This is a genomic window from Actinoplanes awajinensis subsp. mycoplanecinus (assembly GCF_001509495.1).
GTDB classification, from domain to species: Bacteria; Actinomycetota; Actinomycetes; order Mycobacteriales; family Micromonosporaceae; genus Actinoplanes; species Actinoplanes palleronii.
This window is the reverse complement of record NZ_LLZH01000292.1, coordinates 1-54,360: the sequence shown is the minus strand read 5'-3', so window position 1 is coordinate 54,360 and position 54,360 is coordinate 1. Positions and strand designations below refer to the sequence as shown.

Sequence of the window (54,360 nt, the reverse complement as noted above, 5' to 3'; positions counted from 1 at the left end):
CGCCGGGAGTGACGCAGTCCCCGGGTTGGCAGTCAGCGGCGACGGCCGGCGCCGGGCAGACCCCGAACCCCGCGCCGGCAATGACTCCTACGGCCGCAGCCACCACCCGTGTCAGCATGTCCATGTACCGGAGTCCATCACCCCGTCGCGGGCACCGTTCCGGTGTTCGCGGACAGCGGACCGCTATCGAACTTCCGTCGACACCGGGTGGAGATGGAAAAGGCACTGCGCCGCGTTGAACTCGACCACCTCGGCGACGAAGCGGAACTTGTCGCCCTCGCCCACGGTGGCGGGAATGCTCGTGCCGGTCAGGTTCAAGTCGAGGATGTTGACGTCCTCGTACTTGAAGGCCGGTCCGGCCGTCGTCTGCGGTCCCTTGTCGCCGGGGCCCAGCAGGAAGTCGTAACGGGTGTTGTAGTCGCCGTGGCGCGCCATGTTCACGATCGAGCCGTTGAAGGCGATGGTCTGGCCCTCGTGGCTGGTGGCGAACTTCGCGTTGGCGTCGTCGCAGTAGTCCAGCTTCAGCAGTGCCGCGAATTCGGGGTTGTTCTGCGGTGTGATCACCTTGGCGGCGGCCGACTCGGTCGCGGACGGAGTCGTAGTCGGCCCAGCGGACGACTTTTCGCTTGCAGCGGCCGCCGTTTTGTTCGGCTCGTCCTTCTTTTCGTTTTCGTCACTGAAGGCCGCGGCAAGTCCGATGACAAGGGCCAGGACCACGGCACCGCCGACCGCCGCGCCGACCAGGAGCTTCGGCACCGCCTTTTTCGGGCGTCGGAAGTTGAGGGTGGAGCGCAGCGTGCCCTGGGACTGTTCCACCAGCTCCCAGCCATCCTTCTGCATTTTCGAGATCACCAGGCCGTCGGTGCCGCGAACCGTCCGCACGGTGTTGTACTCATACTTGATCTCGTCGGCCATGCCGTTCCGCGCTCCCTGAATGAACTGTTCCCATGAACTGCCACGCGATCATAGGGACTGCGCGAGGAATTCGGCATCGCCAAGATCACCCTTGTGCGGCCGGGCATTTGGTGAATGGCAAATCGCCGGAGTTGCGGGGTTTTAAGGGTAACGAGAAAGCCCACCCGTCATCTCGTTCGTAGACGTCGAACTCCAGGACGTCGCTGATGACGGTGTCCGGGCCGATGTTGTCCATCTCCATCTCCAGCGTCACCACCTGTCCGGACATCAGGTCGGCTCCCAGTACGGACACGCCCCAGCTGCCGGCCGCCGTGGTGGCCGGCGGGTCGTTCCACCGCGGCGACCTCCCCGGTTTCGGGGTGGGGACGAGAAACGCCACCTGGCGGGCCAGGATCGGCGACATCGGGTCGACCGTGACGCGGCCCTCGGTGAGCACGAGCCGGTCACCGTGCGGCGAGCACCAGGTGCCGAAGAAGTCTGCCTCCGGTGGCGCCGCGGCCGGCGAGGTGACGGGCTCCAGCGCGAAGGCGACAACCTTGAGGCCCGCGACGGCGACCAGTCCCGCGACGACCAGGAGCACACCGACGAGCGCCAGCACCCCACGCCACGGCCGGGCACGTGTCGCGCTGATCTGCTCGTCGTGACGGATCCGATCCCACCGCTTCGACATCCCGGCCCTCCCCATCTCGAAATGATCTTGTGGGAGGTGAGGCGGCTGGGGAAGAGGGTGGTTCGACTCTCCCCGGAACCTTCACATCCGGCGTGCGGCGAGCGGGATCGGCCGACGCTGTGGTGGGATGCGGCGCATGGTCGCATCGCTGGTGCCGGTGGTGGAGATGTTGTGGGAGCCGGGTGATGCTCGCGCGGCGCTCAGCGGGCGGTTCGGCTTCCGAAGCGGGGAAGCGGCTGGGCGGTGGGTTGCTGAGCTGCTGGATCAGCACTGGGGTGTCCGCGTTGACTCCTGTGAGCGGATCGTGATGAGTGGCGGCAATGCGCTCGCCTGGGTGGGGACGCCGGGCGGGCGGATGCTCGCGAAATGGTCGGTGGCGCCCGCCCGGTTCGCGCGTCTGGCGGAGGTTGCGCGCGTCACGAGCTGGCTTCGCGGTCAGGATGTGCCGGTGTCGGCGCCGGTTCCCGCGCGGGACGGGCGCCTGCAGGTCGAGGTGGACGGGGTCTCGGTGGGCCTGCAGCACGAGATGGCGGGCGACCTGCTCGACATCGCCAACCCCGTTCTGGTACGGGCGGCGGGCGCGATGGTGGCCAGGTTGCAGGCCGTGCTCGCGGTTTGTCCGTACGCTGAAAAGCTTGGAAAAATCACCGCGGTGCGCAAAGGGCTGGGGGAGCGGGTCGTCGGCTGGCTCGACGGCGACGCCGGGCACCTGCCGGTGCAGGCCCGTGACATGCTCCGCGCGCGGGCCGCCGCCGCGCCGCCCGACCGGCTTGCGGGGCAGCTGGTCCACTTCGACTTCCGCTCCGCCAACGTCCTGTGTGCGGGTGACGAGGTGGCCGCGGTCCTCGACTTCGAGGAGGCCCGGCACGACCACCCGCTCGTCGAGCTGGCCCGCGCCGCGGTGCTGCTCGGCACCCGATACCACGATTGGGGTCCGGTCTCGGCCGAGGTCCGCGCGGAGTTCTTCGCCGGCTACGAGTCGGTGTGCCCGTTGACGGCTGACGACGCGGCCTGGCTGGACATCCTCGTACGATGGCAGGCTTTGATGATGGTGCCCCGCGGTGACGATCCGACCGGGTGGGGCGCGTCCGCGCTGGGCTGAGGACAGAGGCCTACCGCTGGTCGGCGATCGTGAGCGCCGCGCCGGTGACCACCTTGAGGTACGGGACGACCAGGCAGAGGCACACCGCGGCGAAGACGCCGAACGCGACGCGGTAGCCGACCGTCTGGGCCAGGACACCGGCGATCAAGGCGGCCACCGGGGTCAGGCCCCACCCGACCAGGCGGCTCGCGGCGTTGAACCGGCCGAGCAGCCGGTTGACCGGGCCCACGAGCAGGGTGCCGACGACACCGCCGGCGCCCATCGCGGTCATCAGCAGCCCGAACTGGCTCTCGCTGAGCGCGAGCGGGCCCGACACCGCGTACACCGGAATGATGGCAAGCCACGCGCTCCAGCAACCGGCCATGACCGCGATGAGCAACGCCATGGTGCGCAGCAGCGGGGTGCGCCAGAGGAACCGCAGGCCGTCCGTGATCTCGACACCGACGGACCGGCGCTCCTGCCCGGCACCGGGCGCGAACTGGCCGGCCAGCAGCAGGAGCAGCACCGCGCCGAGCACGTAGACCAGGCCGGTGGCGCCGAGCGCGAGCGCGAAGCCCGCGGCGACCAGGAACCCGCCGAGCGGGGCGCCGAGGAAGCCGTTGCAGAGGTACTCCATCGCGGTGACCCGCGCGGTGACGGTCTGCCAGCGGGCCCGCGGCACGGCGGACGGCACGATCGAGGCGGCCGAGGTGAGCGCGATGACCTCGGCGACGCCCAGCCCGAAGGCGACCACGTAGATCAGCGGCAGGCTGGCGGTGCCGGTGAGCACCGTGACCAGCAGGACTGCCATCGCGGCGATCCGGGTGACTTCCGCGCCGATCATCAGGTTGCGCCGGTTCCAGCGGTCGACGAGCACGCCGATGTGCAGCGCGGTGGTCAGCCACGGCAGCGTCATCAGCACGGCCACGGCGGCGACCAGGGCCGGTGAGTCGGTCAGGCGGACGGCCAGCAGCGGCAACGCGATCTTCATGACCGCGTCGGCGAGGTTCGTGAGGATCGTGAACGCGATCAGGATCCACTCGTTGCGGCGCGGTGGCGCCACAACGACGGCCGTCGCGGGTGGTGACGACATCGGCCCTCCAGTACTAACCGGTGACACGCGCTAACCAGTTAGCACGCTTCAGCAGTAATGTGGCGGTGTCAAGCGGCAGGAGGTCGTCGATGAGCGGACCGCATCCGCTTCCGGCCGAGCTCGGCCCGGTGCTCGCGTTCGTCAACTCGATGGACGTCGAGCTCGGGACCGATCAGTGGGCCGAGGGCCCGGCGGCGCTCGCGGCGTGGATGACCGGGGCCGGGCTGCTGGCGGCCGGGGTCACCGTGACGGCGGACGAGTTCGCCCTGGCGGGTCGGCTGCGCGCCGGCCTGCGGGAGATGACCCTGGCCAACAACGGTGTGCCGGCCGATGGTGACGATCTCGCCGTGGTGCTGCGGGCGTTCCCCCTCGTCGTGTCGCCGGGTGCCGGGACGCTCGCCGGCACCCACGACGGGCCGGTGATGGCGGGGCTGGGCACGGTCGTCGCGGGCTACGCCACCGGGCTGCTCACCGGGGCCTGGACCCGGATGCGGCAGTGCCCGGCCGGCGACTGCGCCTGGGTCTTCTGGGACTCGTCGGCCAAGGGCACGCGCCGCTGGTGCACGATGCGGGTCTGCGGCAACCGGGCCAAGGCCCGCGCCTTCGTGGAGCGCCGGCGCGCCGCGGACGCGTGATCACAACCCGGGAGACCGCCGGGAGACCGCCAGGAACAGGACCGCAGAACGTGCGCGGCGGGCTCGTCCCCGAGGGCGGCGGTGAGGCCAACCCGGGCCTGCGGACTAACCTTGCGCGGTCGGGCGGATGGTGATGTCGCCGATCTCGACATCGTCGGGTTGCTCGATCGCGAAAGCGATGGCGCGAGCGACCGCCTCGGGGCTGATGGCGAACTCCGCCATGTTCTTGCGCGTCTGTTCGCGCAGCTGCGGGTCGTCGACGTGATCGGCCAGCTCGGTGCGCACGTAGCCCGGCGAGACCGAGGTCGTCCGCAGCCAGCCGGAGGTCGACTCCTGACGTAGTCCTTCCAGGAGGGTGCGCACGGCGTTCTTCGTCCCGGCGTACACCGCTTGGGTCGGCACGATCTTCAAGCCGGACGTGGAGACCGTGGTGACGAAGTGGCCGCGCTGCTGCCGCTGGAAGACCGGCATGGCGGCAGCGAGCCCGTTGAGCACACCACGGACGTTGATGTCGATCATCGCGTTCCAGGCATCGACGTCCAGGTCGGCGATCGGGCTGAGCCGGGCGATGCCCGCATTGCTCACCAGCACGTCGAGCCGGCCGAACTCGTCGACCGCCTGGGCGACCAGTGCGGTCATGTCGTCCCGCGAGGTGACGTCGACGGGTATCGCGGTGGCCCGGCCGCCGTGATCGCGGATCTCGGCGGCCAGCTTCTCCAGCCGGTCGAGGCGTCGGGCGCCGAGCACCACGGCGGCACCGCGGCCGGCGATGTCGCGGGCGGTCGCCTCTCCGATGCCGCTGCTGGCGCCGGTGATGACCACCACGCGGGCGGGCCATACGTCCAGGATCGAAGTCATCGCGTATTCTCCTCGAGAAGGAAGCGGACAGATGTCCGCTTGCGTCTCCACTCTAGCGGACACGTGTCCGCTTATGCCAGTGAAGGAGGGCCCGATGACGCCGCTGCGCGCCGACGCGGCAGAGAACCGGGCCCGGATCCTGCAGGTCGCGAAGGAAGTGGTCAGCCGCGCCGCCACCGTGGAGGAGATCCGGCTGAACGAGATCGCGAAAGCGGCCGGCGTCGGCCAGGGAACGCTGTACCGGCACTTCCCGACGCGTGACGCCCTGCTGCTGGAGGTCTACCGGCGCGACGTCGACGAGATGTGCGACGCCGCCGAGGTGCTCGTACGCGACCTGCCGGCCGCCGAGGCGCTGGAGAGATGGCTGGAACGGGTTGAGGAGTACGCGTGGGTGAAACGCGGAGTGTTCGCCTCGGTCGAGGCCGCGATGCGCACCGATGTGAGCGAGCACAGCCACCGCCGGATCAACGAGGCGGTCGGCCTGCTCCTGGCCGCGGGCCGGGCGGCCAGGACAGTGCGTGACGACGTCGACGCGCGCGACATCGTCCTGCTCATCGGCTACCTGTCCCGGGTGACCCCGGAGGAACAGCACACCCGGGCACCCCGGCTACGCGCCATCGTGCTGGACGGGTTGCGCCCCCACCTCCCGGGCTGAGTGCCGTTCGGCGAGTCCGCAGCATCAGGTTGTCAGGTGCTGCTGCGCCTGCGGCCAGTGCCGATCGGCATCCCGGCCGCGTTCGGCACGGCACTCGCGGGCGCCCTGCTGACCCAGCTGGCCTGGCGGTTGACGGCCGGTCGCCGCAGCCGCAGCACGGCCGGTCGCGCGCATCGTGGTGCCCCCGCCGACTCGCACCCGGCCGGCACGTAGGCGTACCAGAAATGTGGTTGCCGGTGTCGCGGCGGCGCGCGAGGCTGCGACGGTGCCCGATCTCCTTCCCGTGCTCTGGTTGTGCGGCCCCGCCGGCGTGGGGAAGTCCACCGCCGCCTGGGAGTTGTTCGCCGGGATGCCCGGTGCCGGGCACGTCGACATCGACCAGATCGGCATGTGCTACCCGGAGATCCCGGCCGACCCCGGCCGCACCGTGCTGGAGGCGCGCATCCTGGGCCGCGTCGTGGCCAACTTCCGCGCCGCCGGCGCCAGCTGCCTGATCGTTTCCGGATACATCGACTCCCGCCGCGGCATCCACACCGAACACCTGCCGCATGCGGCGCTCACCGTGCTGCGGCTGCGCTGCGACCAGCCGGAGCTGCGCCGCCGCCTGGAGTTGCGGGCCAACCCGGCCGAGGATCGGGAAGCGGCGCTGCGTGAGGCCATCGTGCTCGACCGCACCGGCCTGCCGTACCCGTGCCTGGACACCACCGCGCGCACCCCCGCCGACGTCCTCGACATCGTCCGCGACCGATGGGGAGGCATGCCGGGCGGCCGGCGGGTCCCTGGCCGGGAACGGTCTCCGCGCCCGGCGAGATCCTCTGGATCTGCGGCCCGGCGGCCGTCGGCAAGTCGACGGTCGGCTGGGAGATCGCCCAGCTGTCCCGGCAGGCCGGCCACACGACCGGTTTCGTGGATCTGCAGCAGATCGGCTTCCTGCACGCCGGGCCGGACCGTCACCGGCTCCAGGCCGCGAATCTCGCCGCGGTGTGGATCAACTTCCATGGGTACGGGGCACAGCGCCTGGTCGTGGTCGGCACCGTGGACCAGCCGAGCCAGGTCCGGCGCTACACCGAGGCGCTCGCCCCGGCCGAGGTCACGCTCTGCCGGCTGCACGCGAGCCCGGAACGGCTGGGCGACCGCATCCGGCGACGGGGGAGGGGCGAGGGCCCGCCGATCGCCGGTGACGTGTTGCGGGGCCAGCCCGAACTCGTCCTCACAAAGGCCCACGCAGCGGCGGTGACCGAGGCGGAGGCGCTGGAGGGAGCCGGCCTCGGCGACATGCGAGTCGACACGGACGACCACTCCGCCGCCGAACTCGCCCGCCTGATCGGCTGGCCACCGGTATCACTTTCGTCGTAGTGGACGGCCGCCGGGATCCGACGAAGCACTGACGACCCGGCTGCCGTTTCCGGCGAAGCTTCTGGTCATCCCCACCACGTCGGAGGAATGGCCATGCGGAAAGTCGTCATCGTTCTCGCCATCGTGATCGCTGTCCTGTGCGGCGGCATCGGATTGACCGGCTATCGGGCCTGGACGACGGGCAAGGACCTGCTCGATGCCGGGATCACGAAACGGCAGTTCGACGCGCAGAAAGCCGGCGCCCCGGAACCGGCGGTACGGGCAGCGCTGCCCGACCCGATCGACCCGATGCCCGACGAGGACGTCTACGGCGAGGACCCGGGCCGGGCCGGGATGCCGGACGGGGCCTCGTGTGTCTATTACACGCTCAAGCCCATCGAGGCGAGTGGGCCGGACCTGTGGCGGTTCTGTTTCGCGGGCGGTCTCCTCGTACAGAAAAAGGCGTTGACCCTCCCCGAATGACACGGCAAGCCAACGAAAGGAAACCTGCGGTGAGCGTCAACATCGACGGGGTCGAGCGGAACCTTTCCCGGGCCGAGCGCTTCCTGCGCGCCGCCGGGCTGATCGCCACGGGACTGCTCATCGACATCCTGCTGACCGAGCGGCGCTATTGGCTCGCGTTCTTCCTGGGCCTGACGGCGATCTATGCCGGGTACGCGCTCGTCAAGGACGTGCGCACCCAGCTCCGCCGGCGGCACGGACGACCGTCATGGCTATCCTCGTCGGGCCGACGATCGAGGTGAGGGTGACACGGATGACCGTGCGATGGCCGGCCCGCTGGCGCGAAGTGATCGGCCGGGCCGGGGCGTGGCGGCTGACCTACGAGATCTGCCTGACGGTGCTGGTGACCGTCGTGGTCACGGTCACGGCGGTCGCTGCCGACCGGTTCCCGCCGGCGCCGTGGCTCGTCGGGCTGTCCACACCGGTCATCATGGTGCTGCGGCTGACGTACCCGCTGGTCGCCTACGTCGCCGCGGCCCTCGTCGGCCTGGCCACCGGTGGGCAGCACGACGTGTTGCTGGTGGTGCTGAGCGCGTCGCTGGCCTATCGCGTCGCCCGGTGGTGGCAGGTGGCGGCGGCCCTGCTCGCGGCGTGGCTCTGCTACCTGGGCGCCGTGCTCGGCGAGCAGTCGCTCGACCTGGCGTGGGGTGTGGTGTTCACCGGCTGGTTCGCCGTGCTGGCGGTGCTCCCGGCCGGTGTGGCCCGGCTGGTGCGCCGGCGGCGGGTCCTGCTGGGAGCCATGCACCGGCGCAACCTGCAGCTGCACCGGGAGCAGGCCGAGGTCGCCCGGCAGGCGCAGGCCCGGGAGCGGACCCGGATCGCCCGGGACCTGCACGACTCGCTGGGGCACAAACTGACCCTGATCTCGCTGTACGCCGGGATGCTGCGCCCGGCCGGTGACGACGAGCGTTCGGAGACCGCCGAGCTGGTCCGGCAGACGGCGTCCGGGGCGATGACCGAGCTGCGGCAGATCCTCGGCCTGCTCGGGCAGGACGACACGCAGTCCTCGGTACGACCGCTGACCGGCCTCGACGAGGTGGCCGGGCAGGCCCGTGCGACCGGGGCGCAGGTGAGCGTGGAGCGCGACGGCGAGCCCCGGCCACTGGCGGCGCTCACCGAACACGCGGCGTACCGGGTGATCCAGGAGGGTCTGACCAACGCGCTGCGGCACGCACAGGGCGGCCGGATCGTGCTGCTGCTGCGCTACGACGAGGACGCCCTGGTCGCCGGGGTGACGAACACCGCCGGGCACCGGACGACACATCCCACCTCCGGGCAGGGGTTGCTGGGGCTGGCCGAACGGGTCCGGGTCGCCGGCGGGATGCTCTACACCGGGGCGACCCCGGACGGCGGGTTCCGGCTGGCGGCCACGCTGCCCTACCTCAGCGAGAACCCGGCACCACCGGTCGCGGACCAGCGCCGGCTGCCGGACGTCGCGGCCGGCGCCGACTTCGCGACGGTGATGGACCGCGACCGCCGCCGATCCCGGTTCGCCCTCGTCGCCACCACGCTGTCCATCGCCGGTTCCCTGGTGCTGTGCGCGGCCGGTGTCTGGGTCACCACGACGTTCGTCGAAGTCGACCGGAAGGTCTACGACGCCGCCCGCGTCGGGCAGCCGGAACGCGAGGTCCGCGCGCTGCTGCCGGACCCGGACGCCGGGGTCACCGACGCGGACGGCGGCCGGTCGGTGCCCGGCGCCACCTGCGTCGACTATCAGGCGTCGCTGCTCGACCAGCTCGCCACCGACACCGGCAACCTGTACTACCGGTTCTGCTTCCGCGACGGCGTTCTCGTCGACAAACAGAGCTTCGACTGACCTGCCCCGATGAACCGACGACAGCGGAAGACGACACCATGAGCGAGACCCTGCGGGTCGTGCTGGCCGACGACGAGGCACTGATCCGGACCGCGATCGAGGCGGTGCTGCGCCCGGCCACCGACATCGCACTGATCGCGCAGGCCGCCGACGGCCGGGCCGCAGTGGACCTGGTCCTGCGGCACCGGCCGGACGTGGCGTTGCTCGACATCCAGATGCCGGTCATGGACGGCCTCGCCGCCCTCCAGGAGATCCGCCGGCTGACACCCGCGGTACGGGTCCTGGTGCTGACGACCTTCGGCGAGGACGCGTACGTCGCCCGGGCCCTCGACGCCGGCGCGGCAGGTTTCCTGCTCAAGGAATCAGCCGGCGACGAACTCGCGTACGCGGTCCGCGCCGCCGCGGCCGGCAACGCCTACCTGTCGCCGAAAGTCACCCGGCAGGTTCTCGACCGGCTCCCCGTGGCGACCGCGCGACCGGAGGAGGATCTGGCCAAGGTCGGACTGCTCAGCGACCGGGAGACCGAGGTCCTGGTGCTGCTGGCGCAGGGCCTGTCCAACGCCGAGATCGGCCGGCAGCTGTTCGTCTCCGAAGGCACCGTCAAGACCCACCTGTACCGGGTGTTCGCCAAACTCCAATGCGACAACCGGGTCCAGGCCGCCATGCTCGCCCAGCGCGCCGGGTTGCTGGACGACCCCCGGCGGGGATGACGCGGGTGGGAAGGCCGGTCAGTCCAGGGCCAGCATCCACTCCAGGCCCTCGCGAGTGGCGGCGATGCCCGGCTCGCGGGACTGCGCGGTGAACACCAGCACCCGGCCCTTCTGGCGCGGCAGCAGGTAGTGCGCCTGCCACCACGGGTCGCCCTCGTGCTGGTAGGTCACCTCGATCACCTGCACGCCGTCACCCATCGTGCGGCGGTCGGTCACTGTCTGGCCGACGCCGATCAGCACGTCCGGGCCGGGCGCCACGTCGACGATCCCGGGCGCGGACTGCGGGTCCGCCGGGTCGACGAGCGCCGTCGCCGGGCCGTCCTCCCGCCAGTTCGTCACCAGCACGGCATGCGGCGCCGCGTCCGACCGCGCGAACGTGTACTGCCCGTACGGCACCAGCACCACGCCATAACCGGCGAGGCGGGCCAAGACGTGTCCCATGGACGCGCACTGTAATCAGCCCCGCGGCAGAAGCTGTGATCGGGCTGTGGCGGGGGCGGGTGGACGCTATGTATAACGCTGTTCACAACGCTGGTAAGAAGCCGGTAAGAAAAGGCAGACAAACCGTTTTTCGTACGATTGATTCGGCAATACTGGGCCGGAATGGCGCGGGCGGGATGCTCGGGTAATGACCAGGAAGGCTCATTGGTTCATGCGGTCGAAAGTGATTTCCAGTGCGGTTCTGGCGACAGTTCTCGTGGTCGTGGGCGGCTGTGACAGCGGCGGTAACGAGGCGTCCAGGCCGGCGACCCGGTCCGGCGTCTCCACCCGCGCGGTGAGCATCAGCACCGGCGTACGGTCGCCGGCCGCGCGCAGGCTGCGGCACACCGCGAGACCGTCGAGGCCGGGCATCATCACGTCGAAGAGCAGCACGTCGAACGACTCCCGCCGGGCACAGGCCAGCGCCTGCGCCCCGTCGGCGACGGTGGTCACGGCATAACGCTCCAGCTCCAGGGCGCGGGCCAGGGACTCCCTGATCGCACGGTCGTCGTCGGCAATGAGAACACGAGGCGGCACCCGGCAATGATCCCTCCGCCGGGCCGGGCGGACCACGCCGTTAAATCAAGCGCTTGACTTAACGGGTCGAGCGGGCGTTGACTGGGTCGGAACGGCACCAATCCGCTCGAAGGCCTCAGCGCGGCTGTATCGAGGAGGTTCCGCCCAGTGACCAGCGATACCGTTCCCGCTTTCCCGATGGCCCGGGCGGCCGGCTGCCCGTTCGATCCGCCCCCGGAGCTGCACCGGCTCCAGGACGAGGCCCCGCTGACCCGGGTCCGGCTGTGGGACGGGTCCACGCCCTGGCTGGTCACTCGCTATGCCGAGCAGCGCAGTCTGCTGGCCGACCCGCGGCTCAGCGCCGACGTCACCCGGCCCGGGTATCCGTTCCCCGCACCGGGCCGGCCCACCGGCACGCAGAAGCTGGGCTTCATCCTGATGGACGACCCGGAGCACGCCCGGCTGCGCCGCATGGTGACCGCTCCGTTCGCGATCAAGCGGGTGGAGGCGCTGCGGCCGGCCGTGCAGAAGATCGTCGACGATCTGATCGACGACCTGGTGGCTGGGCCGAAGCCGGTCGACCTGGTCGAGGCGTTCGCCCTGCCGGTGCCGTCGCTGGTGATCTGCGCGCTGCTCGGCGTCCCGTACGCGGATCATGACCTGTTCCAGGGCCACAGCCGCAACCTGATCAGCCGCAGTGTCCCCGCCGAGCAGCGCGGTGCGTCGTTCCGGGCCCTGCACGACTACCTGGACCGGCTGCTCGCGCAGAAGACCGCCGACCCCGGCGACGACCTGCTGTCACAACTGGTCACCCGGGTGCAGGCCGGTGAGCTGGAGCGCTCCGACGCCGCCGGGATCGGCGTGCTGCTGCTGGTCGCCGGGCACGAGACCACCGCCAACATGATCGCGCTCGGCACCCTGGCCCTGCTCGAACACCCCGATCAGCTGGCCCTGCTGCGCGACGGCGACGACCCGAAACTCGTGGCCGGCGCCGTCGAGGAGTTGCTGCGCTACCTGAACATCACCCACACCGGCCGGCGCCGGGTGGCCCTCGACGACATCGAGATCGCCGGTGTCACCATCCGCGCCGGCGACGGGCTGATCCTGGCCAACGACATCGGCAACCGCGACCCCGGCACGTTCACCGACCCGGGAACGCTGGACCTGACCCGCGACGCCCGCCGGCACGTCGCGTTCGGGTTCGGCGTGCACCAGTGCCTCGGCCAGCCGCTGGCCCGCCTGGAACTGCAGGTCGTCTACAGCACGCTCTACCGCCGCATCCCGACCCTGCGCCGGGCGGCCGCGCTGGCGGACATCCCGTTCAAGCACGACGGGGCGGTCTACGGCGTCTACGAACTCCCGGTGACCTGGTGAGCGGCGTGCGGGTCATCCTGGATCAGGACAAGTGCGTCGGGTCCGGGCAGTGCGTCATGACCGCACCCGAGGTCTTCGACCAACGGGACGAGGACGGGATCGCTGTCCTGCTCACGGCCGCTCCCGATGCCGGTCAGACCGATGTGGTACGCGAAGCAGCCGCCCTCTGCCCGGCCCTGGCGATCACAGTCCAGGAGTAGCGACGACTGGGGTGCGTCGGTCGCCCTCCGACCGTGGCGGGCGTGACGAACCGTGACCCACGCGCGCCCCGCCTGGCCAGCCGGCCTCAGCCGTCCGACCACCGGGTCAGGTGGGGGCCAAAGCGTCGCGGAGGGCGGCTCGGGACGTGATGCCCAGCTTGGGGAAGATGCGGTAGAGGTGGGCGCCTACCGTGCGGGGCGAGAGGAACAGCTGGGCGCCGATCTGTTTGTTGCTCAGGCCGGTCGCGGCCAGCTCGGCGATGTGCCGTTCCTGCGCGGTGAGCGTGGTCAGCCGGTCGGTGCCGGTGCCGCCGTGCGGGGTGCCGGCCCGCAGTTCGTGCCGGGTGCGCTGGGCCCACGGCGCCGCGCCCAGCTGTTCGAACGCGGTCAGGGCGTCGGTCAGCGCCAGCTTGGCCTCGGTGGGGCGGCGCTGGCGGCGGTGCCATGCGCCCTCGGCCAGGCGGATCCGGGCCCGTTCGAACGGGAAGTCCGCGCCGGCCGGGAGGTTCACCGCGGCGGCGTACGCCGCCGATGAGGGCGAGACCATGGCCGCGGCGCCGGCGGTCAGCAGGGCGAGGCGGGGGGAGAGGTCCGCGAGATTCTTCCGTACGGCAGCCTGCGCATGAGCGGCCGCCAACTCGTCGCGGCCGGTGTGCAGCGCCGCCTCGACCAGGTCGAGCAGGGTCCGTGGCGCGAGCTGGGCATACGGCGGGAACGTCCCCGGCGTGGTGATCCCGATCGCGTACGTCCAGGCGGTCTCGTAGTCGCCGGTGCTCAACGCGGCCTGCAACCCGATCTCCTCGGCGAAGCGGAGCAGCGAACCCACCCGCCGGGGCCGGGCCCACGCGTCCACCACGGCCTGCAGCTCGTACGCGGTGCGGGTGTCGCCCCGCTGGGCGGCGAGCAGGCCGAGGAACACCCGGAACTGCTGGCCGAACAGGTCGTACCCATGCTGCCGGGTCATCGCGAGCCCCTGCTCGCCGACACGGACCGCATCGTCCCACCGCCCGGCGGCCAGGTGGTCGAGCATCACCAACTGCATGATCATCATCAGTGAGCTGGCCGCGCCGGTGTCCCGTTCCCGCTCGGCGGCCCGGGCCAGGTACGGCCGGAAGTCGGCCAAGGTGTCCACGTAGAACGCCGCCACCCCGAGCCGCATCAGGTCCCACGGCTCGGCGCTCCCGGCCGCCACCGCCTCGCGCAGGCGCGCGCCCAGCCCGGCGCCGCGCCGCACCACGTCGCTCCACGCGTCCCGGTAGAGCAGGCTCTCGGCCGGCAGCCGCTCCTCGACCAGCGCCACCACCTCGTCGGTGACCGCCCAGACGGCCGGGTCGGCGGCGAACTGGCTCAGCGCCAGCATCAGGTTGACCAGCCGCAGCAGCATCGTCTGGTCGAGGTTGGTGTGCTGGGCGCGGATCACCCGGGCGACCGTGCCGTGCATGCCCACGTCACCGTGCCGGTAGAGCGCCACGTACGCCGCGGTCAGCACCGCGTCCGGCGACGACACCCGGCCGTCCGCGGCGTCGGCCGCCGCGACCAGGATCTCGGCGCGTTCCAGCTGGCCGGACTGTCCGGCCACGTACGCGGCGTCGGCCAGCAACCGGGCCTGCTCGCGTGGCCGCGGGCTCAGCTCGGCGGCCCGGGTCAGCCACTGCACCGCCGTGACCGCCCCGCCCCGGCGCACCGCCGACCGGGCGGCCCGCTCCAGGGCCGCGGCCACCTCCGGATCCGGGTCGACGGTCGCCGCGGCCAGGTGCACGGCACGTCGTTCCAGGTCGGCGGCGTGCAGCCCGGCCAGGGTGGTGTGCGCGGCGCGCCGTTCGTTGGGCGAGGCGGCCTGCACCACCGCCGAGGCGATCAGCGGATGCCGGAACACCGGCCGCCCGGCCTCCAGCAGTCCGGCCCGGCGCGCGGCGACCACCTCGCGCGGGACGTACTGCGCGCCGTGCGCGTGGGTGCGTCCGGCCCCGTCCAACGCCATCAGCAGCAGGTCGGCGCGTTCGGCCACCGGCAGCGCCGCGATCCGCCCCGCGAAGATCCGCTCCAGCCGGCGTGGCAGCGGCAGCGGCCCGGGGTCGCCCGCGTCCCGGCCGGTCAGCCCGGCCGGCAACTCGACCAGGGCCAGCGGGTTGCCGCTCGAGTAGGTCAGGGTCAGGTGCCGGGTCTCCGGGCTCAGGCCGGGGAACCGCTCGTCGAGCAGCGTCGCCGACGCCTCCGGGGAGAGCGGCGGCACGGCGAGTTCGGTCAGCCCGGCGTCGTCGAACCCGGACGGCTCGTCGTCGCGGACTGCCACCACGAACCGGATCGGCAGGTCACCGAGCCGCCGGGCGACGAACGCGCACACCTGCGTGCTGGGCACGTCGAACCACTGCCCGTCGTCCACCACCACCAGCAGCGGCGTGACCGCGCCGGCCACCGCGAACAGGTCCAGGACCGCGACGCCGACGGCCATCACCGAGGTCGCGCGCTCCGGCACCCCGCCGAGAACGGAGGTCAGGACCCTCCGATGTCCCGGGTCCATGCCGTCGGCCGCGGCGAGGAGGGCGTGCAGGAGCTGGTGCAGTCCCGCGTACGAAATCGATGTCTCGGCCTGGACCCCGGCGGCCCGCAGCGGACGGAATCCGGCGACCCGGGCGTCGGTGGTGAGCACGTCGAGCAGGGCGCTCTTGCCGGATCCGGCGGCGCCGCGCAGCAGCAGGGGAGTCGCGGCCGGGGCGGTGAGCACGGCGGCGAGGGCGGCCCGTTCGGTGGCCCGCCCGACCAAAGGGTGATCCATGCCGCTGACTCCCGTTCAGTCGTCCCAGCCGCTCAGCACGAACGGCGTGGTGTCGAGCATCGCCCGCACGCACGCCGCGGAGTAAGGGTAGGTGTCCGGCGGCAACCGGCCGGCGGGGAACCAGGCGATCTTGGCGCACTTGTGCGGTTCGGCGTTGAGCGGCTCGCCGTGCGCGCCGGAGTCGAAGGTCGCGGCGAACGCGAGACCGATGCGGGCGTGCTCGGCGCTGCTGCGATGGTGGATCGTGGCGGCGAGACGCAGCTGGGCGGGCGCGAGGGTGATGCCGATTTCTTCGTACGCCTCGCGAATGACCCCGGTGACCGCGTCCTCGCCGAACTCGAGCTTGCCGGAGGGCAGGTTCCACTGCCCGTCGGCGTACCCGGTGCCGTCGCGCAGCGCGAGCAGGATCTGATCGTCGCGGCGGAGCAGCAGCAGGACGTCGACGGGGTGCCGGGGGGAGACCATGGATACCGACGGTAGCGGCCTTATGACACGAGCGGTGGGGTCAAGACGGTGACCTGGCCGGTTTCCGGGGAGTAGCCGAGCAGCGGGTGCTGGGCCGGATTACCGCCCTCGTGGCTCATCAGCACCGGCTTGCCGAGGTGCCCGCCGACGGCGCGCAGGAAGGCACAGAACTCGTCGAGCCGCTCCTGGCCCTGGATCTCCCGCAGATCCACGTCGAAGTCGATCTCCTCGGCGGACCAGAACCTGAAGATCATCAGCATGCCGGCGGCCGGCCAGACCCGCAGATCCGGGCACTCCTCATCAGGGTCTCGGACGAGAGCCGTCGCGGCGGCGGGCAGCGGCACGACCGTGTCACCCTCGGAATACTCGAAGCGCCATCCGCTCGCGACGACGAGATCGAGGAGCGCCTGCCAGTCCCGCGCGGTGGTTCCCGGAACGCAGAGATCGGGCAGAGACCCCATGGAGTACGGGTCGAAAAGCTCCTGGACGTCGTCCCATCCCAGTTCAGGAGCCATGGCTGCTGCCCGCCGGGCGTCGTGAGCCACCGTAGAGGTGGACACGGTGGTCGATGTTGTGGTCCGGCATGCGGGACGTGAAAGCGTCCGGCGCCACCGGGCCGTTGGCGATGTGGACCAGCCAGTCCTCGTAGTACCAGCTCGGGTTGCACGGGCAGGTGGTGTGGGTGAACCGGAAGTTCGCCCGGTAGCGGCCGATCTGCCCGGGCAGCAGGGTGAAGAGGCGGGCCGGGCCGCTCTGCTGCGGGTAGGCGACGTATCCCGGCAACCGGTCGACGGCCAGCGCCGCGCCCTTCGGGGACAGCAGCAGGTCGAGGTCACGGGCGTCATCGCCGCCGGTCACCTCGTCCCGTGGCACGTATCGAGCCGTTTCGTCCGCGAGCACGTCGTGGATCGCCACAGCGCCGGGCGGCATCGACAAGGGGAGGGGTGCCGGGCGGCACAGGCCGCGGCGGGCGTTCGCCCCGGGCGCTCCGCGGGACTCCGCGGTCCACCGCACCCGCACCCGCTGAACAGTGATCACGGCTCAGCCTGGCCGGGTAGGGCCCCGGCACGCCAGCCATTTACGCTGGCGAGATGATCGACTTTCGTACCGCAGTGGAAGCGCGCGACCCCGACGCCATCGCGGCGACCCTGGCCGACACCGTGGTCTTCCGCAGCCCGGTGGCGTTCAAGCCCTACCCGGGCAAGGCGATCACCGCGGCGATCCTGCGCGGCGTGCTCCGGGTGTTCGAGGATTTCCGGTACGTCCGCGAGCTGACCGGCGACGGCGACCGCGACCACGCCCTGGTGTTCGAGGCGCGGATCGGCGACGTCGCGGTCGAGGGCTGCGACTTCGTGCACCTGGACGAGAACGGCCTGATCGACGAGTTCACCGTGATGGTGCGCCCGATGTCGGCGGCGCAGGCGCTGTCCGCCGCGATGGCCGCCGAGTTCGAGCAGATCCAGCGCGAAGCCACCCTCGGCTGACGATACGGTGGCCGGATGGCGCGACTCGTTCATCTGAACGGCCCGCCGGGGATCGGCAAGTCCACCCTGTCGGCGCGCTACGCCGACCGGCATCCCGGCACCACCTGGTCGGCGGGATGGCAGGACGACACGATCGACACGTGGCCGCCGGTGTGGTCCCTGGTCCGGGCGATGGCGGCGACCCACCTGGACGGCGGGCACGATGTCGTTCTGCCCAGTACCTCGCCGGGGCCGACGAGATCGCCGGGTTCGAGGAACTCGCGCGCCGCACGGGGCGGGCTTTCGAGAAGTCGTCCTGCTCGACGACCGGCAGCGGCGATCGAGCGGTTCAACAGTCGCGCCCGGGACAGCGACGACCCGTGGATCTGCCACCACCGTCGGCTCATCGAGGCGGGCGGCGGGAATGGGGTGCTCGCAGCCATGTACGACAGCCTGATCGAGGTCGTGAGGCGGCGTCCGGGGGGCGGTGCAGGAGACCTATGAACTCCTGACCGACGCCTTACGCGAGCCGGTCTCTCTGCGACCAGGTTGAGCATGACCGCGGCGTAGGCCGCCTCGAGGTCCGCGGGATCGATCACGCGCTGCCGTTCGCGGGCCTGGTACAACCGCAGTCTGATCACCGGGAGTGTGCACGAGGGCGAAGGGCGGATCAGTTGCTGGATGCGGCGGATACCGAACGGGGCCAGGGCTTGGCGCTGGCGTGCCTGCGGTGAGGGAGGACAAGCACTACCGGTACGTGGGTCCGGAGGAGCTTCGTGGGCTCGTGAGTGCGGGCGTCGCCGTGGACACGGCCACCGTGCTGCGGGAATGGCTCGCGGGCCGAGACCGCGCGGAACCCTTCACCTTCGTCGTCGCGCTCGATGGCCGGCTCCGGCTCGCGCCGAGGCGTAGTGAGCACGTCGCCCTCGCCGGTGGGCGTGACGTGCTCGCCGCCGGGGAGATGGGGTTCGGCGCCGGCTGGCGGGTGACCGAGGTGACCAACCAGTCGACCGGGTACTGCCCCGCCCCGGACTGCTGGGATGCGGTGGCCGGGGCGCTCGACCGGCTCGGCATATCTCATCCGGGTGGCTTCGCCGACACGATCGTGTTCCGGCGCTGCCCGGCGTGCGGAGAGCGCAACATCGTGCGCGACGGGGATTTCACCTGTGCGCTCTGCGGCGGCGCGCTGCCGGAGCAGTGGAACTTCGCCACGGGCTGATCAACCCGGTGGCCCGGTGCACGCCACCACTCCGAACCAGGCCCTGCTCACCCGGTGGCGCGCCACCAGTGCTCGTCGTCGGTCAGCTCCGTGGTGCCGTTCTGGATGCCGCACACCCGGCAGAGCGAGTACCCGGCGAAGGCCACGTACTCCGTGCCCGAGCGCAGGTAGGTGACCACCGCGCCACGGTCCTCGGCCGCACGGTGGGGCTGAGGAAATCGCGGACGTCCGTGACGCCGCCCGGCGCGTGAAGACTCTTCACATTATTCGACAGGCATCGATTAATCATCCGTACGGGCAATACCGTTCCGTCCCCGTCGAATGCAACATGTCCGGGTGCCACATCGGTCCCGAACGCCCCGCCTGTGGTTCGCCGTCTCCCTGACCGTCCTGGTGCTGACTGCGGTTACCCTCGCCTGGTTCCTGCAGCGGCAGGGACTCGACCGCGCCGACTGGTGGGCCAGCGTCGTCTTCGGCGGGGTCGGCGCGGCCGCGATCTCCATCGGGGCGCTCTCCTGGCTGTGGCGGCTGGGCGGCGCACGAGCCGAATCTGCCGCCGCCGGCGTCACCGTCGCGCTGTCCTGGCTGGCCGACGCTCAACGGGAGCAGTGGCAGGCGGAGCAGAACGCCCGGCGGGTTCGTGACCCGTGGCCGCTGAACGTACGGTGGTTGTCCAGCGCCCGGGCGCAGGCCGTGATGGCGAGCTGGGCGTCGGTGCACGGCGCGCAAGGCGCCGGCCCGGCCGAGCTGGCCGGGGCGTACGCCGAGATCGGTGACCTGTTCACCACCGCGGACGGCCCGAAACGCTTGGTGGTGCTCGGCGAACCTGGCGCGGGCAAGTCGATGCTGGTGCTGAACCTGGCGGTGCAGATGCTGGCGCGGCGTGCCCCTCAGGAGCCGGTGCCGGTGGTGCTCTCGGCGGCCGGTTGGAATCCCGTACTAGGACTCGACGACTGGGTCGCCGACCAGGTCACGATGATCGATCGCCGGCTGGCCCGGCAGGTGCCCGGCCCCGGCGGCGCGCCGCGGACGCTCGCCCGTGACCTGGTCGCCCGGGGGCTGATCCTGCCGATCCTGGACGGCCTCGACGAGATGGCCGACGGCATGCAGCAGGCGGCGATCCGGGGGATCTCGCTCGTGGCTGGCGCCGGTCAGGGCTTGGTGATCACCTGCCGTACCCGTCCCTACGAGGCTGCGGTAGCGGTCTCCGGCCCGGTACCCGCCGCGGCGGTGGTGGAGATCCAGCCGGTCTCGGCCCGCGACGCCGCGCGGCACCTGGCCGACAGCGCGGCGCTGACCGACCGGCGATGGCAGCCCGTGGTGGAGCACCTGGCCGGGGTGCCGGACCCTCCACTGGCGCAGGCGCTGTCCACCCCGCTGATGATCTGGCTGGCCCGTACCGTCTACCAGAATCCCGGCCACAACCCGGGGGAGTTGCTCAGCGCGGATTGGGCCGCCACCCGCGGCGGTGTCGAGCAGCACCTTCTGGAGCATCTGGTTCCCGCCGCCTACACCACCGCCCTGGGCGGGCGCCCGGTCCGCACCGCCGACGAGGTGGCACGGGCCCGCCGCTGGCTCGGCACGATCGCCGCGCACCTGCGGGAGCAGCGGACGTACGACCTGGCCTGGTGGCACTTCAATGAGTTGAAACCGGTGCCCACCGTCCAGATCGCCTCGATCACTTTCGCCGTGATCGTCGCTCTCATGACCACGTGTACATCGATGATGAACGGGGTGCGAGCCTTCGACATCGCCGGGTCGGCGCCGTTGTGGTTGTCGCCGTGGTACTTCGGAACTCTCCTCGGCCTTGCCGCTGCCTACGCCCGCCTACTGTTCACCGACCGCTCGGCGCCCCGGCAGCTCACCCTCGCCGGTGCGGGCAGGATGTTCCTGACGGTCGGCCTGCCCTTGGCCGCCGTTTGCGCGCTGATCGGACAACCGCGCTTCGGTCTTGGCATGATGTTGTCGGCCGGCGCCGTCAGCGCCCTGATGGCCGGGTCGACGGTAGCGGCCGCGGCCGCCATGCCCGCCCGCTCGCTGCACGTCGACCGGATCACCGCGCTGACGGCGGGTGGCGCAGCAGGCCTGGCCACGGCGTTCCTGTGCACGGTGGGGCTGGAGGGCAGCGGTGCCGACGTGTGGGTGCCGGTCGCTGTGATCGCCGCGACGGCGGCGATCAGCTTCAGCTGCTGGGGACAGTTCTGCCTGGCCCGGGTGGTGTCGGCGCTCGGCAGTGGCATGCCGCTGCGGATGATGAGTGCGCTGGACGAAGCGCACGCCCGAGGCGTGCTGCGCCGCGCCGGCGGCGTCTACCAGTTCCGCCACAACCTGCTGCAGGACCATCTCGCCACGCACCGCCGCTGAAATGTCGGGGGGTCCCGGCATAGTGCCGGGCATGTTCAGCGGACTTGACGACGTCGACTGGGCGTCGATGGACCATGCCTATGGCTCGGCCGACGAGATTCCTGCGCTTCTGGAAGCTCTGCGTTCCCCGGTGCCCGAGGAGCGGGGCAAAGCCCTGGACGATTTCTACAACAAGGTTCACCACCAGGGCAGCGTCTACCCGAGCACCACAGCGAGCCTGCCGTTCCTTCTCGAGCTGGCCCGTGATCCGGCCACACCGGACCGTGACCGGGTCGTGGGGCTGCTGGTCAGCATCGGTGAGGAGTCGGTGGAGCGCGGCGACGAGGAATACTTCGACGCGGACTTCGTGGGTGCAAGGGCGGTCCTGTGCGCGCACGCCGAGACGTTCATCGAGTTCGCCGGGGATGCCGCGTGCGGGGTGCGTCAGGCCGCCATCCCCGCCTTGGGCCTGCTCGTCGACGACGCCGACCGGGCGCTCACCCTGCTCCGTGACCGGGCGGCGCTGACGTTCTGCCTGCCGGAACGCCTTCTGGTGGCCCAGACGACGGCCACCCTGGCGCTCCGGCTGCCGGTGATCGAACCAGCCGTGACGGCATGGCTCGCCGGCCCGGCCGTGGACCCGGCCGGTGAACCGGAGTACCGGCTCGCCGCCCTGATCCACCAGGCCCGGTGTGCCCCCGGTGCGATCGGCGACGAACTCGTCCCGGCGTTGATCGGGCTCCTGCGCGAGATCGCCGCCGCCGCACCGCCGGAGCAGCCATGGCCGGAGCCGCCGCCGGTCGCGCCGCCGGCCGACGGTGTGCCACCGTTCGTCGCCGCGGCCTTCGAGGATCTGGTTCGCGTCAATCGCCGTTACTCCCTGACCGCAGATCTTTTGCGTACGGTGCACCACCTGCTGGGCGCGCGAGTGCCGCAGCGTACTGATCTGTTGGTCGAGCAGTTGAGCAGCCCGGAACCTGGCGTTCGACTGGACGCGATCCGGATGACCAGTGACCTCGTCGAGGGCTGGCGTGGTGATCACAGCACCCTGGTCCGGCTCGTCGCCGCCCAGCTCGGCGCGAGCAACCCGGAAGTCGCGGCCGAGGCGGCCACGTTTCTGGAGAAGAACCATGCGATTGCCGAACCGGCCCGGGAAACCCTGGCCGCTGTGCTCGCCGGCCACGGACCGGACGGGTGGTCGGCCCCGCGGCTGCATCTGCGCCGGGTGCACCAGAAAGCGGCCATGGCGTTGGCCCGGATCGGGGACGCCCGGGCGCTTCCCAGCCTGTACGTGGCGCTGGACAGCAACGTCGACGCCTGGAGCGCCATCCAAGTGGCGGGGTCGCTGCCGCAGCCGGCTGATGGGCTGATGTCCCGCCTGTGCGACCGGTTGCGCCGATCCGGCCTCGCCGAGGGCGGGCCGTCGGGTGAGGTGCGCGTCATCCTGTCCGCTCTGGGGGAACTCGGCGCGGTGTCCGCACTGCCGTTGATCACCCAGATGCTCGCCGGAGCCACCGGGCGGCAGAACTGGGAAGTGGTGCAGTCCGCGTTGGCGGTGTTGCGCTCGTTCGGGCCGGCAGCGGCACCGGCGCTCCCCGAGATCAGGTCGGCGCTCGACGCCGACGACACGTGGACCCGGTCCGCGGCGGTCAGCACCCTCTGGGCGGTCGGTGGTGACCGCGACGAGGTCCTGCCGCACGCCCTCGCGCTGTTGGAGACGTATGCGTCCTGGGAGGCGGCGGACGTGCTCGGCCAGATCGGTCCGCCGGCAGCGGTGGCGTTGCCCCGTCTGCGGAACCTGGTGGCGGACGAGTACGAGTGGACCAGGGTGCACGCCGCCGCTGCGATCCAAGACATCGCCGGGGAACCGGAAGCCGCCATGGTGCTGGATACCCTGCTGGCGGCCTGGCGAGAGAACCCCGCGACAGGCAACGTCGTCGCGTCCTGTCTGAAACGGATGGGTACGTCCGCCGCGCCGGCATTCCCACAGGTCCGCGCCGAGTTGGACAGGCCCGAACGCGGCGGCCGGTTCGGCAGCATCGGCAACGACGCGGAGCTGCTCAGCGATCTCGCCGTGGTGCTGCCGAGCTAGTCACTAGTCGGCGTCCATGGTGCCGTCGGGGAGCTGTGTTGTGATGGCCGCCATCAACTCGCGTTCCTGGGAGCCGTCCGGGTCGACGCCGGGGGTCATCCCGTCGCCGATGTCGGCCCAGTCCGCCAGAGCGAGTACCGCATATCGCCAGTCGGTGGCCGGCAGCTCGGCGCTGGTCAGCCGGTCGTGCGGAAGCTGCCTCGTCTCGGTCTCGTAGGCGCTAGCAGCGGCCGCCTTCCGGACCCGGTTGGCGACCGGCACGATGTTCTCGGGATCGCCGTCCTCCACTGCGGTCGAGATCTCGTTGTCCATCACGCCCATCAGTGACAACCAATCCTCGACAGGCAGTGTCACGGAAAGTCGGCTCGACTCGGCAGCTGGCATGGGTGGACCGTACCGATCATGGGTGCCGTTCCGGCCCGGACCCCCTGCTTCCTGTGCGGCTTCGCCACCAGTGCTCGTCGACTGTGAGTTCGCGGGTTTCGAGCATGGCCCGTTCGATCGCGAAGGGGTCGACGGGGTGGGCGGGGCCCCGGCGGGCGACGGCCAAGACCTCGTCCGGCAATCGGAGGTCGTGAGCTTTCACGTAGTGGGTCAGGCCGGAGGGCCAGACGAAGTGCTCGCCGTCGGTCAGCTCCGTGGTGCCGTTCAGGATGCCGCACACCCGGCAGACCGAGTAGCCGGCGAAGGCCAGGTACACCGTGCCTGAATGCAGGTAGGTGACCACCGCGTCACGATCCTCGGCCGGCATGGCGGGGCTGAGGAAGTCGCGGGCATCCGGCCAGACCTCCGGCTCCGAAGGGCCGGCCCAGTAGCCGATCAGGCGCAGCGTTTTCTGACTCATCGTGGTCGTCCGTTCACGGGGCACAGGCTAATCGCCTCGACTCCCGCCGCCCCGTGGGGCGCCACAGGGCCCCGGCTGGGCCTCAGGGGTGCCTCCGCAGCGCGGAGGCACCCCTGAGAGCCAGCCAAAATCCGGAAGCGCGGCCGGGCCCGGAGTCCCACGGTCTGGCGCGAGACCACCAGTGAGCGTGGCTCGTAGCCTACGGACGGGCGCCCGGTATTCGTACCAAATAGGGTTGAACCGGGCGGTGAAAGCGGATCGGGAGCGGGGGACTGCCGGGCCGACGCTGACCGGAAGCGGACAGCGGTCCGGGGGTGAGGGATGCACTGGCAGTACACCTATCGGAAGGGGCTCCCTGGGGCGGGCCGGATGCGGTTTGCTGATCGCGGGGCCGGGCACTGAACTGGCTTCGGATCGAAAAACCCTCGGGAAGGACCAGGACCATTCTCACCGTCAATGCCATCGCCGCGCCGTCCGCCACCGGAGCCCTCGTTCGCACCAAGATCGAGCGCCGGGACGTCGGGCCGCGCGACGTGCTGATCGAGATTCGTTATGCCGGGATCTGCCACTCGGACATTCACACGGTTCGTGGTGAGTGGGGCGAGGTGCCCTACCCGCTGACCGTCGGGCACGAGATCGTCGGGCAGGTCACCGAGGTCGGCGCCGAGGTCACCAAGCACGCCGTCGGTGACCGGGTCGGTGTCGGCTGCATGGTCAACTCGTGCCGGGAGTGCGACAACTGCAAGGCCGGGCTGGAGAACTACTGCCTGAACGGCAACACCGGCACCTACGCGGCCAAGGACCGGGACGGCACGATCACCCAGGGCGGGTATGCGACGCACGTCGTGGTCGACGAGGACTTCGTGCTGCGGGTGCCGGAGAACATCCCGGTCGAGGCGGCCGCGCCGCTGCTGTGCGCGGGCATCACGCTCTATTCGCCGCTGGCGCGCTGGAACGCCGGGCCGGGCAAGAAGGTCGCGATCGTCGGTATGGGCGGTCTCGGTCACATGGGCGTCAAGATCGCGGCGGCCATGGGCGCCGAGGTCACCGTGCTGTCGCAGACGCTCAGCAAGCAGGAGGACGGGCTCCGGTTCGGCGCGCAGCACTACTACGCGACCAGTGACCCGGCGACGTTCGAGCAGCTCGCCAACAGCTTCGACCTGATCGTCAACACGGTCAGCGCGGAGCTCGACATCAACGCCTACCTGAGCCTGCTGCGGCTGGACGGCACGCTGGTCAACGTGGGCGCCCCGCCGCAGCCGCTGCCGATCCAGGTGTTCACGCTGTTCGGCAACCGGCGCTCGTTCGCCGGCTCCAGCATCGGCGGCATCGCCGAGACCCAGGAGATGCTGGACTTCTGCGCCGAACGCGGGATCGCCCCGGAGATCGAGGTGATCGACGCCGACGCGGTGAACGACGCCTACGAGCGGGTGCTGAAGTCGGACGTGCGCTACCGGTTCGTCATCGACGTCGACTCGCTGCGCTGATCCGCTGCCCGGCCGTCGTCGGTCATCGCCGCCCAGGACGCCAGCAGGGTGAGCGCGTGCGCCGACGGCGAGCCGGGCTCGGCCGCGTAGATCTTCAGGGCGACGTCCGGATCGGCCCGAAGATCCATGCTTTCGTACGACAGGACGAGCTCACCCACCACGTGATGCCGGAACGTCTTGATCCCGGTCCCGTGGATCCGGACGTTGTGCGCGGCCCACCGGTGCCGGAACTCGTCACTGAGCGTGGACAACTCGCCGACCAGGTCGTGCAGGCCCTTGTCGTGCGGGTCCTTGCCGGCTGACGTGCGCAGGTCGGCGACGGTCATGTCGGCGGCCGCGTCCCAGTCGGTGTGGAAGCGCCGGGCGGCGCCGTCCAGGAACGTGAACCGGCCGAAGTTCGGCTGCCGGGCCGGGTCGGCGAACATGTCGGCGTACATGGCCCGGCCGAGCAGGTTCGCGGCGACCACGTCCATCCGGTTGTTGACCACGATCGCCGGGCTGGTGATCGCGTCCAGGGTCCACTGCAGGCTGGGCCGCACCGTCCACGGCCGGTGCCGCCGGTTCGGCCGCAGCAGGGCGCCGCTGCCGTTCGCCTCCTGGGCCAGGCGCAGCAGGTGGGCGCGTTCCGCGTCGTCGAGCCGCAGCGCCCGGGCGATCGCCTCGAGCACCCCGGCCGACACCCCGGCGAGCGAGCCGCGCTCGAGCTTGGCGTAGTACTCGACACTCACCCCGGCCAGCGCGGCGACCTCGCTGCGGCGCAGCCCGGCGACCCGTCGGGTGCCGGTCACCGGCAGGCCGGCCTGCTGCGGGGTGATCTTCGCGCGGCGGGTGATGAGGAAGTCGCGTACCTCGGCTCGGTGCTCCATGCACCCAGTACACCTCAGGCCGGTTGGAGATCCCGGGCCGGGCGGGGCGCGGGCGGCAGGTAGCGGCGCAGCGGAGCGGCTGCCGACGCGGCGACGCTCGTCTCGTGGCGCAGGCTGTCCCGGGCCGCGACGGCGAGCCGCACGTCGTGCCGGGCGGTCCGCTCGGTCGTCGCCACCCGCCGGTACCGCCGCTGCCGATGGTCGGCGACCGCGCGGAGCAGCACGAGTTCCTGCTCGACCGGGTGCAGCCGCGGGTCCCAGCCGCCGCGTGCGGCGAGGGCGTCGGCGAGCGCGGTGGACGGCAGGTCACCGCGCTGCACGGCGGCACGCACCGCGCGGTGCAGGAAGCGTTCGCGGTCCACGTACTCGGTGGGGGTCCGCGCGGCCCACGGCGGACCGAACGCGGCGGCGGCGCGCGCCCGGGTGACCTGCTGCTCGGCGTCCTGCCAGTCCTGCCACGCGCCGTCGGCGTGCTCCGCGGCCTGCCGCCAGAGGTCCTGCCAGCGCTGCGCGGCGTCGTCCGCCTGGACCGCGGCGACCTGCATCTCGTCGGCGAAACGGGTCGCCTCGACGGCCTGGCGCCGGGCCCGGTCGCGCTCCGCCCGGTACCGGCGCAGTGCGCCCAGGCTCGCCATCAGGGCGGCGCCGGGGTCGCGGATCGCCTCCGGGCTCGACAGCAGTGCGAGCGCGGGCAGCGCCGCCAGCATCAGCACCATCCAGATCACCATCGGGGTCGTCGGGTCGGCCATCAGCGCCTGCGACAGGAAATTCACCGTCAACAATCCTTAATCACGATTTTTCAGACAAAAACCATTTTTTGGGTACGACGGGAAGCCGTCGTGGCGTGCTCAGCCGAGGGGTGTCTCCGGCACGCGGGGGAGGCGGGCTCGCGCCGCTGTCAGGCGAGCGGGGCCGGGGGCGCGCGTGAGGCGCCGACGGCCGCGATGAACTGCTCCGTCAGCAGGGGTGTTCGGCCGGCCGGGGCGGGCTCGGCGGCCGGCACGGTGACCACAAGGGAGTCACCGGCGTGCGGCGGCAGCGAGCCGAACAGGTCCAGCAGGAACGACAGGGAGCGGCGCAGCAGATCGCGCGCCGCATCCCTGGTCATAAGCCTAAATTACCCAGCGACGTCCGTCATATCCACCCGACGCGCGCTACCGGTCGAGATGGGACACCAGTTCCGGTTCGGCGGGCACCTCCGCGGTGCGGCCGTCCGGGATCAGCAGCGTCGCCAGCACCCCGAGCGCCAGCAGCCCCGCCGCCAGGTACGACCCGAACGCGATCCCGTCGGCCATCGCGTCCCGGGCGGCCTGGGCCACCACCGCGGTGGCCGGGTCCGCGGCCAGCGGGGCGATCGCCGCGCCGGCGCTGTCGGTGACCGCCGCCGCGTACCGCTCGATCTGGCCGGCGGGCAGCCCGCCGCCGGTCAGCGCGCTCGTCACGTGGCGGCTCAGGGTGGCGAAGAAGACCGTGGTCAGCACCGCGATGCCGAGCGCCGAACCGAGCTGCCGGAACGTGGACTGGATGCCGGAGCCCTGGCCCGCGTCCGCGTCCGGCACGTCGGCGAGCACCACGTTGGTGACCTGCGCGGTGGCGAAGCCGACACCGATGCCGTAGAGGAACAGCGCGATCGCGATCGACCACCAGGGTGCCGCGGTGGTGGCCGCGACCACGCCGAGACCGGCCAGCGCGACCGCCTCCAGGGCCAGGCCGATCCGGACCAGGGCGAGCGGGGAGAGCGTCCCGGCCAGCCCGAAGCTCAGCCCGCTGGCCAGGAAGCTGCCCACGGCCAGCGGCAGCAGCGCGACCCCGGCCTGCAGGGCGGTGTAGTCCAGGGTGAACTGCAGCCAGAGCGGGAGCACCGCGATGATGCCGAACTCGCCCAGCCCGATGATCACCGTGGCGATGTTGCCGTTGCGGAACGACGGGATCCGGAACAGCCGGGTGTTCATCAGCGGGTCACCGGTCCGGCTCAGCCGCAGCTGACGCCACCCGAACAGGGCGAGCAGCAGCACGGCGGCGACCAGCGCCACGAACGCGGGGGAGAGCCCGCCGTCCCAGGTCCGGCCGAACAGACCGAACGGCCGGACGCTTGTCACCCAGCCGTACGTGCGGCCCTCGACCAGTCCGAACGCCAGCGCGGCCAGCCCGAGAACGGACAGCACCGACCCGGGCACGTCGACCCGCCCGGCGGTTTTCGGCGACGGCGTGATGAACACCAGGGTGAGCACCAGGATCACCACGACCAGCGGGACGTTGATGCCGAACGCCCAGCGCCAGGTGGCGTGCTCGGAGAGCCAGCCGCCGAGCACCGGGCCGACCGCGGTGGCCGCGCCGATCGTCGAGCCCCACACCGCGAACGCCTGACCGCGGGCCTTGCCGGTGAACGTCTGGTTGAGCAGCGACAGCGACGTGGGCAGCAGCATGGCACCGGCCGCGCCCTGCAGGAAGCGCGCCAGGATCAGCACCTCGCCGCTCGGGGCCAGGCCGGCCAGCAGGCTGGTGACGCCGAACAGCACGGTGCCGATCACGAAGATCCGGCGGGCACCGGCCAGATCGGCGATCCGGCCGAAGAGCAGCAGCAGCGCGGCGAACAGGATCGCGTAGGACTCCTGGATCCACTGCGCCTGCGAGGAGTTGATGCCCAGGTCGTCGATGACCGGGGGCGTGATCACGTTAACGATGGTGGTGTCGACCACGATCATCGAGACGCCGAGGGCGATCCCGATCAGGCCCCACCATTTCCGAGCAGCCGTCATGGCCGTCCCTTCAAGTAGTAACACCGTGAAACTATCACACGATCAAACTACTTGACGGTGGTAGAGTTCGACCGGGATCTTGACGCTCACCGGAGGAGCAGACGTGGCCGACACCTTCGACGCGCAGCGCGACCGCATCCTGGCGGGCCTGCACTCGCACGGGATGGCGTTCGCCGAGCTGGGCCGGCAGTTCGGCGCCAGCACCGGGTTGCACAGCACCGACGCGCACGCCCTGATCGAGGTGCTCGGCGCGCAGGACCGCGGCACCCCGCTGACCCAGTCCGAGCTGAGCCAGCGGATCGGCCTGACCACCGGCGCGACGTCGTCGCTGCTCAACCGCCTGGAGGCGGCCGGGCACCTGCGCCGGGTCCGGGACAGCGCGGATCGGCGCCTGGTCACCCTGCACGCCACTGACGGTGTCGACGGCATGGTCGACGAGTTCTTCGACCCGCTGGCCGACCGGATGGGCGCGGTCATGCGGGACTACCCGCCGGAGCTGCTGGCCGGTTTCGAGCGGTTCCTCACCGACGTCTGCGCGACCATGACCGGCTACATCGGTGAGACCTCAGCCCGGCGCTCCTGAGCCACCGGAGACGGGCACCCGCGGCAGGATGTGGCGTTCGACGGCGTCGGCGAAGCCGTCCTCCTCGTTCGACCCGGTCACGTAGGTGGCCTGCCGGCGTACCTGTTCGCTGGCGTTGCCCATGGCGATGCTCATCGCGCTGCGCCGGAACATCAGCACGTCATTGGCCTGGTCGCCGAACGTGGCGATCTGGGTCAGCGGGATCGTGAAGTAGTGCGCGAGGCGCTCGACGACCACGCCCTTGTTCGCCGTGGGATGGGTGACGTCCAGGTAGTGCGGCTGCGACCGGGCCGCGGAGACCCGCGCGCCGAACCTCGACTGTGCCGCGGCCTCGGCCCGGGCCACCAGGTCGTGGTCGTCGCTCACGCCCACGATCTTGATGGCGTGCTCCAGCAGCCCGTCGTAGCCGGGCACCACCGTGGGCGGGAACCGGCAGGTGTGCGACTCGCGGTCCACGTGCGGGGCGTGCGGGTCGGTCACGTACCAGTCGGTGGCGGTGTAGACCCACATGTCGAGACCGTGCGCGCGCCCGGCCTCGATCACCCCCGCCGCGGCCTCCGGGTCGATCGCGCGTTCGTCGGCGATGGTCATGTCGGGCAGGACGATCACCCCGCCGTTGAACGCGGCCATCGGCAGGCGCATGCCGAGCGGCTCGACGAGCATCTGCATGCCGCGCGGCGGGCGGCCGCTGGTCAGGGCGAAGACCACGCCCCGTCGCCGCAGCTCCCGTACCGCCGCGATGGTCCGCGGCGTCAGCTCCTTCTGTTTGGTCACCAGGGTCCCGTCCACGTCGGCGAGCACCGCGGCGATGGGCTGTCCCGGGTCGGTGGCGTCGGTCATCTCCGGCCTCGTCTCAGTCGGTCCACACCCAGTCACGGATCTCCGGCTGGTCCTCGAAGTGCTCGTGGGCGTACGCGTTGGCCTCGGCGATCCGTGCCTCGCACTCGGCCAGCAGGCCCGGTGCCCGGTCGCCGACCACGGCCGCGACGATCAGGTCCGGGTTGTCGAAGGCGGCGCGTGCGACAGCTCGTACCCCAGCTCGCCGCCCTCGTGGACCGAGCCCGGGGTCTGCACGCTGACGTGGCTGGGGATGCCGCCGGGCGTGGAGAACCGGCGGCACCGCAGCCGCAGCCCGGCCTCGTCCGGCGTGACCTGCGGGTAGACCTCCGAGTAGGTGCCCTCCGGATCGGCGTGCCCGACCAGCGCCGGGCCACCGTGCCCGGGCCCGGCCCGATAGATGCCGTCGATGGTGCTCACGGCACTGGAGAGCGTGGGGTCGAAGGAGTACATCCGGTCGGCCTTCCTCGTGTCAGGGCGTGGGCGGGGTGTCGTCGGGCTTCGCCGCGGGCACGTGCACGTCCTCGGCGAACGTGCGGTCCGGGTCCCGGGTCAGGTTCTCGCCGGTCGCGGCGTCGAAGACGTGCATCCGCTCCGGGTCGAACCACAGGTGCGCCTGTGCGCCGGAGCGGATCCGGCTGGCGGCGTCCAGGGCGACGACGAGCTGGGTGCGCATCTGTTCGCTGTCGAGCTCGCGTTCCAGTTCCTCGAGACGCTGGGTGATCTCGGCCGGTGCGCTGTACGGGACGTACGCGTACAGCTGGTTGCCCAGCCACTCGGTCACGTCCACCTCGGCGGTGAAGGCCTGCCCCCGCCCGCGCACCGCGCTCGCCACCAGCGCCGCGTCCTCGAAGTGCTCGGGGCGCAGGCCGATGATGACCAGTTCCCGGTCGCCGACCTTGCTCAGCCGCGGCCCGGACGCGGGAACCGCGCCGAACGGGGTCTCGATCCGGCCGTCCTGGAGCCGTCCGGGCATGAAGTTCATCGGCGGCGAGCCGATGAACCCGGCCACGAACAGATTCGCCGGCTCCTCGTAGAGCTGATGTGCCGTGCCGACCTGCTGCAGGACGCCCTTGCGGAGCACCGCGATGCGGTCGCCGAGCGTCATGGCCTCGGTCTGGTCGTGGGTGACGTAGACGGTCGTGGTGCCGAGCCGGCGTTGCATCCGCGCGATCTCGGTGCGCATCTGCCCGCGCAGTTTCGCGTCCAGGTTCGACAGCGGCTCGTCGAACAGGAACGCGTCGGCCTTGCGGACGATGGCCCGGCCCATCGCGACGCGCTGGCGCTGCCCGCCGGAGAGGTTGGCGGGCCGGCGCTCGAGGTGCTCGGTGAGCTGGAGCAGGGACGCGGCGTTGTTCACCTGCTCACGGATCTCCTCCTCGGGAGCCTTGCGCAGCCGCAGCGGGAACGCGATGTTCTCGAAGACGGTCAGGTGCGGGTACAGGGCGTAGTTCTGGAACACCATGGCGAGGTTGCGGTCGCGAGGCGCCTTCTTGTTCACCCGGGTGTCACCGATGATCATGTCGCCGGAGGTGATGTCCTCCAGGCCGACGATCATGCGGAGCAGGGTGGATTTGCCGCAGCCCGACGGGCCGACCAGGATGATGAACTCGCCGTCGGCGATGTCCAGGCTGACGTTGTCGACGGCGTGGAATCCGTCGCCGTACCGTTTGACGATGTTCCGCATGGTGATGGCTGCCATGAGCTCGTCCCTCCCCAGTTCAGCCCTTGACGGCGCCGGCGGTGAGGCCGGCCATGATCCGGCGCTGGAAGATCAGCACCAGGATGACGACGGGAATCGTCACGACCACCGAGGCGGCCATGATGTAGGTGATCGGCGACTCGAACTGCGACGCGCCGGTGAAGAACGACAGGGCGGCCGGCACCGTGCGGGCCCGGTCGGTCGAGGTGAGCGAGATGGCCAGCAGGAACTCGTTCCAGCAGAAGAAGAACGTCAGGATGGCCGTGGTGAACACCCCGGGCGCGGCCAGCGGGACGATCACCTTGCGGAACGCCTGCCAGGCGGTGGCCCCGTCGACCTGCGCCGCCTGCTCCATCTCCCAGGGGATCTGCCGGAAGAACGCCGACATGGTCCAGATCGACAGCGGCAGGGCGAACGTCAGGTACGGGATGATCAGCCCGATCCAGGTGTCGTAGATGCCGAGGTTGCGCCACATGTTGAACAGCGGCCCGACCAGCGCGGCCTGCGGGAACATCGCGATCGCCAAGGCCATCGAGAGCAGGAACTTCTTGCCCGGGTACGTCATCCGGGCGATCGCGTACGCGGCGAACATCGCGGTGACCACCGCGAGCAGGGTGGCGATCAGGGCGATGCCGACCGAGTTGATCAGGGCGCTGGTGAACAGCGAGTCGGCGAAGACCGTCTTGTAGTTGTCCCACACCCAGGTCTCCGGGAAGAACGTGGGTGTGCCGCTCCGGAACGTGTCCGGGTCCTTGAACGACAGCGAGACCATCCACAGCAGCGGGAACAGCGCCCAGACCAGGATCAGCAGGCCCCAGACGGTCCACCAGCCGCTGACCCGGCGATCCGTGGCCATCACTGATCACCTCGAACCTGGGAGAGGTCGGTGCGGAAGCCCTTGACGAAGATGAACGCGATCACCACGACGGTGAGGAAGAGGAGCACCGAGACGGCCGAGCCGGCGCCCATGTTCACCAGGGTGACGTTCTGCCGGTAGGCCAGGAACGAGAGCGTCTCGGTGTCGTTCGCGCCGCGGGTCATGATGAACGGGTTGTCGAAGATCCGCCAGGCGTCCAGGGTGCGGAACAGCAGCGCGACCATGATGGCCGCCTTCATGTTCGGCAGGGTCACCCGCCGCAGCCGCTGCCACGCGGTGGCGCCGTCGACCCGGGCCGCCTCCTGGTACTCCTCCGGCACCTGCACCAGGCCGGCCAGCAGCAGCAGCGAGATGAACGGCGTGGTCTTCCAGATCTCCGACAGGATGATGACGAACAGCGCCGACCAGCGCTGGCCGAAGAAGTTGAAGGTGCCCAGCCCGAGCCACTGGTTCACGAAACCCGAGTCCAGCTGGAACGCGAACTGCCAGATGTACGCGGAGACGACCGTGACGATCCCGTACGGGATCAGGATCCCGGTGCGGACCAGCGACCGGCCCCGGATGATCCGGTACATCACGAACGCGAACGCGAAGCCGAGCACCAGTTCGACCGCGACGCTGACCACCGTGATGATCAGTGTGGTGCCGAAGTCGGTCCACCACACCGGGTCGGTCAGCACCGTGCTGTAGTTGCGCAGCCCGACGAACTCGCGCCCGGCCGGGTCGGTCAGCCGGTAGTTGTAGAGCGACAGCACCACCGCGTAGATCAGCGGGTAGGCCGTCACGAACACCATCACCAGGAACGCCGGCGCGGACAGGGTCAGCCCCAGCCGCCGTTCGCGTCGCGCGCGGTCGGTGAGCTCGGCTTTCGCCGGCTCCGGTGGAGCGACCCGGACCTCGGTCAGAGCCATGCGGATGCTCCTCTCAGCTCACAGCAGCCGTCTGCCCTGCAGGACGTCGGACATGAAGGCCGCGGACTCCTCGGGGGTCGCGGGTGCGGTGACGCCGGTGGCCGGGTGCCAGGTGATCTGCACCGAGGTGGAGACGTCGTTGTAGTAGGGCGTGATCGGCCGCGGCCCGGCGTCGTTGATCGACTGCCGGATCACCGACGCCATCGGGTACGCCTGGCGCACCCCCGGGTCGTCGTACGCGGCCCCGCGCGCCGCCGGGTTGCCGGCGTCGAGCATGTAGGCGATGGTGTTCGGCAGCGAGGTGGCGCACCGGACCAGGTCCAGGGCCTGCTCGGGGTGCTCGGAGAAGGCGCCGACGGTCAGGTTGATGCCGCCCAGCGGCGGTTTGCTCGGCGTGCCGGCGGCCACCCGCGGGTACCGTGCCCAGCCGATGTCGTCGAGGACGTCCTGGCCGATGCCGCCACTGGCGACCGACTCCTTCGCGGCGCTGTACACGTACGGCCAGTTGACCATGAAGCCGCCGGACGGGCCCTGGAAGGCCGAGCGGGCCTCCTCCTCGCCCATCGTCGACATGGCCGGTGGCGCCGCCGGCGACCGGGCCAGGTCGCCGATGATCCGGGCCGCGTCGTCGCCGGCCGGCCCGGCGATCTCCGGCGTGGCGTCCTTGCCGGCCTCGACGTCGCCGAGGATCTCGCCGCCCGCCGACGCCACCAGCGCGTTGATCCAGACCATGTAGCCCTCGTACCGGTTGGCCTGCACCCCGATCACCTTGCGCTGGCTCTCCGCCGCGCGGATCATCGCGTCCCAGGTGAAGCCGGTCGCGGCGGGGTCGACGCCGGCCGCCCGGGCGACCGACTTGCGGTACCACAGCAGCTGCGTGTTGGCCCAGAACGGCGCCGCGACCAGCTGATCCTTCCAGTACGCGGTCTGCAGCGGGCCGCGCAGCACGTCCTCGGTCAGCGCCGCGGTGTCCGAGGCGTCGAACGGGCGCAGGAACCCGGCGTTGGCGAACTCCGCGACGAACGGCGGATCGAGGCTCATCACGTCGATCGAGCTGTCCTTGGCCGCCAGCCGCCGGACCAGCTGCTCGCGTTGCTGGGACGCGTCGTTCGGCAGCACCTGCACGTCGACCCGGTACGTCCCGCCGGCGGCGGCCGCGCACCGCTCGGCGAGCCGGCTCTGCCCGCCGTTGTCGGGGTTGATGTACCAGGTGACGACCGGGACACCACTGTCGTCGCCGCAGCCGGTCAGCAGACCGGCGGACAGGGCGAGGACCACCGCCGCGGCGAGCTGGCGTCTGCCGCGCCCCACCCGGGATCGAACTGCGTATCTGGACACCCGCGCCTCCACGGACGTATGTCGCCGGGCCTGCGTCGGGAGCCGACGACATCCCGGTCCGAATTCCTACGGTGTGCCGCGAAGCGGGCCACTGCCTCATCCCGCAGGCATGAACCGGCGGGTCGTCACGCGGCGTTCTTCTCCAGCGTCGCGGCGTGGTCCTCGATGATCGACTGCAGCTCGCGCGGGGTGCGGTGGTATCCGGTGCTCTCCGGCCGGTCCGGCAGATGGATCTTCGGCTGTTCGACCTCGGTGTACGGGATGCCGGCCAGCAGATGCGCGATCATGTTGATCCGCGCCCGCCGCTTGTCCTCCGCGTCCACCACGCACCACGGCGCCTCCGGGATGTCGGTGTGGACGAACATCTCGTCCTTGGCCCGGGAGTACTCCTCCCAACGGTTGATCGACTCCACGTCCATCGGGGACAGCTTCCAGCGCCGCATCGGGTCCTTCAGCCGGGCCCGGAACCGCCGCTGCTGCTCGCGGCCGCTCACCGAGAACCAGTACTTGCGCAGCAGGATCCCGTCCTCGACGAGCAGGCGTTCGACGATCGGGCACTGGTGCAGGAAACGCGTGTACTCCTGCTTGGTGCAGAAGCCCATCACCCGCTCCACACCCGCGCGGTTGTACCAGCTGCGGTCGAACAGCACGATCTCGCCGGCCGCCGGGAGTTGCTCGACGTACCGCTGGAAGTACCAGTGGGTGCGCTGCCGTTCGGTCGGTGCCGGGAGCGCCACGATCCGCGCGACCCGCGGGTTCAGGAACTCCGTCACCCGTTTGATGGTGCCGCCCTTGCCGGCCGCGTCCCGGCCCTCGAAGAGGACCACCACCCGCGCGCCGGTCGAGCGCACCCATTCCTGCGCCTTCACCAGCTCCGCCTGCAGCCGGGCCAGTTCGGTCTCGTACAGCTGGCGGTCCAGGCGCTGGTGCCCGGTCTTCTTGGCCACGGAACCTCCTAGCGACGTGCGACAGGTCCGGTACCGGAGTACCAGCCGTGCCGAGCCGGGCGCGTCATCCGCGGCGGATGGGCGCAACCGGACGCCGGGTGAGACTCAGATCAACAGCCGCCGGGGCGGTGCGCGCAGTAGCGTGGCGGCGTGCCTTTGACAGCTGAACTCACCAGCGCAGACCTGACCCAGATCCGGCAGTCCGCGCTCGGCGCGGCCGACCCGCTCGGCGTGGCGGCCGACCTGGCCGACGCCGCCGATACCGGACGGCTGGCCGACCCGGCGGACGCCGGGCTCGCCCTCACCCTGGCCGCCGAGATCGCCGAGAGCCGGGCGAAACTCGAGGCTGCTGCGACGTACGTCGAGCGGGCCCTCGAGGCGTACGGGAAGCGGGACGACGGCCAGGTGGCCGCGGCCCGGGCCCTGCGCGCGCGGATCCTGTTCCGCACCGGCCGCGAGGACGAGGCGCTGGCCGAGCTCGAGCCGTTGCGCCCGGCGCTCACCCAGTACCCGGACGCCGCGGCGTACATCAGTGCCGCCCTGGCCGTCGGCGGCCGCAACCGGATCGCCGAGCAGTGGCTGAGCGAAGCGGTCCAGTCGGTCCTGGCCGACCGGGGATCCGCCGCCGAACCGACCGACCCGGACGACGCCGGCCTGCTCTTCTTCCTGCTCCAGCAGCGGCACCGGGTCCGGCACGCGATCGGCCTGCCGCACGACACGCACGACAACCTCGCCGAGCGGCTGGAGAGCAAGCTGACCACCGCCGGCCCCGCGGCGGCCACCGAGGCGCCCGACCTGGTGTTCTGGGCGCAGACCGAGTTCGATCAGCTGGGCGAGGTGTCCGCGCAGTACGGCGGGACCTTCGACGGGCACCGGGCCGGCCTGGAGCGCGAGCTGGTCCGGCTGACCGCCGTCGGCGGCACCGACCTGGCCCTGCTGCCGGGTGTGCTCGCCAACCTGAAGAAGGTCGGCGACCCGGCCGAGGCGAAGACCCGTGCCGCCTACGCCCGGCAGCTCAGCGCCAGCTCGGCGCGGATCAGCTGGCCGCCGGAGCGCAACGCGGCCTGCTGGTGCGCCTCCGGCAACAAGTACAAGAAGTGCTGCCTGCCGCGCTCCCGCGGCTGACCGTCACGACACCGCACGCCGTCGCCCTGCCCGGGGCGGCGGCGTGCGGTGTTTCGTGCGCTCATCCTCGCTGGATGAGGTGCCGGAGGCCGGTCCCGGCGATTCTCAGCGCGGCAGCTGCCGTGTGACCGAGGAGAATCCGATGACCTCCGAACCTGTGAAACCCACCGTCAACGCCGGGAAGTTGTGGGCCGGTGGCGGCGCCACCGCGGCGATCGCGGCCCTGATCGCGATCGCCGGGATCCTGCTCGGCCGCGGGATCTTCGACGTCGACGTGCTGGCACCGAAGGGCAAGGGCGCCTGGGGCGACGCGAGCACCGGCTGGTACGCCCTCGGCGCCGCCCTCGCCGCCCTGGTCGCCACGGGCGTGGCACACGTCCTGATCCTCACCACACCCCGGCCGATGCGGTTCTTCGGCTGGGTGGTCGGCCTGGCCACGGTGGTCGGGATGCTCGCGCCGTTCGTCACCGACGCGGCCCGCGCCGAGCAGTTCTACACCGCCGGGCTGAACATGATCCTCGGCATCGCGATCGGCTCGCTGGTGGCCGGTACCGCCCGGACCGCGACCCGGCTGGTGCGCACCGGCGGGCAGCCGTCGCCGCGGCCCTACCCGCAGCAGTACCGGTAGGCCCGCGATGGCGACCATGACCGAGGAGACCCCGGTCTTCCACGTGCTCACCGTCCCGGAGGCCCTCGCGGCCGAGAACGTCGACCAGCAGCACGGCCTCAGCAGCGAGGAGGCCGCCGCGCGCCGGGACCGGTACGGCCCGAACCGGTTCGCCGAGGCGAAGAAGGAACCCTGGTGGCGCTCCTTCGTCCGGCAGTACGCCGACCCCATGCAGATCGTGCTGCTCCTCGCCGGCCTGGGCAGCCTCTACCCGCTCAAGCAGTGGGGCACCGGCGTGCTGCTGATCGCGCTCACCCTGCTGAACGCGGCCCTGGGCCTGCACCAGGAGGGCAAGGCGGCGGCCGCGATCGACGCGCTGCAGAAGATGATGATCGTCAAGGCCCGGGTCCGCCGGGACGGCGCCCTGGCCGAGCTGCCCGCCGAGGAGCTCGTGCCCGGCGACGTGGTGCAGATCGAGGCCGGTGACGTGGTCCCGGCCGACGGGCGGCTGCTGCGGGCGGCCACCCTGGAGATCGGCGAGTCGGCGCTGACCGGGGAGAGCCTGCCGGTCGCCAAGAACGTCGAGCCGGTCGCGTCGGCACAGACCGACCTGGGTGACCGGTCGGACATGGCGTACATGAACACCAACGTCACCCGGGGCTCGGGCGAGCTGCTGGTCACCGCGACCGGGATGGCCACCGAGGTGGGCCGGATCTCCGGGATGCTGCAGGCCGAGAAGGACGCGCAGACCCCGCTGACCCGGCAGCTCAGCACGCTCACCAACCAGATCCTGTTCATCGCCGGGTTCGCGCTGCTCGCCTCGGTGGTGATCAACCTGGCCCGGGGCAACGAGTTCACCGTGGTCTTCACGGCCGCGGTGGCGTTCGCCGTCTCCGCCATCCCGACCGGGCTGCCGGCCGTGGTCACCACGATCCTGTCGATGGGCACCCAGCTGCTGGCCCGGTCGAACGCGATCGTCAAGCGGCTGCGCTCCACCGAGACGCTCGGCTCCACCTCGGCGATCAACTCGGACAAGACCGGGACGCTGACCCTGAACCAGATGACCGCCGCCGAGATGGCCATCCCGGGGCGGCGCTACGTGGTCTCCGGTGGCGGTTACGCCATCGAGGGCTCGATCAAGCGGGTGGCCGGGGAACCGGACGTGCCGCTGGAGGAGTACCTGCTGCCGATGATCCTCGCCTCGGACGCGGTGGTCACCGACGGCGCGCTGATCGGCGACCCGACCGAGGGTGCGCTCGTGGTGCTCGCCGAGAAGGGCGGGCTGGACGCGGTGGCCACCCGGGAGAAGTACCCGCGGGTGGCGGAGCTGCCGTTCGACTCGGCGTACAAACTGATGGCGACATTCCACGAAATGTCGGGGAAAATTCGGTGCTTCGTCAAGGGCGCCCCGGACCAGGTTCTCGCCCGCTGCCGGGTCACCCCGGAGCAGCACGAACGGTACCTGGCCGAGAACGAGCGGATGGCCCGGCAGGGTCTGCGGGTGATGGCCACCGCCCGGTGCGATCTGGACACCGTCGACGGCGACCTGCTCGACCTGCTGCACGACCTGGAGCCGCTCGCCCTGGTGGGCATCGTCGACCCGGCGCGGCCGCAGGCCAAGGACGCGATCGCGCAGGCGCACGCGGCCGGCATCGAGGTCCGCATGATCACCGGAGATCACGCGATCACCGCGGCGGCGATCGCCGGCAAGCTCGGCATCCGCGGCCGGGCGATCACCGGCGCCGAGTTCGCCGCGATGAGCGACGAGGAGGCGGACCGGGAGATCGGCGGGATCGGTGTGATCGCCCGGGTCACCCCGGAGCACAAGGTCCGCCTGATCGAGGTGCTCAAGCGCAAGGGCCACATCGTCGCGATGACCGGCGACGGGGTGAACGACGCCCCGGCGCTGAAGAAGGCGGACATCGGCATCGCGATGGGGATCACCGGCACCGAGGTGAGCAAGGAAGCCGCCGCGATGATCCTCACCGACGACGACTTCGCCACCATCGTGAAGGCCGTCGAGCTGGGCCGCGCGCTCTACGCCAACCTGAAGAAGTACATCTTCTTCCAGATGGGCGTGCTGGCCGGCATGATCGTCACGTTCCTCGGCGCCAGCATCGGCAACATCGCCGCCGGGGTGCCGTTCCAGCCGTTGCAGAGCCTGTGGCTGAACTTCACCACCCAGGTCTTCCAGGCGGTCGGCCTCGGCTACGGCAAGGCCGAGGCGGACATCATGGACCGCCCGCCACGCCGCTCCGACGAACCGCTGCTGACCCGCCGGGCGCTCGGCTGGCTCGGTCTGCTCGGCCTGCTGATGGGCGCGATCACGCTGCTGGTGATCTGGTGGGCGGACCGGGACAACAGCGTCGACCAGGCCCGCACCATGGGTCTGACCGCGTTCTCCATCGCCAACCTGGCGTTCTCGTTCACCGTGCGCAGCGAGATCCGCTCGGTCTTCAGCCTGGAGACGTTCGGCGACAAGCGCTTCGTGATCACCACCGGGATGTCGGCCGCGGCGATCGTGCTGGCCACCGAGTTCGGCCTGTTCCAGAAGATCCTGCACACCACCAGCCTGGACGTCGAGCACTGGCTGCTCTGCCTGCTGGCCGGCGGGTTCGTGGTGGTGCCCACCGAGATCCGCAAGGCGGTGCTGCGGCGCCGGGCGAGGAGCCCTCGATGATCGGATTGCGGCAGCTCGGGGACGTCGCGATCGGCGCGGTGTTCCGGGCCGGGGAGAAGAGCGCGGACACGGTCGCCGAGCTGCGGTCGCGGTGGGACCAGGAGAGCGTACGAACAGCCGGCGAGCTCTGGGCCTACTGGATCCTGCTGGCCGACCGGGGCGCGGCGGAACGCGAGCGCGGCCGGCGGGAGGCGCACCGGGTGGTGGACGCCGCGGTCGAGAAGATCGCGCACGCGCCGCTGCTCGACCGGGTGATCGACGTCCAGCTCGAACGGGTGCTGACCGTGCTGGAGACCGAGCCGGAACGGATCCGCGCACTGGTCCGCGGGCAGCGCGACAGCCTGGTCGGCGAGGCGGTCGGCCGGGTCCGTGCCGGTGCGGCCGCCGGCGACGAGGCCGTCGACCGCTTCACCCTGCGGATGTCGAGGCGCGGCGACACGCCATGACCGGGTACGCCGGTCTGGTCAGCCGGGCCATGGCGTACCTGCTCGACGCGCTCGCCGTCGCGCTGCTGGCGGGCTCCGGGGTGGCCGTCCTCGCGGTGGTCGCCCCGGTGGTCGGGGCCGGTGCCAGGGACCTGGCCGATCTGGTGCTCTCCGGCTACCTGGTCTTCCTGCCCGGTCTGCTCGTGGTCTACTGCACGCTGTTCTGGAGCCTGGCCGGGCGTACCCCCGGGATGGCGGTGCTCGGGGTGCGGGTGGTGCGCGCCGACGGGCGGCCGGTGCGCTGGCCCGGTGCGCTGGTCCGGGCGCTGCTGCTGGCGTTCTTCCCGATCGGGGCGCTGTGGCTGCTGGCCGACCGGCGCCGGCAGGCCGTGCACGACAAGATCGCGCGTACCGCGGTCATCCGGGTGGGGTGAGGCGCCGCGCCCACGCGCGCGGCGACCCTGACGACGTGCTGACGATGGGTGTCGAAGAGGAATTCCTGCTGCTGGGGCCGGACGGCGCGGTGGTACCGGCGGCCCGGTCGGTGGTCCGCGACGCGCGGGGCGCCGACCAGATCAAGCCGGAGTACATGGCGTACCAGCTGGAGACCAGCACCCGGGTCTGCGAGGACCTGGACGAGCTGCGCCGGGACCTGATCCGGCTGCGGCGGGTCGCCGCGGAGGCCGCCGGGCAGGCCGGTGCGTACCTGGTCGCCACCGGGTCGGCGCCGCTGGCCGGCGGCCCGCGGGATGCCCTTACCGACGAGGAGCGCTACCGGGAGCTGGCCCGGCGGTTCCCGGACGCCACCGCCGAGGGCGGGACCTGCGGCTGCCACGTGCACATCGGGGTGCCGGACCGGGAGCTGGCCGCCGCGGTGCTGACCCGGCTGCGGCCGTGGCTGCCGGTGCTGCTCGCGTTCACGGTCAACTCGCCGTTCGTGGCCGCCCACGACACCGGGTGGGCCAGTTCGCGCTATCCGGCACAGCTGCGCTGGCCGACCTTCCGGCCGCCGGGGGTCTGGGCGAGCGCGGAACGCTACGACCGCGCGGTGCAGGATCATGTCGATTCCGGTACGGCGATGGACCCGGCCGGCGTGTACTTCCTGGCCCGGCTCTCCCCGCGCTACCCGACGATCGAGGTGCGGGTCGCCGACACCTGCCTCGACGTGGCCGACAGCGTGCTGTTCGCCGCGGTGGTCCGCGCCCTGGTGGCGGGGTTGCAGGACGACGTCCAGCGGCAGGAGAAGATCGTCCCCACGCCGGACGGGCGGATCGGCGCCGACCTGGAGACGGCCGCCCGGGGCCGGCTGCGGCAGGAGAGCCGGCTGCTGGCCAAGATCGACCCTTATCTGGGCGCCGACCTCGCCGCGGTGCACGCCGGGTTCGCGCGGCTGCGGCGGGAGGGCACCGGGGCGGATCGGCAGCGCCGGTTGTGGGCGCGGCACGGTGCCGGCGCGGACTTCGTCCGGGAGTTGGCGCAGGCCACCACGCCGGCGGTGACGGCACGCTGAACGGGCCGGCCACCGTGGTGGTGGCCGGCCCGGTCCCGCAGGCTGTGGTCAGGGGTTCAGGATCTTGGCCTTCTCCACCTCGAACTCGGTGGCGTCGAGCAGCCCCTGCGCCTTCAGCTCACCGAGCTGGCGCAGCTGGTCCAACTTCTTGGACGTCGGATCCGGCTCGGGCTCGGCCTCGGCCGGCTCGTCGACGTACTGTTCCTCCGGCTCCTGCCGTGCCCATCGGCCGGCCTGCCGGCGCGACACCCGGTTGGACACCGCTGTGGCCGTACCGGCGATCACCGCGGTTCGTGCGATCCCTCGGAGCAGACCCGGCATCGCCCATCACCTCCCACTCGCGACAGCGTTGTCCTGCGACTCGGCCGCGTCCAGCGCGGCCAGCAGCCCCTGCACCGGGATCCGGCCGCCGGCGACCAGCTGCGCGCCGGACACCCGCAGCTGCCGGGCCAGCGGTGCGGCCCACAGGTTCTCGTAGACCAGCAGGACCGCGGCGGCGCCCGGCGCCAGGATCGCACCCGCTTCGCGCAGGTCGTCGCCGCCGAGCAACCCGGAGGCGGCACCGTGGAACGCGCCGAGTCCGCTGAGTTCCAGCTCCCGGCCGTCCAGGGCGACCACCGTGCCGTCCGGCGACTTGCGCACGAACAGCAGGTCCAGCACCCGGATCACCCGCCGGTCCACCAGGTCCAGCAGCATCGGCAGGGCCCGGCCGGTCAGCGTGCCCTGCGGGAACTCGATGCACAGGTAGTCGACCGGTCCCATCACGTCCAGCTCGTCGCGGGTCGGCGTGGCCATCAGGCACTCACCGACTCGGCGCGACGGTCCGTGACGCTGGTCGCCTCGGCGTCCGGCTTGGCGGCCCGGGACCGGGTCACCGCCGACTCCAGGCCCCAGCCGATCAGGGCGCCACCGGCCGCGGCCAGCAGCGGCATGACGACGAAGTAGCCGTAGTCGAGCCGTACCGGCCGGCCCCGCAGCACGTCGTAGGCGACGGCGGCCCGCCGCCGCGCGATCTTTCTCCTGGTCATCGCTTCCCCTCAGCTCGTGGTGGTCAGCATGGGCCGATGGCGGCCCGGCGCGCCCGGAATGTGGGTTAGCGCCACGATTGTCCCCTTCACGGCGGCGACCCGGCCGGCCAGGTCGTTCACCCAGCGGTGTTCCAGCAGTACGGCCAGCGCGTCGGTGTGGTCGTCGACGAGCCGGGCCACCTCGTCCAGGTCGGTCTCGGTGATCAGGCCGGTCGCCAGCCGGGCCCATCCGGTGTCCCGGGGCAACCCGGGCAGCTCGCAGATCTCCACCGTGCAGGAACCACCCGCCGAGTCGGTGCGCACCACCAGGACGTCGACCACCCGCATGTCGCCGGCTCGGCTGAGCCGGTTCAGGGTGGCCAGCACACCGTCGTTGAGTCGTTCCGCGGGAAAGGAAAGGATCATGAGTTCCAGCGGGCCCATTGCCATGCGGCCGAGCCTGCCCCGGGTGCCGGACCCCGGGCCTCATCCGTCCGGGGTGAAAGCGCCCTGGTCCGCTCCGCCGGCCGGCGGAGCCGTTCATCCCCGCCGGATGAAGCGTGGGCCGCCGCGCTCGGCGAACGTCGGCAAGGCCGACGGCCGCCGGCCGTCCGGTCGGTGAGGGAGGATTCATGACCAGGTCCGCGAGCCCGTCACCCGCCGCCGACGACTTTCCGGTACGCGGTGACGACACCCCGCCAGCGCCGCCCGCCGTCGCCGAGGCCCCGTCGTCGCTGCCGCCCGACGGTCCCGCCGTCGAGGAGGACGCGCCCGGCGAGCTGGCGCGGCTGCGTGCTGAGAACGCCGCCCTGCGCGCGCAGTTGCAGGAGCACCCGCCCGGTCCTCCCCGTCCTCCTCGTTCGGCCCGCGGCCGGGCCGTGCGGCGCGCGATCGCCGCCGTGCTCGCCGCGCTGGCGGCGTTCGCCCTGGTCACCAGCGTGGTCGGGCTGTGGGCGGCGCGCACCACGCTGAACACCGACCGCTGGGTGGCCACCGTCGCGCCGCTGCCGCAGGACCCGGCGGTCTCCGCGGCCGTCGCCCAGTACGCGACCACCCAGCTGTTCGAGGTGATCGACGTCGAGCAGCGGCTGCGGACCGTGCTGCCGCAGCAGGCCGCGTTCGTGGCCGGTCCGCTGACCGGGCAGCTGCGTGAGCAGGTCCGCGAGGTGATGACGAACGTGCTGCGCAGCGACCGCTTCCAGCTGGTCTGGACGGAGCTGAACCGGCGGTTGCACCAGCGGCTGATGGCGGTGCTCAGCGGGACCAGCCAGGTGGTGACGGCCTATGACGACCGGATCCAGATCGACCTGCTGCCACTGATCAATCAGGCGCTGCGGGAGCTGAGCGCGCAGCTGCCGACGATGTTCGGTAAGGAGATCACCCTGCCCGACCTGAGCAGCGGGGCGATACCGCCCGGCCTGCGCGAACGGGTGCAGGAGCAGCTCGGCGTGCCGCTGCCGGCGAACTTCGCGCAGTTCACCGTCTACGACGCCGGGAAGCTGAAGGCCGCTCAGGAGGCGGTCACCACCGCGAAGCGGGATCTGGCCCTGTTCACCGGCGCGGCGATCCTGCTGCTGATCGCGGCGTACGTCGTCTCGCCCGCCCGCCGGCGCACCACCGTCCAGTTCGGGATCTGGCTGGTGATCGCGGCCGTCGCGGTCACCGCGGTGCTGCGCGCGGTCCGCCGGGAGTTGCTCGCCCAGGTGCCCGACGGAACCTACCGGTCCGGCGCCGACGCCGCGATGACCAGCATCTTCGGCCTGCTCCGGGACCGCGGCACGCAGCTCATCGTGCTCGGCGCGCTGCTGGCGCTGCTCGCCTACCTGGTCGGCCCCGGCCGGTTCCCGGTCTGGCTGCGCTCCCAGCTCGCCCGGGGCGGCCGGGCCACCGCCCGTGGCGTGCGCACCGGCTCGGGCGCGCTGGCCACGCACGCGCCCGGCTGGATCGCCGCGCACCTCGACCCGCTCCGGATCACCGGAGTGGTCGTCGCCGCGGTCCTCGCCCTGGTCCTTTCGTCCTGGACCGCCCTGCTGGTGATCGCCATCCTGCTGATCGTCTACGAGATCATCGTGACCCTGATCGCCCAGCGACACCCCGACAGCCGATCCGAGCCGGAAGGCGGCTGGCTCCCAGAGGTGTCTCACGGCCGCTGAGACACCCCCGGCAACCAGCCGGGACCTCACGCCCGACCACTCACCGGAAGCCCCCGCGGCCCGGGTTTGAGGCTGGTCTCCAGGGGTGCCTCAGCTGCGCTGAGGCACCCCTGGAGACCAGCTGGGGGATGGGGCGGGGTCAGGACTTGGTGGCGGCGCGGAAGGCGGCGTGGTCGCGTTCGCTCTGGTCGGCGTAGGACTCGGCGAACTCGGTCAGGGCGGTGTCGAAGCGGCCGCGCCGGCCCAGGTAGCCGGCAATCGCGATCCGGTCGCCGGCCCGGGCGTGCGCGCGGGCCAGGGTCCAGGCGCACAGCTCGGCATACGTCCGCAGGCCGCGCGGGGTCAGCTCGTCGATGGCGACCGAGCCCTTCCAGTCGCGCAGCTGGCGCACGTAGAAGTCGCGGGTCCGGCCGTCCAGCTGGGGCACCCGCTGCCAGCCCAGGAAGATGTCGCCGGTGGCCTGCATCAGCCGCTGCCCGGCGACCACCCGGTGCCCCTCGCCGTCCGGGTCCGGCACCGGGTCCGGCCCGGCCAGCACGCTGACACCGGCCTCCTTCACCTGCAGCAGCAGCGGATCGGTGTCGTCCCGGGCGGTGAGCAGGATGATCCAGCAGCGGGTGCCGACGCTGCCGACGCCGACCACCTTGCGGGCCATGTCGACGAACCGGAACGCGTCGAACAGGTGCCGGCGGTCCTCGGCCAGCGTGGACCGGTACCCGGTGAGCATCGTCCGGATCCGGTCCTCCAGCGCGATCCGGTCCACCGTCGGCAGCAGGTCGGCGACCGGCACCACCAGCGGCGGGTCGGCGACGATCCGGCGGCGGCCGTCGATCACCGTGGTCAGCTTGCGGTACGCCTGCAGGGTGGTCCGGGCGCGGGCCTTGTCGCCGACCCGGGTCACCCGGCGGCGCCGGCTCTTCGCCAGCCGCGTGACCAGGTCGTCCACGTCGGCCCGGGCGTACCAGACGTCGAGTTCACCCTCGCCCGCGAAACGGATCATCGCGGTCCGGTAGCGCTGGGCGGCGCCGGACAGGATCCCGGCGCGCACCCGGCGGCCGAAACCGTTCGCCCGGCCGGCCAGCGCCACGCTGGCCAGCAGGCGCTTCAGGTCCCACTCGAACGGGCCCGGGCAGGTCTCGTCGAAGTCGTTGAGGTCGAAGACGAGCCGCCGCTCGGGTGAGGCGAACAGCCCGAAGTTGAACAGGTGCGCGTCACCGCAGAGCTGGGTGCGCAGCCCGGAGTCCGGCTGGCCGGCCAGGTCGGCGGCCATCACGGCGGCCGCACCACGGTAGAACGCGAGCGGGGACGCCCGCATCCGCCGGTGCCGCAGCGCCAGCAGGTCGGGCAGCCGGTCGGCCTCCTGGTCGAAGACGATCTGGACCGGGTCGGCGCGGTCGGCCGGCGGCCGGAAGACGCCGTGCCCGTCGATCGGCAGCCGGTCGCGGGCCGCCCGGCCGGTCGCGGCCCGCTCCGCCACGTCCGCGCCGGCCCGCTCGCCCTTGGTCATGGGCGGTTGCCGCCGAACGCCTCGGTGAGCGAGTCACGCTCCGCCTCGGTCAGGTTGGTGGAGATCAGCCGCTGGCCCATGCCGTGGAACCGCTCGCCCAGCCGGTCCAGGTCGGCGTCGCCGGTGACCAGGAACAGCGCGGACGTCCCCGGGGTGATCTCGGCGCGGATCCGCTCCAGCTGGTCCGGCGTGATCGCGGTCCCCTCGGTGATCTTGGCGAGGGCGCCCAGCCCGGCGCCGACCACGGCGCCGGCCACCGGGATGAACAGCAGGCCGCCGATCACCACGCCCCAGAACGCACCCCAGCCGGTGCCGCGCAGGGTGTGCGAGTGCGTGTGGTGCATCTCGGGCTGCTCGGCCCCCTCGGGCCAGGTCACCACCGCGTGGTCGACGATCTTCACCAGGCCGTCGGCGGCGGCGTACTTGACGGTGCCGTACGCCTGCTCGGCACCCTTGGGGTCGTCGTACTTCCATACCGTAAAAGCCGTCATCGATCCATCGTCACCGCGCGGGTGCGGCCGGAACTTCATCCCCCGCGGGCGATTCGGCGTCGTCCTCCGGTTCCGCCGGTTCCGTGGTGACCGTGTCGGCGAGCAGCAGGTTCAGCCATCGGGTGCCCGGGTCGATGTCGACCAGCAGCCCCTTGGCGAGCAGGGTGAGCGGGATGGCCAGCAGCGCGCCGAGCGCGCCGAGCACCCAGGCCCAGAAGATCAGCGACAGGAACGAGACGGTCGCCGACAACCCCACCGCGTCCCCGACGATCTTCGGCTGGATCACCGACTGGATCACGAAGTTGATCGCGCAGTACAACACGATCACCGCGAGCATCAGGTCGGGTCCGCCCTGCAGCAGGCCCAGCAGCGCCGGCGGGATCACGCCGATCACGAAGCCGATGTTCGGGATGTAGTTGGTGATGAACGACAGCAGCCCCCAGAGCACCGGCAGCGGCACGTCCAGGGCCCACAGCAGCAGCGTGTCGAGGACCGCCACGATCAGCCCGAACGCCGTGCAGACCACCAGGTAGCGGCGGGTGCCGCCGGCGAACGACTGCAGCGCCGCGGCCACCTGCGGGCGCTCGCCGGCCAGCGAGCGCAGCCGGGCCGGGAAGTCCACCGCGTCCAGGGCCATGAACAGCAGCACGGCGAGCAGGAACAGGGTGTTCGACAGCAGCCCGGCCAGCCCGCCGAACAGCGATGTGACCAGGTGGGCCACCGACTCGCCGTCGACGCCGGCCACCGCGGCGTGCACCTGCCCGGTGCTGATCCCGAGGGTGCGCAGCCCGTCGGCCAGGTCGTCGCGCAGCGCCGCGAACTGTTCCTGGTAGGCCGGCATCAGGTCGATCAAGCGGGTGACCGAGGCGGCCAGCGCGCCGCCCAGCGCGACCAGGATCAGGTAGAGCACCAGTACGGTGAGTATCGCGGCCAGCCAGACCGGCACCCGGCGACGGCGCAGCCAGGCGGTCAGCGGACTGACCGTGACCACCAGCATCAGGCCCAGGAAGACCGGCCCGACCAGGTCGGCGACCCAGCGCAGCCCGGCCACCACCACCACCACACAGGCGAAGCCCAGCAGCACCAGCACGCCGCGGGGCAGCACCGGGGCCGCCGGCTCGGTCATCAGCGCTCTCCGGCGCCGGACGGGCTGCGGCTCAGGCAGACCATCTGCACGCCGGAGTGGTCCAGGCGGGTGAGCAGGCGCTCCAGGTCGTCGTCGGAGAGCCGGCCGCTGATCGTGCTCTGCCGGGGGAGGGTCCGGATCCGCAGGTCACCCAGCACCTTGCGGAGCAGGGGCCCCAGGAAGCCCCGTACCCGGATCTCGTAACGCTCCTGCATGACCGGCTCCCGTCGTACGAAAAAAGGTGTCCTTGACCTTCGCCCCGAGCGGTCCGGGCGGCATCGCCCGGCGGGGATGAATGCGGCCTCGCGCCCGGAAGTCGTCCGGGAAGTCATCCGTACGGAATGAGGATCGTGGCGGCGGTGCGTGGCTGACTTGTCGGGACGTAGCCGAGGCAACGAAAAGGAGCACGTCATGGCAACACTGGTCGCCATCGGATACCCCGACGAGACCACCGCGACAGCGGCGTCGCTGGAGGCCAACCGGCTGGCCAAGGATCTGATCATCCAGCCGGACGCGATCGCGGTGATCATCCGGGACCGGGAGGGCAAGTTCCACGTCACCACCAACCACCACGCGGTCGGCGGCGGCGCTACCTGGGGGATGTTCTGGGGTCTGCTGTTCGGGATGCTGTTCTTCATCCCGATCCTGGGCATGGCGGTCGGCGCCGGCCTGGGCGCGCTCACCGGCAAACTCGCCAAGGGCGCGATCAACAAGGAGTTCCAGGACCGGATCCGCAGTGAGCTCCAACCGGGCACCTCGGCGCTGTTCCTGGTGGTCGAGGCGGTCACCCCGGACAAGGCGGTCGAGTCGCTGAGCAAGTTCGGCGGCACGGTGCTCAAGTCGTCGCTGCCCAAGGAGACCGAGGAGGAGCTGCAGGAGGCGCTGCACGGCGCGGGCGCCAACCAGTAGCCTTCCGATTCGAGAGTGTGGGCGCCGCCCGGTTCGCCGTGCGGCGCCCTCGCGTCCCGGCAGGGGAGCAGTCCGGCAGGGGAGCAGTCCGGCAGGGGAGTGGTGGTGCGCGGTTACGGACGGGACCTGATCGCCGGGATCGTGCTGACCACCCTGCTGGTGCCGCAGGGCATGGCGTACGCGGAACTCGCCGGCCTGCCCGCGATCACCGGCCTCTACACGTCGATCCTGTGCCTGCTGGCGTACGCGATCGTCGGCCCCTCCAAGGTCCTGGTCCTCGGCCCGGACTCGTCGCTGGGCCCGATGATCGCGGCAGTGATCCTGCCGATCGTGGCGTCCGGCGGTGACCCGGGCCGGGCGGTCGCGCTCGCCTCGATGCTGGCCCTGCTGGTCGGGGTGATGATGACGGTGGCCGCGGTGGCCAAGCTGGGTTTCGTGGCCGACCTGCTGTCGCATCCCACCCAGCTCGGCTACGTCAACGGCCTGGCCGTGACGATCCTGATCGGTCAGCTGCCCAAACTGTTCGGCTTCTCGGTGGACGGCGACGGCCTGTTCGCCGAGGCGGCCGGGTTCGTGCGCGGCGTGGCGAACGGCGAGACGGTGCCCGCCGCGCTGGCCGTCGGCGGGCTCGGCCTGCTGGTGATCCTGCTGCTGGGCCGGTTCGCGCCCCGGGTGCCGGGCATCCTGCTCGTGGTGGTCGGCGCGATCCTCGCGGTTCCGGCGTTCGGCCTGACCGAGCGGGGTGTGCAGGTGATCGGTGCGCTGCCGCGCGGGTTCCCGCCGTTCACGCTGCCGTCGGCGAGCTGGGCGGATCTCGGGCTGCTCGCGGTCGGCGCGCTGGGCATCACGCTGGTCTCGGTCACCGACACCATCTCCACCGCGTCGGCGTTCGCCGCCCGCACCGGTCAGGAGGTGCACGGCAACCGGGAGATGCTCGGCATCGGCGCCGCCAACCTGTCGGCCGCGTTCTTCCAGGGCTTCCCGGTCAGCACCAGCGGTTCCCGCACCGCGGTGGCGTTCCGGGCCGGCGCGCGCACCAAGCTGACCGGGCTGGTCGGCGCGGCCGCCATCACCCTGCTGCTGGTCCTGGCGCCCGGTCTGCTGCGCAACCTGCCGCAGCCGGTGCTGGCCGCCGTGGTGATCGCCGCGTCGCTGTCGCTGGCCGACGTGCCCGGGATGCGCCGGCTCTGGCGGCAGCGCCGGGTCGAGTTCGCCCTGGCCGCGGCGGCCTTCCTGGGGGTGGCGCTGCTCGGCGTGCTGCCCGGGATCGGTGTCGCGGTCGGCCTGTCGGCGCTCAACGTGTTCCGGCGCGCCTGGTGGCCGTACCGGACCGTGCTGGGGCGGCCCGACGGGATCAACGGGTACCACGACGTGCGGGACTTCCCGGGCGCCGCCGCGGTGCCCGGCATGACGATCTTCCGGTTCGACGCGCCGCTGATCTTCGCGAACGCCCGGACGTTCCGCGAGGAGGTGCGTGCGCTGGCCCGGGCCGAGCCGAAACCCCGGTGGATCGTGGTGGCCGCCGAACCGATCACCGACATCGACACCACCGCCGCGGACATGCTCGAGGAACTGGACGAGGAGCTCAACGCGGCCGGGATCTCGCTGGTCTTCGCCGAGCTGAAGAGCCCGGTGCGGGAGAAGATCGACAGGTACAAGCTGACCCGGACGATCGACCCGGCGCACTTCTACCCGACCGTCGAGGACGCGGTTTCATCCCTTCGGGAGGACGTGCGCTGACCCGGGGGCTGCTCAGCCTGACGGTATGACGACGAATGCCGAGCAACGGCGCCTGCAAGACGCCGACACCGCCGCCGTGGACTGGCGGCACTGGGGGCCGTACCTCAGCGAACGGCAGTGGGGGACGGTCCGGGAGGACTACAGCCCTGGCGGGGACGCCTGGGATCACCTCAGTCACGAGCAGGCCCGGTCGACGGCGTACCGGTGGGGCGAGGACGGTATCGGCGGTTTCAGCGACGACCGTCAGCAGCTGTGCCTGGCGGTGGCGCTGTGGAACGGGCACGACCCGATCCTCAAGGAGCGCTTCTTCGGGCTGACCAACGCCGAGGGCAACCACGGCGAGGACGTCAAGGAGTACTACTTCTACGTCGACGGGACGCCGACGCACTCGTACATGCGGATGGTCTACAAGTATCCGCAGCGGGCCTTCCCGTACCAGGACCTGGTCGCGACGAACCGGGCGCGCGGGCGCGGCGACTTCGAGTACGAGCTGCTGGACACCGGGATCTTCGCCGAGGACCGGTACTTCGACGTGGTGATCGAATACGCCAAGGCCGGGCCGGAGGAGATCCTCACCCGGGTCACCGTGCACAACCGGGGTCCCGAGCAGGCCGAGCTGCACGTGCTGCCCACCGTCTGGTTCCGGGCCACCGGCGACCGGGCGCATCTGCGCCACGTCGGTGGGGGCGTGGTGCAGGCCGGGCACGAGCGGCTCGGCGACCGCTGGTGGACCTGCCTCGGCGATCCGCCGGTGCTGTTCACCGACAACGCGGACGGGCGCAAGGACGCGATCGGCCGGTTCCTGGTGCAGGGCGAGAAGGGCGCGGTCAACCCGGACGAGACCGGGACCAAGGCCGCCGCTCTGGTCACCGTGACGCTGTCCGCCGGCGGTTCTTCGATCGTACGGACCATGCTCGGTGACCAGCGGCGCACCGTGTCCGAAGCGGAGTTCGACGAGGTCGTCGAGGCGCGCCGCGCCGAGGCGGACGAGTTCTACCGCGACCTGTTCGCGCCGGCGCTGAGCGAGCCGGAACGGCAGGTGGCCCGGCAGGCGCTGGCCGGCATGCTCTGGTCCAAGCAGTACTTCGGCTACGACGTGGAGCGCTGGCTGCGCGAACACGGCCGCAACCCGCTGGACGCGCCGGACATCCGCAACGGCGAATGGTTCCACCTGGACGCGCACGACATCATCTCGATGCCGGACACCTGGGAGTACCCGTGGTTCGCGGCCTGGGACCTGGCGTTCCAGGCGGTCGCGCTGAGCGCCGTCGACGTGGGGTTCGCCAAGGGCCAGCTGGACCTGCTGCTCAGCCGCCGCTACCTGCACCCGAACGGGCAGATCCCGGCCTACGAGTGGAACTTCGGCGACGTCAACCCGCCGGTGCACGCGTGGGCCGCCTACCTGATCCACGAGCTGGAGAAGGCGCGCACCGGGCACGGCGACCACGACTGGCTGGAACGGGTCTTCCACAAGCTGTCGAAGAACTTCACCTGGTGGGTGAACCGGAAAGACGTCGACGGGCGCAACGTCTTCCAGGGCGGCTTCCTGGGCCTGGACAACATCGGTGTCTTCGACCGCAGCGCGCCGCTGCCCACCGGCGGGCACCTGGACCAGGCCGACGGCACCGCGTGGATGGCGCTGTACTGCCAGAACATGCTGCAGATCGCGCTGGAGCTGTCCCGTGAGGACCCGGTCTACGTGGAGCAGGCGCAGACCTACTTCGAGCACTTCGCGTGGATCGCCACCGGCAGCGGGTCGATGTGGGACGAGGAGGACGGCTTCTACTACGACCTGCTGCGGCTGCCGGACGGCTCGTCGCAGCGGCTGCGGGTGCGCTCGATGGTGGGGCTGCTGCCGCTGGCGGCCGCGACCGTCTACGACCCGGAGCTGATCAACCGGCACCCCGGGGTGATCGCCGAGGAGCAGGGGTTCCTGGAACGGCACCCGGCGATCACGATGATCGACGCGCGGGGCCGGCTGCTCGCGCTCTTCGACGAGACGCGGCTGCGCCGGATCCTGGCCCGGATGCTGGACGAGGAGGAGTTCCTCAGCCCGTACGGGCTGCGCTCGCTCTCCCGGCACCACGCCGGCCAGCCGTTCGAGTTCGGCGTCGGCGACACCACGTACGGGGTCTCCTACCAGCCCGCCGAGTCGGACAGCGGGATGTTCGGCGGCAACTCGAACTGGCGCGGCCCGGTCTGGTTCCCGGTCAACGCCCTGATGATCCGGGCCCTGCTCAACCTGTACGTGGCCTACGGCGACGACTTCACCGTGGAGTGCCCGACCGGGTCCGGCGTACAGAAGAACCTGTTCGAGGTGGCGCGGGAGATCTCCGACCGGCTCACCCGGATCTTCCTGCCCGGCCCGGACGGGCACCGGCCCTGCCACGGCGGCCAGGACGTCTTCGCCGGCGAGCACTGGCGGGACCTGATCACGTTCGCCGAGTACTTCCACGGCGACAACGGCGCCGGCCTGGGCGCCTCGCACCAGACCGGCTGGACCGGCCTGGTCGCGGTCTTCCCCAATCTTTTCGCCGGGCTGGACGGCCCGGCGTTGCTGGAGCACGGTATGGCCGGACTGTTCCGCGCCGCGATGGGTCAGGAGGAGCAACGTTGACATCTCCCCCAGCTGAAGCAGGGGGATTCCACCCTCGCGGGTTGAGCTTTCTGCTTCACCGATCGCTGCCGACCCGGACTACCGGCGAGGGACG

General features: G+C 71.4%; 61 protein-coding genes and 1 pseudogene (1 of these 62 only partly in view). 28 read left to right on the top strand and 34 right to left on the bottom strand.

Annotated elements, in window-relative coordinates:
- The 3 genes from ADL15_RS33065 to ADL15_RS33055 all read right to left on the bottom strand — a co-directional run.
- On the bottom strand, positions 1-124 hold the 5' end (the start) of the coding sequence (locus ADL15_RS33065; RefSeq protein ID WP_067699359.1) for a hypothetical protein. The gene continues 320 nt to the left of window position 1, outside the view; the window shows 124 of its 444 coding nt (coding positions 1-124); the start codon lies at positions 122-124; its stop codon lies off the left edge, out of view.
- A gap of 59 nt (positions 125-183) precedes the next feature.
- Positions 184-915 carry a DUF4839 domain-containing protein gene (locus ADL15_RS33060; protein ID WP_067699357.1) on the bottom strand — a complete coding sequence of 244 codons (732 nt, stop codon included), beginning with the start codon at positions 913-915 and terminating at the stop codon, positions 184-186.
- 85 nt (positions 916-1,000) lie between these two features.
- Entirely contained in the window at positions 1,001-1,585 is a 585-nt protein-coding gene (locus ADL15_RS33055) for a hypothetical protein (protein WP_067699355.1), read from the bottom strand.
- A gap of 136 nt (positions 1,586-1,721) precedes the next feature.
- Between ADL15_RS33055 and ADL15_RS33050 the strand changes: the two genes are divergently transcribed.
- Positions 1,722-2,687, top strand: coding sequence for a phosphotransferase enzyme family protein (locus ADL15_RS33050; RefSeq protein ID WP_067699398.1), 966 nt, complete (start codon positions 1,722-1,724; stop codon positions 2,685-2,687).
- Between the two features lie 10 nt (positions 2,688-2,697).
- On the opposite strand, the gene ADL15_RS33045 is transcribed toward ADL15_RS33050, so the two are convergent.
- Positions 2,698-3,759, bottom strand: coding sequence for an MFS transporter (locus ADL15_RS33045; protein ID WP_067699353.1), 1,062 nt, complete (start codon positions 3,757-3,759; stop codon positions 2,698-2,700).
- Between the two features lie 89 nt (positions 3,760-3,848).
- Here ADL15_RS33045 and ADL15_RS33040 point away from each other — a divergent pair, with 89 nt between their 5' ends.
- Entirely contained in the window at positions 3,849-4,394 is a 546-nt protein-coding gene (locus tag ADL15_RS33040; RefSeq protein ID WP_067699351.1) for a CGNR zinc finger domain-containing protein, read from the top strand.
- 105 nt (positions 4,395-4,499) lie between these two features.
- Here the strand turns inward: ADL15_RS33040 and ADL15_RS33035 are convergent, their stop codons facing one another.
- A complete protein-coding gene (locus ADL15_RS33035; protein WP_067699349.1) occupies positions 4,500-5,252 on the bottom strand; it encodes an SDR family oxidoreductase in 753 nt (250 codons plus the stop codon).
- 94 nt (positions 5,253-5,346) lie between these two features.
- On the opposite strand from ADL15_RS33035, the gene ADL15_RS33030 reads away from it, so the two are divergent.
- The 7 genes from ADL15_RS33030 (at position 5,347) to ADL15_RS33000 (ending at position 10,290) form a co-directional block, all read left to right on the top strand.
- The gene (locus ADL15_RS33030; protein WP_067699347.1) at positions 5,347-5,907 is read left to right on the top strand and encodes a TetR/AcrR family transcriptional regulator; all 561 of its coding nucleotides are present in this window, start codon (positions 5,347-5,349) and stop codon (positions 5,905-5,907) included.
- Between the two features lie 36 nt (positions 5,908-5,943).
- Positions 5,944-6,120 (top strand): hypothetical protein, encoded by a 177-nt coding sequence (locus ADL15_RS53380; RefSeq protein WP_157441743.1) that lies wholly within the window; start codon positions 5,944-5,946, stop codon positions 6,118-6,120.
- Between the two features lie 534 nt (positions 6,121-6,654).
- Positions 6,655-7,263 (top strand): nucleoside/nucleotide kinase family protein, encoded by a 609-nt coding sequence (locus tag ADL15_RS55820; RefSeq protein WP_067699343.1) that lies wholly within the window; start codon positions 6,655-6,657, stop codon positions 7,261-7,263.
- Positions 7,264-7,356: 93 nt separating this feature from the next.
- Positions 7,357-7,725, top strand: a complete 369-nt coding sequence (locus tag ADL15_RS33015; RefSeq protein ID WP_067699341.1) for a hypothetical protein — start codon at positions 7,357-7,359, stop codon at positions 7,723-7,725.
- Positions 7,726-7,754: 29 nt separating this feature from the next.
- On the top strand, positions 7,755-8,006 hold the full coding sequence (locus ADL15_RS33010; protein WP_067699339.1) for a hypothetical protein: 252 nt from the start codon (positions 7,755-7,757) through the stop codon (positions 8,004-8,006).
- Positions 8,007-8,017: 11 nt separating this feature from the next.
- The gene (locus ADL15_RS33005) at positions 8,018-9,580 is read left to right on the top strand and encodes a sensor histidine kinase (RefSeq protein WP_067699337.1); all 1,563 of its coding nucleotides are present in this window, start codon (positions 8,018-8,020) and stop codon (positions 9,578-9,580) included.
- Positions 9,581-9,618: 38 nt separating this feature from the next.
- The gene (locus ADL15_RS33000) at positions 9,619-10,290 is read left to right on the top strand and encodes a response regulator transcription factor (protein WP_067699335.1); all 672 of its coding nucleotides are present in this window, start codon (positions 9,619-9,621) and stop codon (positions 10,288-10,290) included.
- Positions 10,291-10,308: 18 nt separating this feature from the next.
- Here ADL15_RS33000 and ADL15_RS32995 read toward each other — a convergent pair whose 3' ends face one another.
- Together ADL15_RS32995 and ADL15_RS32990 are read right to left on the bottom strand one after the other, a co-directional pair.
- Complete coding sequence (locus ADL15_RS32995) at positions 10,309-10,731, bottom strand: hypothetical protein (RefSeq protein ID WP_157441742.1); 423 nt, start codon at positions 10,729-10,731, stop codon at positions 10,309-10,311.
- A 201-nt stretch (positions 10,732-10,932) separates the two neighbouring features.
- Complete coding sequence (locus ADL15_RS32990) at positions 10,933-11,307, bottom strand: response regulator (RefSeq protein ID WP_198171112.1); 375 nt, start codon at positions 11,305-11,307, stop codon at positions 10,933-10,935.
- 147 nt (positions 11,308-11,454) lie between these two features.
- Between ADL15_RS32990 and ADL15_RS32985 the strand changes: the two genes are divergently transcribed.
- A complete protein-coding gene (locus ADL15_RS32985) occupies positions 11,455-12,660 on the top strand; it encodes a cytochrome P450 (protein WP_067699331.1) in 1,206 nt (401 codons plus the stop codon).
- Positions 12,657-12,860: a ferredoxin gene (locus tag ADL15_RS32980; RefSeq protein ID WP_394326964.1), complete on the top strand. Its 204-nt coding sequence runs from the start codon at positions 12,657-12,659 to the stop codon at positions 12,858-12,860. The genes ADL15_RS32985 and ADL15_RS32980 overlap by 4 nt, the downstream gene beginning before the upstream one ends.
- Before the next feature lie 106 nt (positions 12,861-12,966).
- Here ADL15_RS32980 and ADL15_RS32975 read toward each other — a convergent pair whose 3' ends face one another.
- From ADL15_RS32975 to ADL15_RS32960, 4 genes are read right to left on the bottom strand one after another with little or no spacing between them, the layout of a single operon-like run.
- A complete protein-coding gene (locus tag ADL15_RS32975) occupies positions 12,967-15,636 on the bottom strand; it encodes a LuxR C-terminal-related transcriptional regulator (RefSeq protein ID WP_067699329.1) in 2,670 nt (889 codons plus the stop codon).
- A gap of 15 nt (positions 15,637-15,651) precedes the next feature.
- On the bottom strand, positions 15,652-16,101 hold the full coding sequence (locus ADL15_RS32970; protein ID WP_067699328.1) for an NUDIX hydrolase: 450 nt from the start codon (positions 16,099-16,101) through the stop codon (positions 15,652-15,654).
- 20 nt (positions 16,102-16,121) lie between these two features.
- On the bottom strand, positions 16,122-16,616 hold the full coding sequence (locus tag ADL15_RS32965) for a hypothetical protein (protein WP_067699326.1): 495 nt from the start codon (positions 16,614-16,616) through the stop codon (positions 16,122-16,124).
- Positions 16,606-17,139: a hypothetical protein gene (locus tag ADL15_RS32960; RefSeq protein ID WP_232344706.1), complete on the bottom strand. Its 534-nt coding sequence runs from the start codon at positions 17,137-17,139 to the stop codon at positions 16,606-16,608. Before ADL15_RS32960 ends, ADL15_RS32965 begins: the two co-directional genes overlap by 11 nt.
- A 53-nt stretch (positions 17,140-17,192) precedes the next feature.
- Between ADL15_RS32960 and ADL15_RS32955 the strand changes: the two genes are divergently transcribed.
- From ADL15_RS32955 to ADL15_RS32950, 3 genes are all read left to right on the top strand, one after another.
- Positions 17,193-17,585 carry a nuclear transport factor 2 family protein gene (locus tag ADL15_RS32955; RefSeq protein ID WP_067699322.1) on the top strand — a complete coding sequence of 131 codons (393 nt, stop codon included), beginning with the start codon at positions 17,193-17,195 and terminating at the stop codon, positions 17,583-17,585.
- Positions 17,586-17,600: 15 nt separating this feature from the next.
- Positions 17,601-18,068 (top strand): ATP-binding protein, encoded by a 468-nt coding sequence (locus ADL15_RS51945; protein WP_157441741.1) that lies wholly within the window; start codon positions 17,601-17,603, stop codon positions 18,066-18,068.
- Positions 18,069-18,366: 298 nt separating this feature from the next.
- The gene (locus ADL15_RS32950) at positions 18,367-18,783 is read left to right on the top strand and encodes a TFIIB-type zinc ribbon-containing protein (protein WP_198171111.1); all 417 of its coding nucleotides are present in this window, start codon (positions 18,367-18,369) and stop codon (positions 18,781-18,783) included.
- Positions 18,784-18,830: 47 nt separating this feature from the next.
- Here ADL15_RS32950 and ADL15_RS56610 read toward each other — a convergent pair whose 3' ends face one another.
- Positions 18,831-18,962 (bottom strand): hypothetical protein, encoded by a 132-nt coding sequence (locus ADL15_RS56610; protein ID WP_269748404.1) that lies wholly within the window; start codon positions 18,960-18,962, stop codon positions 18,831-18,833.
- Between the two features lie 157 nt (positions 18,963-19,119).
- On the opposite strand from ADL15_RS56610, the gene ADL15_RS32945 reads away from it, so the two are divergent.
- Positions 19,120-21,147, top strand: a complete 2,028-nt coding sequence (locus ADL15_RS32945; protein WP_067699320.1) for an NACHT domain-containing protein — start codon at positions 19,120-19,122, stop codon at positions 21,145-21,147.
- A 31-nt stretch (positions 21,148-21,178) separates the two neighbouring features.
- Positions 21,179-23,218, top strand: a complete 2,040-nt coding sequence (locus ADL15_RS32940) for a HEAT repeat domain-containing protein (RefSeq protein ID WP_067699318.1) — start codon at positions 21,179-21,181, stop codon at positions 23,216-23,218.
- A gap of 3 nt (positions 23,219-23,221) precedes the next feature.
- On the opposite strand, the gene ADL15_RS32935 is transcribed toward ADL15_RS32940, so the two are convergent.
- Both ADL15_RS32935 and ADL15_RS32930 read right to left on the bottom strand, forming a co-directional pair.
- Positions 23,222-23,602 carry a hypothetical protein gene (locus tag ADL15_RS32935; protein WP_198171110.1) on the bottom strand — a complete coding sequence of 127 codons (381 nt, stop codon included), beginning with the start codon at positions 23,600-23,602 and terminating at the stop codon, positions 23,222-23,224.
- 16 nt (positions 23,603-23,618) lie between these two features.
- Positions 23,619-24,062 (bottom strand): hypothetical protein, encoded by a 444-nt coding sequence (locus tag ADL15_RS32930; protein WP_067699314.1) that lies wholly within the window; start codon positions 24,060-24,062, stop codon positions 23,619-23,621.
- Between the two features lie 443 nt (positions 24,063-24,505).
- Between ADL15_RS32930 and ADL15_RS32925 the strand changes: the two genes are divergently transcribed.
- On the top strand, positions 24,506-25,549 hold the full coding sequence (locus ADL15_RS32925) for an NAD(P)-dependent alcohol dehydrogenase (RefSeq protein WP_067699312.1): 1,044 nt from the start codon (positions 24,506-24,508) through the stop codon (positions 25,547-25,549).
- Here ADL15_RS32925 and ADL15_RS32920 read toward each other — a convergent pair.
- The 4 genes from ADL15_RS32920 to ADL15_RS32905 all read right to left on the bottom strand — a co-directional run bounded on the left by ADL15_RS32920 (position 25,513) and on the right by ADL15_RS32905 (position 29,174).
- Positions 25,513-26,415, bottom strand: a complete 903-nt coding sequence (locus tag ADL15_RS32920) for a helix-turn-helix transcriptional regulator (RefSeq protein ID WP_067699310.1) — start codon at positions 26,413-26,415, stop codon at positions 25,513-25,515. The genes ADL15_RS32925 and ADL15_RS32920 overlap by 37 nt on opposite strands.
- 14 nt (positions 26,416-26,429) lie before the next feature.
- Positions 26,430-27,188 carry a hypothetical protein gene (locus tag ADL15_RS32915; RefSeq protein WP_083972044.1) on the bottom strand — a complete coding sequence of 253 codons (759 nt, stop codon included), beginning with the start codon at positions 27,186-27,188 and terminating at the stop codon, positions 26,430-26,432.
- A 125-nt stretch (positions 27,189-27,313) separates the two neighbouring features.
- On the bottom strand, positions 27,314-27,523 hold the full coding sequence (locus ADL15_RS32910; protein ID WP_067699308.1) for a hypothetical protein: 210 nt from the start codon (positions 27,521-27,523) through the stop codon (positions 27,314-27,316).
- Between the two features lie 46 nt (positions 27,524-27,569).
- The gene (locus tag ADL15_RS32905) at positions 27,570-29,174 is read right to left on the bottom strand and encodes a DHA2 family efflux MFS transporter permease subunit (protein ID WP_067699306.1); all 1,605 of its coding nucleotides are present in this window, start codon (positions 29,172-29,174) and stop codon (positions 27,570-27,572) included.
- 103 nt (positions 29,175-29,277) lie between these two features.
- On the opposite strand from ADL15_RS32905, the gene ADL15_RS32900 reads away from it, so the two are divergent.
- Positions 29,278-29,757, top strand: a complete 480-nt coding sequence (locus ADL15_RS32900; protein ID WP_067699304.1) for a MarR family winged helix-turn-helix transcriptional regulator — start codon at positions 29,278-29,280, stop codon at positions 29,755-29,757.
- Here the strand turns inward: ADL15_RS32900 and ADL15_RS32895 are convergent.
- From ADL15_RS32895 to ppk2, 8 genes and pseudogenes are all read right to left on the bottom strand, one after another.
- Entirely contained in the window at positions 29,740-30,597 is an 858-nt protein-coding gene (locus ADL15_RS32895; RefSeq protein WP_067699302.1) for a Cof-type HAD-IIB family hydrolase, read from the bottom strand. The two genes, ADL15_RS32900 and ADL15_RS32895, sit on opposite strands and share 18 nt — an antisense overlap.
- A 13-nt stretch (positions 30,598-30,610) precedes the next feature.
- Positions 30,611-30,736 carry a hypothetical protein gene (locus ADL15_RS56605; RefSeq protein WP_269748405.1) on the bottom strand — a complete coding sequence of 42 codons (126 nt, stop codon included), beginning with the start codon at positions 30,734-30,736 and terminating at the stop codon, positions 30,611-30,613.
- A pseudogene (locus ADL15_RS55815) lies at positions 30,725-31,002 on the bottom strand (phosphoketolase family protein); the annotation flags it as partial. The pseudogene ADL15_RS55815 and the gene ADL15_RS56605, both read right to left, overlap by 12 nt.
- A 64-nt stretch (positions 31,003-31,066) precedes the next feature.
- Entirely contained in the window at positions 31,067-32,296 is a 1,230-nt protein-coding gene (locus ADL15_RS32885; RefSeq protein ID WP_067699298.1) for an ABC transporter ATP-binding protein, read from the bottom strand.
- A 19-nt stretch (positions 32,297-32,315) separates the two neighbouring features.
- The gene (locus ADL15_RS32880; protein WP_067699296.1) at positions 32,316-33,152 is read right to left on the bottom strand and encodes a carbohydrate ABC transporter permease; all 837 of its coding nucleotides are present in this window, start codon (positions 33,150-33,152) and stop codon (positions 32,316-32,318) included.
- Positions 33,152-34,084: a carbohydrate ABC transporter permease gene (locus ADL15_RS32875; RefSeq protein ID WP_067699295.1), complete on the bottom strand. Its 933-nt coding sequence runs from the start codon at positions 34,082-34,084 to the stop codon at positions 33,152-33,154. Before ADL15_RS32875 ends, ADL15_RS32880 begins: the two co-directional genes overlap by 1 nt.
- A gap of 18 nt (positions 34,085-34,102) precedes the next feature.
- Positions 34,103-35,422, bottom strand: a complete 1,320-nt coding sequence (locus tag ADL15_RS32870) for an extracellular solute-binding protein (RefSeq protein ID WP_067699293.1) — start codon at positions 35,420-35,422, stop codon at positions 34,103-34,105.
- Positions 35,423-35,547: 125 nt separating this feature from the next.
- Positions 35,548-36,369: a polyphosphate kinase 2 gene (gene ppk2, locus ADL15_RS32865; RefSeq protein ID WP_067699291.1), complete on the bottom strand. Its 822-nt coding sequence runs from the start codon at positions 36,367-36,369 to the stop codon at positions 35,548-35,550.
- Positions 36,370-36,519: 150 nt separating this feature from the next.
- On the opposite strand from ppk2, the gene ADL15_RS32860 reads away from it, so the two are divergent.
- From ADL15_RS32860 to ADL15_RS32835, 6 genes are all read left to right on the top strand, one after another.
- Entirely contained in the window at positions 36,520-37,494 is a 975-nt protein-coding gene (locus ADL15_RS32860) for an SEC-C domain-containing protein (protein WP_067699289.1), read from the top strand.
- Between the two features lie 142 nt (positions 37,495-37,636).
- Complete coding sequence (locus ADL15_RS32855) at positions 37,637-38,122, top strand: DUF6069 family protein (protein ID WP_067699390.1); 486 nt, start codon at positions 37,637-37,639, stop codon at positions 38,120-38,122.
- A 16-nt stretch (positions 38,123-38,138) separates the two neighbouring features.
- Complete coding sequence (locus ADL15_RS32850) at positions 38,139-40,781, top strand: cation-translocating P-type ATPase (protein WP_157441739.1); 2,643 nt, start codon at positions 38,139-38,141, stop codon at positions 40,779-40,781.
- The gene (locus ADL15_RS32845; protein ID WP_067699285.1) at positions 40,778-41,227 is read left to right on the top strand and encodes a hypothetical protein; all 450 of its coding nucleotides are present in this window, start codon (positions 40,778-40,780) and stop codon (positions 41,225-41,227) included. The genes ADL15_RS32850 and ADL15_RS32845 overlap by 4 nt, the downstream gene beginning before the upstream one ends.
- Positions 41,224-41,640, top strand: coding sequence for an RDD family protein (locus tag ADL15_RS32840; protein WP_067699283.1), 417 nt, complete (start codon positions 41,224-41,226; stop codon positions 41,638-41,640). Before ADL15_RS32845 ends, ADL15_RS32840 begins: the two co-directional genes overlap by 4 nt.
- A 44-nt stretch (positions 41,641-41,684) precedes the next feature.
- A complete protein-coding gene (locus ADL15_RS32835; protein WP_067699282.1) occupies positions 41,685-42,716 on the top strand; it encodes a carboxylate-amine ligase in 1,032 nt (343 codons plus the stop codon).
- Between the two features lie 48 nt (positions 42,717-42,764).
- Here ADL15_RS32835 and ADL15_RS32830 read toward each other — a convergent pair whose 3' ends face one another.
- Genes ADL15_RS32830 through ADL15_RS32815 form a run of 4 tightly spaced genes read right to left on the bottom strand, consistent with a single transcriptional unit; the run spans position 42,765 to position 44,173 of the window.
- Positions 42,765-43,037, bottom strand: coding sequence for an SHOCT domain-containing protein (locus ADL15_RS32830; protein WP_067699280.1), 273 nt, complete (start codon positions 43,035-43,037; stop codon positions 42,765-42,767).
- Between the two features lie 6 nt (positions 43,038-43,043).
- A complete protein-coding gene (locus ADL15_RS32825; RefSeq protein ID WP_198171108.1) occupies positions 43,044-43,511 on the bottom strand; it encodes a DUF6325 family protein in 468 nt (155 codons plus the stop codon).
- The gene (locus ADL15_RS32820) at positions 43,511-43,744 is read right to left on the bottom strand and encodes a hypothetical protein (RefSeq protein ID WP_067699278.1); all 234 of its coding nucleotides are present in this window, start codon (positions 43,742-43,744) and stop codon (positions 43,511-43,513) included. Before ADL15_RS32820 ends, ADL15_RS32825 begins: the two co-directional genes overlap by 1 nt.
- 9 nt (positions 43,745-43,753) lie before the next feature.
- Complete coding sequence (locus ADL15_RS32815; RefSeq protein WP_067699276.1) at positions 43,754-44,173, bottom strand: DUF6325 family protein; 420 nt, start codon at positions 44,171-44,173, stop codon at positions 43,754-43,756.
- 182 nt (positions 44,174-44,355) lie between these two features.
- On the opposite strand from ADL15_RS32815, the gene ADL15_RS32810 reads away from it, so the two are divergent.
- Positions 44,356-45,876 carry a hypothetical protein gene (locus ADL15_RS32810; protein ID WP_232344705.1) on the top strand — a complete coding sequence of 507 codons (1,521 nt, stop codon included), beginning with the start codon at positions 44,356-44,358 and terminating at the stop codon, positions 45,874-45,876.
- A 139-nt stretch (positions 45,877-46,015) separates the two neighbouring features.
- On the opposite strand, the gene ADL15_RS32805 is transcribed toward ADL15_RS32810, so the two are convergent.
- The 4 genes from ADL15_RS32805 to ADL15_RS32790 are packed head-to-tail and all read right to left on the bottom strand — an operon-like array spanning position 46,016 to position 49,215.
- Positions 46,016-47,383: a DUF2252 domain-containing protein gene (locus ADL15_RS32805; protein WP_067699274.1), complete on the bottom strand. Its 1,368-nt coding sequence runs from the start codon at positions 47,381-47,383 to the stop codon at positions 46,016-46,018.
- Positions 47,380-47,874 (bottom strand): DUF1269 domain-containing protein, encoded by a 495-nt coding sequence (locus ADL15_RS32800; protein WP_067699384.1) that lies wholly within the window; start codon positions 47,872-47,874, stop codon positions 47,380-47,382. The genes ADL15_RS32805 and ADL15_RS32800 overlap by 4 nt, the downstream gene beginning before the upstream one ends.
- Before the next feature lie 10 nt (positions 47,875-47,884).
- Complete coding sequence (locus ADL15_RS32795) at positions 47,885-49,000, bottom strand: AI-2E family transporter (RefSeq protein ID WP_067699272.1); 1,116 nt, start codon at positions 48,998-49,000, stop codon at positions 47,885-47,887.
- Positions 49,000-49,215 carry a hypothetical protein gene (locus tag ADL15_RS32790; protein WP_067699270.1) on the bottom strand — a complete coding sequence of 72 codons (216 nt, stop codon included), beginning with the start codon at positions 49,213-49,215 and terminating at the stop codon, positions 49,000-49,002. Before ADL15_RS32790 ends, ADL15_RS32795 begins: the two co-directional genes overlap by 1 nt.
- A 196-nt stretch (positions 49,216-49,411) precedes the next feature.
- Here ADL15_RS32790 and ADL15_RS32785 point away from each other — a divergent pair, with 196 nt between their 5' ends.
- The 3 genes from ADL15_RS32785 to ADL15_RS32775 all read left to right on the top strand — a co-directional run bounded on the left by ADL15_RS32785 (position 49,412) and on the right by ADL15_RS32775 (position 54,266).
- On the top strand, positions 49,412-49,909 hold the full coding sequence (locus ADL15_RS32785; RefSeq protein WP_067699268.1) for a DUF1269 domain-containing protein: 498 nt from the start codon (positions 49,412-49,414) through the stop codon (positions 49,907-49,909).
- 105 nt (positions 49,910-50,014) lie between these two features.
- A complete protein-coding gene (locus ADL15_RS32780) occupies positions 50,015-51,649 on the top strand; it encodes a SulP family inorganic anion transporter (protein WP_232344704.1) in 1,635 nt (544 codons plus the stop codon).
- Positions 51,650-51,674: 25 nt separating this feature from the next.
- The gene (locus ADL15_RS32775) at positions 51,675-54,266 is read left to right on the top strand and encodes an MGH1-like glycoside hydrolase domain-containing protein (RefSeq protein ID WP_067699264.1); all 2,592 of its coding nucleotides are present in this window, start codon (positions 51,675-51,677) and stop codon (positions 54,264-54,266) included.
- Positions 54,267-54,360: the final 94 nt, after the last annotated feature.

Coding starts and splice junctions, on each gene's coding strand:
- ADL15_RS32880 (WP_067699296.1), bottom strand. CDS start 33,152: ATGGCCACGGATCGCCGGGTCAGCGGCTGGTGGACCGTCTGGGGCCTG.
- ADL15_RS32970 (WP_067699328.1), bottom strand. CDS start 16,101: ATGGTCTCCCCCCGGCACCCCGTCGACGTCCTGCTGCTGCTCCGCCGC.
- ADL15_RS33000 (WP_067699335.1), top strand. CDS start 9,619: ATGAGCGAGACCCTGCGGGTCGTGCTGGCCGACGACGAGGCACTGATC.
- ADL15_RS32775 (WP_067699264.1), top strand. CDS start 51,675: ATGACGACGAATGCCGAGCAACGGCGCCTGCAAGACGCCGACACCGCC.
- ADL15_RS32795 (WP_067699272.1), bottom strand. CDS start 49,000: ATGACCGAGCCGGCGGCCCCGGTGCTGCCCCGCGGCGTGCTGGTGCTG.
- ADL15_RS32815 (WP_067699276.1), bottom strand. CDS start 44,173: ATGGCAATGGGCCCGCTGGAACTCATGATCCTTTCCTTTCCCGCGGAA.
- ADL15_RS32920 (WP_067699310.1), bottom strand. CDS start 26,415: ATGGAGCACCGAGCCGAGGTACGCGACTTCCTCATCACCCGCCGCGCG.
- ADL15_RS32935 (WP_198171110.1), bottom strand. CDS start 23,602: ATGCCAGCTGCCGAGTCGAGCCGACTTTCCGTGACACTGCCTGTCGAG.
- ADL15_RS51945 (WP_157441741.1), top strand. CDS start 17,601: ATGGCGCGACTCGTTCATCTGAACGGCCCGCCGGGGATCGGCAAGTCC.
- ADL15_RS32785 (WP_067699268.1), top strand. CDS start 49,412: ATGGCAACACTGGTCGCCATCGGATACCCCGACGAGACCACCGCGACA.
- ADL15_RS32855 (WP_067699390.1), top strand. CDS start 37,637: ATGACCTCCGAACCTGTGAAACCCACCGTCAACGCCGGGAAGTTGTGG.
- ADL15_RS32930 (WP_067699314.1), bottom strand. CDS start 24,062: ATGAGTCAGAAAACGCTGCGCCTGATCGGCTACTGGGCCGGCCCTTCG.
- ADL15_RS32965 (WP_067699326.1), bottom strand. CDS start 16,616: ATGGCTCCTGAACTGGGATGGGACGACGTCCAGGAGCTTTTCGACCCG.
- ADL15_RS32820 (WP_067699278.1), bottom strand. CDS start 43,744: ATGACCAGGAGAAAGATCGCGCGGCGGCGGGCCGCCGTCGCCTACGAC.
- ADL15_RS32850 (WP_157441739.1), top strand. CDS start 38,139: ATGACCGAGGAGACCCCGGTCTTCCACGTGCTCACCGTCCCGGAGGCC.
- ADL15_RS32810 (WP_232344705.1), top strand. CDS start 44,356: ATGACCAGGTCCGCGAGCCCGTCACCCGCCGCCGACGACTTTCCGGTA.
- ADL15_RS32955 (WP_067699322.1), top strand. CDS start 17,193: ATGATCGACTTTCGTACCGCAGTGGAAGCGCGCGACCCCGACGCCATC.
- ADL15_RS32835 (WP_067699282.1), top strand. CDS start 41,685: ATGGGTGTCGAAGAGGAATTCCTGCTGCTGGGGCCGGACGGCGCGGTG.
- ADL15_RS55820 (WP_067699343.1), top strand. CDS start 6,655: ATGGGGAGGCATGCCGGGCGGCCGGCGGGTCCCTGGCCGGGAACGGTC.
- ADL15_RS32790 (WP_067699270.1), bottom strand. CDS start 49,215: ATGCAGGAGCGTTACGAGATCCGGGTACGGGGCTTCCTGGGGCCCCTG.
- ADL15_RS32875 (WP_067699295.1), bottom strand. CDS start 34,084: ATGGCTCTGACCGAGGTCCGGGTCGCTCCACCGGAGCCGGCGAAAGCC.
- ADL15_RS33045 (WP_067699353.1), bottom strand. CDS start 3,759: ATGTCGTCACCACCCGCGACGGCCGTCGTTGTGGCGCCACCGCGCCGC.
- ADL15_RS33060 (WP_067699357.1), bottom strand. CDS start 915: ATGGCCGACGAGATCAAGTATGAGTACAACACCGTGCGGACGGTTCGC.
- ADL15_RS33035 (WP_067699349.1), bottom strand. CDS start 5,252: ATGACTTCGATCCTGGACGTATGGCCCGCCCGCGTGGTGGTCATCACC.
- ADL15_RS32910 (WP_067699308.1), bottom strand. CDS start 27,523: ATGACCAGGGATGCGGCGCGCGATCTGCTGCGCCGCTCCCTGTCGTTC.
- ADL15_RS33050 (WP_067699398.1), top strand. CDS start 1,722: ATGGTCGCATCGCTGGTGCCGGTGGTGGAGATGTTGTGGGAGCCGGGT.
- ADL15_RS32825 (WP_198171108.1), bottom strand. CDS start 43,511: ATGGCCACGCCGACCCGCGACGAGCTGGACGTGATGGGACCGGTCGAC.
- ADL15_RS32840 (WP_067699283.1), top strand. CDS start 41,224: ATGACCGGGTACGCCGGTCTGGTCAGCCGGGCCATGGCGTACCTGCTC.
- ADL15_RS32800 (WP_067699384.1), bottom strand. CDS start 47,874: ATGACGGCTTTTACGGTATGGAAGTACGACGACCCCAAGGGTGCCGAG.
- ADL15_RS32805 (WP_067699274.1), bottom strand. CDS start 47,383: ATGACCAAGGGCGAGCGGGCCGGCGCGGACGTGGCGGAGCGGGCCGCG.
- ADL15_RS32995 (WP_157441742.1), bottom strand. CDS start 10,731: ATGGGACACGTCTTGGCCCGCCTCGCCGGTTATGGCGTGGTGCTGGTG.
- ADL15_RS32975 (WP_067699329.1), bottom strand. CDS start 15,636: ATGGATCACCCTTTGGTCGGGCGGGCCACCGAACGGGCCGCCCTCGCC.
- ADL15_RS33015 (WP_067699341.1), top strand. CDS start 7,357: ATGCGGAAAGTCGTCATCGTTCTCGCCATCGTGATCGCTGTCCTGTGC.
- ADL15_RS32845 (WP_067699285.1), top strand. CDS start 40,778: ATGATCGGATTGCGGCAGCTCGGGGACGTCGCGATCGGCGCGGTGTTC.
- ADL15_RS32940 (WP_067699318.1), top strand. CDS start 21,179: ATGTTCAGCGGACTTGACGACGTCGACTGGGCGTCGATGGACCATGCC.
- ADL15_RS32905 (WP_067699306.1), bottom strand. CDS start 29,174: ATGACGGCTGCTCGGAAATGGTGGGGCCTGATCGGGATCGCCCTCGGC.
- ADL15_RS33040 (WP_067699351.1), top strand. CDS start 3,849: ATGAGCGGACCGCATCCGCTTCCGGCCGAGCTCGGCCCGGTGCTCGCG.
- ADL15_RS33030 (WP_067699347.1), top strand. CDS start 5,347: ATGACGCCGCTGCGCGCCGACGCGGCAGAGAACCGGGCCCGGATCCTG.
- ADL15_RS33055 (WP_067699355.1), bottom strand. CDS start 1,585: ATGTCGAAGCGGTGGGATCGGATCCGTCACGACGAGCAGATCAGCGCG.
- ADL15_RS33005 (WP_067699337.1), top strand. CDS start 8,018: ATGACCGTGCGATGGCCGGCCCGCTGGCGCGAAGTGATCGGCCGGGCC.
- ADL15_RS32830 (WP_067699280.1), bottom strand. CDS start 43,037: ATGCCGGGTCTGCTCCGAGGGATCGCACGAACCGCGGTGATCGCCGGT.
- ADL15_RS32885 (WP_067699298.1), bottom strand. CDS start 32,296: ATGGCAGCCATCACCATGCGGAACATCGTCAAACGGTACGGCGACGGA.
- ADL15_RS32895 (WP_067699302.1), bottom strand. CDS start 30,597: ATGACCGACGCCACCGACCCGGGACAGCCCATCGCCGCGGTGCTCGCC.